Raw genomic sequence first — 56438 nt, forward strand, 5'->3', positions numbered from 1 at the left:
GCAGCCGCGAGGAGCGCGAGGCGGCGCTGGCCGCAACACACGGCTGATCCATGGCGCATGTCCCCGCCCGCTCCCCGCGGGCGGGGCGCTTCCGACAGGCGGCGCGTGGCAACCCTCTGTGGCCGCCATTCAACACCCCTGCGTCTCGCGATCACTTTCACGGCAGCCGTCAGCTACTGGCGACAGCCCCTGCGCCTAAGGGTCCTGGCCCGTCTCGCGCTGCAGCTCGATCAATGCCTCGGCGTTCATGCCCACCCGCCCGAGAAGCTCGAAGAGCTGCTCCAACTCCTTGGCGGTGAAGCCCGCGCGTATACGCTCGGCCCGGCGGTCGCCCGCCTGCAGCAGCCGGGCATGAAGGCTGCGCCCGCTCTCGGTCAGGCGCACAATGGTCGCCCGGCCACGGCTTGCGGTCAGCTCCATGGTCACCAGTTCGCGCGCCCGGAGCATCTTGAGCGCCCGGCTGGCCTGCGCCGCATCGAGATCCGCGGACCGCGCCGCATCGCCCACCTTCAGCTCGGGCGTCTTGCCAAGCGCAAGCATCATCCGCCATTCCGGCAACCCGAGCCCGAATGCCTCTCGATAGAAGACCGAGGCCGAGCGGTTCAGCCGGTTGGCGACCCCGGTGATGCGAAAGGACACCCCGTGATCGAACAGCAGCGGGATGCCGTCGGTTTCTTCAGTCTCAGCCATCTGCCGTCCTATTGCCATCACGTCTCGATCACTCCGCGCCTGCACCTATAGCGCGAATCTCCTCACCAGATCACTCCTGCATCCTTCGATGCATCCTTATGTTGACATGTCATTAAAGGATACATCAAGTAAAAGACGCATCGGAGGAGATGCACCACGGAAGTTTCGGAGGAGGAGTGGCAGGCCCATGACAGGCATGCGGAACAGGCGCCATTTGCGCAGCAATTACGAGATCGGGAGTTCCTTCTGGGCCGTCCGCCGGGCCCAGTGGCGCGCCATGGGGCTGACGGACGAGGACATGGAGAAGCCCAAGATCGCGGTCATCAACACCTCGTCCGAGCTGGCGATCTGCTTCAACCATCTCGACCACGTGGCCGCGGTGGTGAAGCAGGCGATCCGCGAGGCCGGCGGCCTGCCCTTCGAGGTCCGCACCGCGGCGCCTTCGGATTTCATCCATTCGGCGGGCAACGCAGGCAAGTACATCCTGCCCTCGCGCGATCTCATCACCAATGACATCGAGGTCCAGGTCGAGGGCGCGCAGCTTGACGGCATGGTCTGCCTCGCCTCCTGCGACAAGACCGCCCCCGGCCAGCTGATGGCCGCCGCCCGGCTCGACATTCCCACGATCTTCGCCATCTGCGGCTACCAGGGCAGCGGCCATATCGGCGCGGAACATGTCGACATCGAAGAGGTCTTCCTCGGCGCCGGGCACCACGCCATGGGGGCCATCAGCCTCGAGCGGCTGAAGCAGATGAGCGAGAAGGCCATCACCTCCTCCGGCGTCTGCTCCGGGATGGGCACGGCGAACTCGATGCACACGGTCTGCGAGGCGCTCGGCATGACCCTGCCCGGCCACGCGCCGGTGCGTGCCTCGGGGGGCGGCATGCTGGACAATGCCGCCGCGGCGGGCAAGCGCATCGTCGACATGGTCTGGGAAGATCTTCGGCCGCGCCAGATCCTCACCGAGGCGGCCTTCGAGAACGCCGTGCGCTCGGTCTTCGCGGTCAGCGGTTCGATCAACACGATCAAGCACCTGCAGGCGGTGGCCACCGAGGCGGACACCGACATCGACGTCTACGGCATGTACGAGCGGCTGATGGACAGCGCCCCGGTGCTGGTCGCGGTGCGGCCGAACGGCGAGTCCTCGATCGAGGACTTCGACGACGGCGGCGGCGCGCGGGCGGTGCTGAAGAACCTCGGCGCGCTGACCCGAACCGAAGCGATGACCGTCGCCGGGCGAACCCTCGGCGAGACCCTCGCGGGGTGGGAGCCGCCCACCGACACGGTCAAGACCGCCGAGGCCCCGCTTTCGGACAAGCCCGCCATCGTGATCGTGCGTGGCAATCTCGCGCCGGACACCGGCATCATCAAGCTCGGCCTGCGCTACGACCGCAAACTCAAGGTGACCGGCCCCGCCGTCTGCTTCGACAATCCCAACGCCGCGATCGACGGTCTGAAGGCCGGACAGGTCAAACCCGGCGACGTGCTGGTGCTGCGCGGCCTCGGTGTGCGCGGCGGGCCGGGCATGGGCATGGCCTCGCGCGTGGTCTTCGCCATCGAGGGCGCGGGCCTCGGCGAAGACGTCGCGGTCGTCACCGACGGCCAGCTCTCGGGGCTGGTCAACAAGGGCCTCGTGGTCGGCGAGGTCACCCCCGAGGCACATGGCGGCGGCCCGCTGGGCCTGTTGCGCGACGGCGATCTGATCACCATCGACGTTCTGGCCCGCCGGGTCGACGTGGATATGGACGCCGCCGAGATGGATCGCCGCCGCGCCGCGCTGCCACCGGTCGGGCACTCCGGCCAGCGCGGCTGGCTCTCGGTCTACGAGGGCGAGGTCGAGCCGCTGTCGCGCGGCGCGGTCCTGATCCCGCCGCGCGCCTGAGCCCGCCGCGCCCGGCCCGCGCATCGTCAACGGCCGGGCGATCCACCTTTTCCAAATCGCGAAGGCATCTGTGCGGCAATCACGCTAGTTTCGCGATCAATTGACCTTCTAGACTACGACTTGTCAGGGATCTTCGGAACCTCTGCACCTAGGGAGGACTACATGAAACAGACCATCTTCGGGGTTGCCGTCTCGGCAAGCCTGGTCCTGGCGGCCATGCCGTCCCAGGCCAAGGAACTGATCTACGGCAGCTGGATGGGGGCCAATGCCTCGACCAATGCCATCACGCTGCCGCTGTTCTTCGAGCGGGTGAAGGCGGCGACCGGAGGCGAGATCGAATGGACCCTGGTGCCCGGCGGCCAGCTCGCCACGGGCGCGGGCACCGTCGACGCGGTAAAGGGCAACCTCATTGACGCGGGCACCACCATGGCGCCCTACACCCCGCGCGAGCTGCCGGCGACCAATGCGATCTTCACCCGCACCGTCGCGGGCAACGACGTGGTCGGCACCGCGGGCGCGATGAACGAGTTGATCCTGCTCAACTGCCCCGAGTGCAAGGCCGAGTACGAGCGCAACGACGCCGTCGCCTTCGCCGCCTACAACACCACGCCCTACCTGCTGATGTGCAAGCCCGACATCTCGACAGTGGCCGATCTGCGCGGAACCAAGGTGCGCGCCTCCGGCGGCGGCGTCGAAATCATGAAGATGGCCGGCGCCACCCCGGTGGCGATGAGCCCGGCCGAGGCGACCTCGGCGCTCGAGCGCGGCGTGGTCGACTGTGTCATGGGCTCGCTCGCCTGGCTGCGCAACTACGGCTACATGGACATCACCGAATCCGTGGTGGAATTCCCGCTCGGCATGGCCGGTCCGCCGCTGCTGATGTACATGAACCGCGACGTCTGGCAGGATCTCACGCCCGAGCAGCGCAAGGCGCATATCGACAACGCCGCCGAACTGGTCGCCGTGGGCACGATCACCGCCCAGATCGACATCGACGCCGAGGTCCGCGCCGCGGCGCTCGACGAGGGGGTCACCTTCCACGAGGGCGGTGCCGACTTCGCCGAGATCATGCAGCGCCGGGTCGACGAGCAGGAAGCGGCGATCATCGAGATGGCCTCCTCGGTCGGGGTGGACAACGTCGAGGCTCTCCTCGCCAAATACACCGAACTTCTGGAGAAATGGGCCGCCATCTCCGACGAGGTGGGCACGGACGTGGCCAAGTTCACCGAGGCGCTCAACCGCGAGGTCTTCTCGAAACTCGACCCCGAGGATCTCTGATCCCCCCCGGTTCCCATGTCGCCGGGGGCCGCCGTGGCCCCCGGCGATCCACTCCGGATCCCTGCCTGCCAGGCCCGTCCCTGCCAGGTCCTTACCTGAAAGCGCATCACCCATGAAACAGCTCGACCGGGTTGCGCAAGCGACGACCGCCGTGGCCTGCATCTTCGTCATCATCATGATGCTGCATGTCAGTGCCGATGTCGTCGCGCGCACCTTCTTCCACGCCCCGCTCATCGGCACGACCGAGATCGTCGCGGCCTATTACATGGTCGCCCTGGCGTTCCTGCCGATCGCATGGATTTCCCGCCAACGCGGACACATCATCGTGGAGCTCTTCACCTCGCACCTGTCCAAGCGCAAGGTGAAGGCGCTCGACGCCTTCGCCGGCGTCGTCACCCTCGCCTATGTCTGCCTCTTCGTGTGGAAGCTCCTCGGCATCGCCATCGAGAAGACCCACATCCGCGAGGCATGGGAATCCGCCACCGGCTTCGTCGAGATCTGGCCCTCGCGCTGGGTCGTGCCCGCGGGCTTCCTCTTCATGGCGATCTACGTGCTGATCCACACCCTGCGCGATGCCCGGGCCGCCCTCACGGGTGACGTCTCCGAAACCGACGTCGAAGCGCGCCTGGAGGTGATGGAATGAGCGGCCCCCTGATCGGCGCCCTCGGGCTTCTGGGGGTGCTCGGGCTCATCGCGATCCGCATCCCCATCGGCGTTGCCCTGGGCGTCGCGGCGGTGGCCGGCCTCACGCTGCTGCGCAACGGGCGCGTGGCGATGAACGTGATGGAGCAGACCCCGTTCGAGGTCGCCGCCAGCTGGAGCCTCTCGGCCATTCCCATGTTCATCCTGATGGGCGCCATCGCGCACAACTCCGGCATCTCGGTGGCACTCTTCCGCGCCGCCCGGCTCTGGGCCTCGCGCCTGCCCGGCGGGCTGGCTGTGGCCACCAACCTCGCCTCGGCGGGCTTTGCCGCCGCCTCGGGCTCGTCGGTCGCCACCGCGGCGACCATGGGCCGGCTCGGCATCCCCGAGATGCTCCGGGCCGGCTACGACAAGGGGCTTGCCGCCGGAGTCGTCGCCTCGGCGGGCACGCTCGGCGCGCTGATCCCGCCCTCGATCATGTTCGTCATCTACGGCGTCTTCGCCGAGGTCTCGATCACCAAGCTGCTGGTCGCGGGCGTGCTGCCCGGCGTCCTGACGGCGGCGGTCTACACGGCGATGATCATCCTGCGCGCAAAGCTGAACCCGGCCATCGCCCCCGCCGTCCGGGTGGACCCGGAAGAGGGCACGCTCTGGCAGGCGCGCTGGCGGGCGCTGCTGCCGGTCTGGCCGGTGCTGGTGCTGATCTTCGGGATCATCGGCGGGCTCTACGGCGGCATCTTCACCCCCACCGAGGCCGGCGCCGGCGGCGCCCTGCTGGCCTGCGCGATCGCGCTCTTCCAGCGGCGCCTGACAAGGCAGGTGGTCTGGACCTCGGTGATGGAGGCGGTGACCACCACGGCCTCGCTGCTCTTCGTGGCCTATGGTGCCGTGATGTTCACCAAGTTCCTGGCGCTCTCGGGGCTGCCGGTCTTCCTTGGCCACACCATCGAGAGCTGGCAGCTCTCGCCCTACATGCTGATCCTCGCCGCCTCGGTCATTTACCTGGTCCTCGGGATGTTCCTCGATCCGATGGGCGTACTGCTGCTGTCGCTGCCGGTGATGCAGCCGATGTTCGACGCGGTCGGCGCCGATCCGATCTGGGTCGGGGTGATCGTGGTGAAATTCATCGAGATCGGCCTGCTCACCCCGCCCGTCGGCTTCAACGTCTACGTGGTGAAATCGGTGGTCGGCGACGAAATCGCCCTCGGCCGGATCTTCCGCGGTGTGGGCTGGTTCCTGCTCTGCGAGGTGATCATCATGGTGCTGCTCGTGGTGTTCCCGCAGATCTCGCTCTTCCTGCCTAACGGGATGTGAGCAAGGGGGCGGCGGAGGCATCCGCCGCCCCGCCGCCCTCCACCGTGCCCCTGTCCCAGGGCGCCACCGGCTGGACGGCCTCCCGCAGCCAGTCGCACATGGCCATGACAAGCCGGTCCTTGCTCCGCGACACCGGCACCCAGGCCGAGATCCAGAGCTCGGGAATGGCATACTCCTCCAGCACCCGGCACAGCGTGCCCCGCGCCACATGCGGCCGCGCCAGGTAATCCGCGACCACCGCCACGCCAAGGTCCGCCAGCGCCGCCTCGACCAGCACCTGGCTGTCGTTCACCGAGAAATGCGAATTGATCTCGACGCTCACCGGCCCCTGCGCCCCCTCGAAGATCCAGTTCGAACCGATCGGGTGGAAGGTCAGGCAATCATGGTTCAGCAGGTGCTGCGGGTGGGTCAGCTCCCCTGCCCGCTCGAGATACCCCGGCGAGGCCACGGTCGAGCGCGGATAGGGGCAGAGCGGGATCGCCTCGACGTTCGGATAGGACGAGGGGATCGCGCCAATGGCGATGTCGAACCCCTCCTCCATCGGGTTGACCGACCGGTCCATCAGCACGAGGTCGATCCGCACCCCCGGATGCGCCGCCTGGAACTCGGTGACGATCCTCCCGAAATGCAGCACGCAGAGGGTCGTCGGGCACTTGATCCGCAGACTGCCCGCCACTGGCGAGCCATGGGCCCTCAGATCGGCAAAGGCATCGGTGACCTCCGCCACGATGGCAAGGAACCGCGGGTGCACCTGCGCGCCGGTCTCGGTCAGCTCCAGCTTGCGGGTCGAGCGAATGAAGAGCGGCGCCCCGACCTGGTCTTCAAGCCGGTTCACCTTCTTCGAGATCACCGAGGGCACGGTATCGAGATTGCGCGCCGCCGCCGAGAAACTGCCTGCGCGCACCACCGCAAGGAAGGCGCGCATATTGTCGATCGTATCCATCTGGCTCCTCTTCCCCGAGCAAGTATCTTTCGCAATTCGAGAAAGGTAAAGGCGTGAATTTCTTCTGTTTCCGGGTGCAACCGGGTGCAACTTTCGCCCCAACGAAGTGAACGAGGAGCATCCGCCATGAGCGAGCAATTCAACACCGCGACCCGGGTGGTGCGGCGCGAGGCCGGGCGCCCGGTCGACCGGCTGACGGCGGACATCTGCGTCGTCGGCGCCGGGATCTCGGGCGTCACCGCGGCCCTGCAGGCCGCAAAGTTGGGCCGAAAGGTCGTGCTGCTCGACAGCCAGCCCGCGCTTGGCGGCCAGGCGGTGAACTCGATCATCGCCACCTTCTGCGGGCTCTTCTCCAACGGCACCCATGGCTATCAATTCACCCATGGCATCGCCGACGATCTGCTCGGCTACCTCGAAGCGCAGGACAAGGGCATCTTCTACCGCCACGGGCCGAACACCACCGTCGTCTACTACGACGAGGTCGCGCTTGGTCGCTGGGTCGAGGAAAGCATCCTCGCCGCCGGAATCACCGTGGTGCTCGGCGCCATGCTGAATGGCACCGAGGTAGAGGGCGGCCGGGTCACCCGCGGCCATTTCCTCACCCGCTATGGCGCGCTGGACGTGGATGCCGACGGCTGGGTCGATGCCTCTGGCGACGCGGCGCTGGTCTGGCAATCGGGCTTCGACTGCCGCGAGCCCGACCGCAACGGGGTCTTCGGCACCCAGATGGTGGTGATGGAGAACATCGAAGAGGCCGCCCAGCCGACCCGCGACCTGATCGGGGCGCGGATGAAGGAGGTGGGCGACCGCTACGGGCTGCGGCGGCGCGAGGGGCTCGGCTTCACCATCCCCGGCCGCGGCATCGCGGCAATGAATATGACCCATGTGGAAACGCCGCTCGAACCCGTGGCCGCCTCGGCGGCGGCGCTGGACGGCAAGGATCAGGCGATGCGTGCGGTCGACTTCCTGCGAACCGAATTCCCCGAGTGTTTCGGCAAGGCCCGCATCCGCTCCTTCGGCCTGCCGGGGATCCGCCAGACCCGCTGGATAAAGGGCCGCCATCACCTGACGGTCGACGAGATCCGCTCCGGCCACAAGTTCGGCGACGCCATCGGCCGCACCGCCTGGCCGATCGAACTGCACGACCATGACGACGGGCATCACTGGATCGTCTTCGATCAGGACCACGTGCACTATGTCCCGCTCGGCAGCCTGGTGCCCGAGGCCTGCCACAACGTCATTGCCGCCGGGCGCTGCATCGACGCCGACAGCGCCGCGCTCTCCAGCGTGCGCGTCATGGGGCCCTGCATCGCCATGGGCATGGCCGCGGCCCACGCGCTTGACCTCGCGGGAACCGGAAGTACCCATCAGATCGACATGGAGGAGATGCGCGCCCGCGTCTCCGAGAACGTCGAACGCCAGCACTACCGCTGGGACGAAAAGGAGCTGGCCTCGGTCGCGATCAACTCGTGAGCCGGACCAGGGGAGGACATATGCAACTGACCGATACAGAAAAGGCCATGCGGGACGGCAGCGGAGGCGAGGCCGTCGCCGCCGCCATGGACCTGCTGATCCGCTACGGCGAGGCCTTGGGAGCCGAGCGGCTGGTGGAGACCGACAATGTGGCCGGCGCCTTCAACGCCTCCACGCCCTCGGTGCGCAAGATCGCGGAGCGGGGCATGGACGAGGTCTTCTCGCGGCTCAACCTCGACAGCGACAGGACGGTCGAGATCCCCCGCTTGGCGGCGCGCACCTGCCAGCTGATCACCGGGATCGACGACCAAAACTGGGCGCTGCAGGGGGCCGACCCGCAGATGATCGAGATGCAGCGTGCCAGCGAGGCCTTCGTCGGCCAGCGCGGGGTCAATCTCATGGCCACCTGCACCCCCTACCAGGTCGGCAACGTGCCGACCTTCGGCGAGCATTGCGCGTGGATGGAAAGCTCGGCGGTGGTCTATTGCAACGGCGCGCTTGGCGGGCGCACCAACGTCGAGGGCAAGGAAAGCACCGGTGCCGCCGCGCTGACCGGGCGGATCCCCTACTGGGGCTACCACCTGACCCGGAACCGCTATGGCAATCGCCATATCCGCGTCGACGTGCCGGTGCGCTCGATGCTCGACTGGGGCCTTCTGGGCTATTTCACCGGCGAAAGGGTCGAAGAGAACATCCCCGTGCTCGAGGGGGCGCTGGCGGGGGTCGACCTGGTGACGCTGAAGCACTTCGGCGCCGCCGCCGCTTCCTCCGGCGGGGTCGAGATGTATCACATCCCCGGCCACACGCCCGAGGCGCGCAGCGCCGAGGACGCCTTCGGCCCCAACCGGGCGGAAGAGCAGCATGTCTACGATGCCGCGGCGCGCAAGCAGATGTACGAGACGCTGCAGAGCGCGACCGACCGCAAGGTGGACTTCATCATGCTCGGCTGCCCGCACAACTCGATCGAGCAGGTCGGCCGGATCGCCGCACTGCTGGACGGCAAGCGGCTGCACCCGGACGTGGCGCTCTGGGTGCACACGCCGCGTGCCATCCGCACGGTGGCCGAGCGCTCGGGCTACGTGGCGCGGATCGAGGCCGCCGGCGGCAAGGTCATGTCCGACACCTGCCCGGCGATCTCGCGCCGCTTGCCCCCCGGCGTGCGGGTGATCGCCACCGATTCCGCCAAGCAGGCGCACTACCTGCCCGCCATCGCCAAGGTGCAGGGCTGGTTCGGCAGCCTGGACGCCTGCATCGAGGCCGGCCTGACCGGCATCTGGACCGGAGATTTCTGATGCCCACGCTCAGCACACCCACCCTGATCCGCGGCCGCCGCGTGGTCGGCGGCCGCGCCGAGGGCGAAGCCCTCGTGACCACCCAGACCATCTCGGGCTGGGGCGGGATCAACGAACGCGACGGCTCGATCATCGAGCGCCGCCACGAGCTGGTCGGCCAGAGCTTCGCCGGCAAGATCCTGGTCTTCCCCGGCGCCAAGGGCTCCTCGGGCTGGTCGGCCTTCTTCCACATGACCCGGATCAACGGCGTCGCCCCGGCGGCCATGCTGTTCACCCGGACAACCACCAAGATGGCCCTCGGAGCGGTGGTGACCCGCGTCCCGGCGATGACCGATTTCGATGCCGACATCTTCGAGAGCATCCGCACCGGCGATCACGTGGTCGTCGACGCCGAGGCCGGCGAGATCCACGTGACGAGGGCCCGCGCCAACTAGCGTGCCGGAGGCTGCACGCGCCCTGCAGCCTCATCCGCCCTCACCGCAGGGAATCGCCCCTCCCGGCCATGCCAGTGCAGCAAGGCCCCGTTTCCCGCTGGCCGGGGAATGGGGTCTTGACGCTCATCACCCGGCTCTGATGCCCCCCCAAAAGCGCATGATCGCCCCCGCGCCACGACCCTTCCTGGGGCACACAAGCCGCCATCCTACTGATGAATGTGGAAAACTTCTTGCGCGACTCGCGTCCCTTCGGCAATAGTCACGAAAAAAGAGCCGGAACACGCCAAAAACCGTGAACACGACAAGGCGCTCAAGACGCCAAACGGAACAAGGCACGGCACGAGGCAGGACACAGGGCAAAGTCCCTGGCAAGACAGTGAGCAGGATACCGCGCAGATGCAGGATATCACCGAAGAAGAAGATCTGAACGCGGTTATTCGCGACCATTCGGAACGTCTGACCGCGCAGCTTCACGCGCAGGCAGAAAGCCTTTTTCCGCCCGACGCTTCGAAGGAAATGCGCAAGTTCACCTCCGGCGAAGCCGCGGCGCTGCTCGGGGTGAATGATTCGTACCTGCGCAAGCTGCACCTCGACGGAAAGGGCCCCTCCCCCGAGCTGACCCCCGGCAACCGCCGGCTCTACTCGGTGCATGACATCCACGATCTGCGCATCCTGCTCGAAAAGACCGCCCGCAAGCCCGGTGACTACCTGCCCGGGCGCCGCCTCGCGCCGGAGGGCAGCGAAACCAAGTATCTCGATCACCTGCAGGTCATCGGCGTGATGAACTTCAAGGGCGGCTCGGGCAAGACCACCAGCTCGGCCCACCTCGCGCAGCGCCTTGCCCTTCTGGGCTACCGGGTGCTGGCGATCGACCTCGACCCGCAGGCCTCGCTCACCGCGCTGCACGGGGTCCAGCCCGAGTTCGACCTGCCCGAGGGCGGCACGCTCTACGATGCGATCCGCTACGATGACCCGGTGCCGATCACCGAGGTCATCCGCCCGACCTACATCCCCGGGCTCGACCTGATCCCCGGCAACCTCGAGCTGATGGAATTCGAGCACGAGACCCCCCCGCGCCTTGGCGCAAGGCAACGCAGGACTGTTCTTCTTCCGCGTCAAGGACGTGCTCTCGCAGGTCGACGAGCGCTACGACGTGGTGGTCATCGACTGTCCGCCGCAGCTCGGCTTCCTGACCATGTCGGCGCTCTCGGCCGCCTCCGGCGTGCTGGTCACCATCCACCCCGAGATGCTCGACGTCATGTCGATGTCGCAGTTCCTGCGGATGACCGCCGACCTCATGGACGTGATCGCCGAGTCGGGCGCCAACATGAAACACGACTGGATGCGCTACCTGCTCACCCGCTACGAGCCCACCGACGCACCGCAGAACCGTATCGTCGCCTTCCTGCGCACCATGTACGCCGAGAAGGTGCTGAACGCACCGATGCTGAAATCCACCGCCATCTCCGACGCAGGCCTCACCAAGCAGACGCTCTACGAGGTCGACCGCAGTGCCTTCACCCGCGCCACTTATGACCGCGCGCTGGAGAGCCTCAACGCGGTGAACGACGAGATCGCCGCGTTGATCCAGAAGACCTGGGGCCGATGAGGGCCGACGAAGGGAACAGGCAGACAGGACATCGAGGATCTGACCGATGAGTGACACCCGCAAGAAACGCATGTCCATGCTCGACAGCCTCGCCGCCGCTGGAAAACAGGGCGGCGCGGGCGCGCCGATGATGGCCTCCAACCGCGCGCTGCGCTCCGCCCGCGACGCGGTCGACAGCCATCGGATCTGGGAGCTGGACCCGTCGCAGATCGACGACATGCGCACCCGTGACCGGCTCGACCCCGCCGACGTGCTCGACCTGCGCGACGCGATCGAGACCAATGGCCAGACCGTGCCGATCCTCGTGCGTCGCAACCCCGAGCAGGAGGGGCGCTACCTGCTGGTCTACGGCGGCCGCCGGCTCGAGGCGATCCGCGGCTCCGACAAGGTCACCAAGGTCCGCGCGCTGGTCGCCACGCTCGACGAGCGCGACGCGGTGACCGCGCAGATCTCCGAGAACATGGCCCGGCGCGACCTTTCCTTCATCGAGAAGGCGCTCTTCGCCAAGGAGCTCGTCGACACCGGCTTCGGCAACCAGAGCCAGGTCGCCGAGGTGCTGACCGTCAGCAAGTCGGCGATCTCCATGGCGCTGTCCGTGGCCGAGCTGATCGGCACCGAGCTCGCCACCGCCATCGGGGCCGCCCATGGCATCGGCCGCCCCCGCTGGGAGGCCATGGCCCGCGCGATCGAGGAAACCGGCGCCGACAAGCGCGAGCTGGCGCAGCTTGCCGATGACGTGCACACCCGCGCACAGGTCGCCGTGGTCAACGGCGAGACCCCGCCCGAGGATGTCTCCGTCGCCGCCTTCGAGGTGGTGATGGGCCATCTGGCCCCCTCCCCTGCCCGTCCGGCCGTGCCACGCGCCAAACCGGCGGAAAAGCCGCGGCGTCAGGCGTTGGTGGTGAATGGCCGCAAGGCCGGTACGCTCAAGCGCACCGCCAAGGGGCTGAACATGGAATTTGTCGACTCGCGTTTCGCCGACTGGATTGAGTCGGAAGCGCAGGCCGTCATCGAAGAGCTTCACGCGCGCTGGAAAAGCCGCGCGGAAGACTGAGCAGTCAACGATAACAAAGAGATAGGAGGCACGAGCCCGACAAAGAAAGAGCCCCGCAAAGCTTACGCTCTACGAGACCCTCACTTGTTCTTAGCACCCTCAAGGTAGTGTCTGGAGCCTCTGACCGCAAGTCGAATTCGATTTGCGGAACGGCTATTTCTTGTCTTCGTGAATGAAAAATATGGGTTACACCCCCATCACGCCTTTTGGGCGAACGGCTGACGCTGTCCTGGGCTCTCTGAGAGCACGGCAGCAGGCCGCCGATGCCCCCTGCCCGATCGACAAGTGGCAGATCCTCCGCGACCTCACCGCCGCCCGCAAGAGCTTCGAGCTTTCCGACCGGGACATCACCCTGCTGCAGGCGCTGCTGAGCTTCCACCCCGAGGCAAAGCTCGACGCAGCGCAGTCTCTGGTCGTCCATCCGTCGAACGAGACGATCTGCGCCCGCGCCAACGGCATGCCCAATTCGACCATGCGCCGCCATCTTGCCCGGCTGATCGATGCCGGCCTGCTGATCCGCCGCGACAGCCCGAACGGCAAGCGCTACGCCCGCCGCGTCGCCGGCGAGAAGATCGCCTTCGGCTTCGATCTGAGCCCCCTGCTCCAACGCGCTGCCGAGATCGCCGGCCGTGCCGAGGAAGCCCGGGAGCTTGACGCCCGCACCAAGGCCCTGCGCGAGACCGCCAGCCTCCTGCGCCGCGACCTGGCGGCCCTTGCCGACCTTGGCCGTATCGAGTTCCCGGACGGCCCCTGGGATGCGCTCTCCGACCTCGCCCGCCTCACCGCCCGGGAACTGCGCCGCAAGCTCGATCTCGAAACCCTCGAAAATATCGAGCGCAATCTGCGCGAGGCCGTGCTCCGCGCGACCCGTCTCTTCGATATCGAAACACCCGAAATGAGCAGCAGTGCTGACCGCAATGAGCAGCACCAACAGAAGTCACTAAAAGAATCTTTAGACTCTGAACGGGGCGCTGAAGACACTGCTGTGCCCATGGCTGATATCACGTCCTGCAACGACGAGGCACCGCAGCCTGCCGAGAAGCCGGCAGCGCCGCCGCCACCGCTGCGCCTCGTCCTTGGCACCTGCTCCGAGATCGCCGTTTTCTCCCCGGACCCGATCCACGACTGGCACAGCCTGATCAGAGCCGCGGACAAGATCCGTCCGATGACCGGAATCTCGGACTCCGCCTGGACCGATGCCAAGGCCGTCATGGGCGCGGAGCAGGCCGCGGCCACCCTCTGCGCCATGCTTCAGCGGTTCTCGGAAATCCGAAACCCCGGCGGCTACCTCCGCCACCTGACCGGCAAGGCCCGCGAAGGCAGTTTTTCCTCGAGCCGCATGGTGCTCGCCCTTGACCGGCGCGCGGCGTGAAAGTTCACAGCTGTGAACTGCGTGAAGTCCACGGTTCACAGCTGTGAACTTCTGCAGCCCTTCGTGATTGCGGGTTCGGTCCGTGAACGGCGTACCGCATCAGACGCTGCGACGAGCGGTTTCGCCGAGCGCACTGATCTGGTGCAGCACGGCCTTGGGTGTTGCGTTTGGGGAGACCGGAGGCGATTGGGCAGGAGTGTCATGCCCGGTCTTGGGGCGAGGTTCTCGCCCTGCTGAAGCCATGGAGGGTGATCCGGACGATCATCCTAGCTTCCCGAAGGTGAAAGCCGTTGGACCGGTGAAAACAACGAAAATCACAGTAACTTAGCGTTTTTTCTCCATTTTTTCTCTAAACTGCATCTTTATATCTAATAGCGTCAATGGGTTACGTCGAAACGCCTTGTCCCAGACATGGCCGAGCGGCCCAAAGCGCGCGTAAAACCTGTCTGTTTGGGGGAAATCGGTGTTTCCGGCGGCGAATTGCCCGCAGACAGCGATCAGCCCAGCCTTTCGGGGCCGCAAAGGCAAGTCGGGCGGCGATCGATGCCGCGGGCGATCAGCGTGAGACGGGCCGAGCTTGCGATCCGCACCGCGTAGTCGGTGGCAGCGCTTGCGGCTACAAGGGCGGTGCAGCCGAGCGCGACAGTCTTCTGCACCATCTCGGTCGAGACGCGCGAGGAGATGACCACCGCGCCCTGAGCCGGATCAAGCGCCGCGCGGTGAAGGGCTCCGGCGAGCTTGTCGAGGGCGTTGTGGCGACCGACATCCTCGCGCGCCATGACGATGCCATGACCGGGCAGCAGGAAGCCGGCGGCGTGGCAGGCGCGGGTGCGGTCATGCCGGGGTTGGTGATCGCGCAGCAGGTCGGGGGCCGCAGCAAGTTCGTCCGGATCGAAGCGCGGTCCGGGCGAAAGCGTAGGCAAGTCCCGGGCCACCTTGGCGAGGCTGTCGATGCCGCAAAGGCCGCAACCGACCGGACCGACAAGCGCGCGCTGACGTCCCAGCACCAGCCGCGAAGCCCCGGGGGTGAGCCACATGCGGGCCTCAAAGCCCTCGGCGTGGCGGAGGATTTCGAGCTCGCGCAGGTCGGCGGACGTAGTCAGGATGCCTTCGGTGAGCGCGAAGCCGAGCGCGAAATCCTCCAGATCGCTCGGGGTCGCCATCATCACCGCCAGCGTGCTGCCGTCGCAGGTCAACGCCACGGGGGCTTCCTCGATCAGCGGCGGAAGGGCAGGGCGGCTGCCCCGGGGGCTCTGGTGCAGGCTCATACGACGATCCTCACCGGCGTGCCCTTGTAGGCGGGGGTCTGCGAGTTCTTCTCGTGGTACCCGAGCGGCACCAGCGGGTTGAGCTCGGGATAGTAGCCGGCAATGCAGCCGTCGGGCAAATCGTAGGGGGTGACCGCGAAGCCCTCGACCCGGCGCGTCACGCCGTCGGCGATGGCGGTCTCCAGAGCGACCTTCTGGCCCTCGCTAAGACCGAGCCGGACCAGTTCGCGACGGTTTATCATGACAATCTCGCGCCCGCCGCTCAGCCCGCGCAGCCGGTCGGAGAAGCCGTAGATCGTGGTGTTGAACTGATCGTTCGAGCGCAGGGTGATCAGCGTCATCACGTCGTCGCCCTCAGGCGCCTCGCCGAGCGCCGAAAGCGTGGTGGGGGCGGTGAACTGCGCCTTGCCGCTCTCGGTTTTCCAGGTCCGGTCACGGGCAGGATTTCCCCGGTAGAAGCCGCCGGGCTGCATCAGGCGGGTGTTGAAGTCGGCGAAGTCGTCGGGGAAGGTCTGCGCGATGAGATCGCGGACCCGGTCGTAATTCGCTGTCCAGCCGTCCCAGTCGAGCCGGGGATTTTCGCGGAGGGTGGCCTTGGCCATCCCGGCGACGATGGCCAGTTCAGAGCGCACGTCTTCCGAAGGCGGCTCGGCCCGGCCCAGCGAGCCGTAGATATGCGAGAAGGTGTCCTCCATCGACACGGCCTGCGGGCCGCTCGCCTGAAGGTCGCGGTCGGTGCGGCCGAGGCAGGGCAGGATGTAGCTGACCTGCCCGGGCACGAGGTGCGAGCGGTTGAGCTTGGTGGCCACATGCACGGTGAGGCGCAGGTTTGGCCAGGCCGCTTCCATACGGACGCGGTCGGGCAGGGCGCGGACGAGGTTGCCGCCGAGCGAGACCAGCGCCTCGACGCGGCCATCGAGGATGCCCTCGCAGGCATGCACGGCGTTCAGGCCATCGCGGGAGGGGGGCTCGATACCGAAGAGCGCGCGCAGCTTGTCGGCCGGCATGTGCTTGGACTTCTCGCCGATGCCCACGGTGCGCTGCCCCTGCACGTTGGAATGGCCCCGGACCGGCGAGATGCCGGCGCCGGGCTTGCCGATATTGCCGCGCATGAGGAGCAGGTTGCACAGCATCCCCAGGTTGAGCCAGCCGTTGACATGTTGCGTCATGCCCATGCCGTAGATGCCGATGGCCCTGTCCGCCGAGAGGTAGATTTCCGCCGCCTCGCGGATCATCGCCTCGGTCAGCCCTGAATGCCGCTCGATCTCGGGCCAGAGGGTGGCGCGGACGGTCTTCTCGGTCTCGGCAAAGCCGGTGGTCTCGGCCGCGATGAAGGCGTGATCGAGCACGGTGCCGGGGGCGGCGTCCTCGGCCTCGAGCACGCATTTCATCAGGCCGGCAATCACCGCGATGTCGCCGCCGGGGCGGAGCTGGTAATATTTCTCGGAGATCCGCGTCGGCTTGCCGAGGGTCATCTGCCCGGGGCTCTGCGGATCGGCGAATTCGATGAGCCCGCGCTCGCGCACGGGGTTGAAGGTCACGATCCGGCAGCCCCGCTGCACAGCGGCCTTCAGCACGTGCAGGAAGCGCGGGCTGTTGCTGCCGGTGTTCTGGCCGAAGAAGAAGATCGTGTCGCAGGTCTCGAAGTCGTCGAGCGTGCAGGTGCCGACCGGCGTGCCGATGAAGGTCTCGAGGTTCACGCTGGTGGTCTCGTGGCACATGTTCGAGCTTTGCGGAAGGTTCTGGTGGCCCATCGCCCGGGCGAAGAGCGCATAGAGGTATGAGGCCTCGAGCCCGGCGTGGCCGGAGGCGTAGAAGACGGCGCGCTCGGGGGACATGCCGCGCAACTCGCGTCCGATCTCGGCGAAGGCCGTGTCCCAGCTCACCGGCGCGTAGCGGTCGAGCCCGGGATCGTAGCGCAGCGGCTCGGTCAGGCGTCCAGATTTCTCGAGGTCATGGTCGTGCCAGTCGCGCAGTTCGGTGACGCTGTGACGGGCGAAGAACGCGGCGTCGGCGCGGTTGCGGTCGAGCTCCCAGAGCGTCGCCTTGGCGCCGTTCTCGCAGAACTCGAAGGTGTTGGGTTTGGCGGGCTTGGCCCAGGCGCAGGAGGAGCACATGACCCCGCCGGGCTTGTTGAGCGAGCCGAGGATCCTGGCAGCCACCGCCGAGACGCCGGTCTCGCCCGCCACCCGGGCCACGCCCTTGAGCGAGCCCCAGCCGCCCGCGGGATCGGTGTCATGGGGGGTGTCCGGGTCCTGCGACACCGCGCGGCCGGGGTCGGGGGGGAAGCCTGTCATCCATGGGAGCGCTCCTGTGATCTTGGGGATCGTGGGGTCTGCCGGGGTAACGGGGCGCGCGGGGGGTGCGTTCCGCCGGTTGCGGGGATGTGAACGCGGGCCGGGGGCTTGGGGGCAGATATCCCTAGGGTTGAATATCTTGCTTGTGGAATTCGACTCCGGTGACGGAGTTTTTGCGGAACCAACGGTGGCGCGACGGGGTTGCTCGTGCGGATCGTCCGGCCGGTCAGATCATTCCAGACACACCCAGTGGCGAGGGGCCCTCTCGGGGCGCCGCGCATGGGGCTGTGTCATGACCTGATGGGGCCTCTTGAGATGCGTAGTTCCTCTGCTCAGCCGAGCATCCGAATTTCCGACCTTCCCGATCTCCATGACCTTCGCGTCGAGCGCTGCATGCCGGTGCTGCTTGCGGGGGGGGCGTGGCTCGCGCCTGCACGAGCTGACCGACCGGCAGTGCAAGCCGGCGGTGGCCTTTGGCTCGGGCGAGGGGCGGATCGTCGATTTCATTCTCGCCGCGCTGGCGCGGGCCGGGTTCCCGAGCCTGTTCGTCGCCACCCAGTACCGGCCGCGCGACCTGTCGCGCCACCTCGAGGACCGCTGGGCGCATCACTTCCCGCGGGGTATCCTGCAGCGTGACGGCGCCGCGCTTGGTCCCTGCGGCTATCGCGGCACCGCCGATGCGGTGCGGCAGACGGCGACGCTGCTTGATGCCCATGCGCCGCGCGAGGTGATGATCCTCTCGGGTGACCACGTTCTGGACCTCGACCTGCGGGCGCTGCTGGCGCACCACCGCGCGCAGGGCCGCGCCGCAACCGTGGTTGCCACCGCGGTGCCGCGGCACGAGGCGCGCGGCTTCGGGGTCTTCGAGGAGGGGCCGGACGGGCGGGTGATCGGCTTTGCCGAGAAGCCCGCGCGGCCAACCCCCATGCGCGACGACCCGGAGCAGGCGTTGGCCTCGGCGGGACTATACGTCTTCGACTGGATCTGGCTGAAGGCCGCGCTGCGCGCGGATGCCGAGCGGGAGGAGACGCGCCACGATTTCGGCCATGACATCCTGCCGATGGCGATGGATGCGGGCGAGCTGTCGGTCTGGCGGATGCCGAAGACCGCGCCGGGGCAGGGGGCCTATTGGCGCGACGTCGGCACGCTGGACGCCTATCGCCGCAGCCAGCTCGACTTTGCCGGGGTCGAGCTGCCGGTGCCGCTGCCGCCGACCATGCGCCGGCCGGTGACCTTTGCCCGCGACAGCGCGCTCGAGGGCAGCGTGCTGCTGCCGGGTGCCTTGGTGGGGCGCCGCTGCCACCTGCGTGACACCATCGTCGGCCCGGGCGTGCGCCTGCCCGACGGATTCCACGCCGGGATCGATGCCGAGGAGGATGCCCGCTGGTTCCGTCGCAGCAGCGGTGGCACACTGCTTATCACCGCCGAGATGATGAGCCGGCGGGAAACGGCGCTGCGGCGTCCCGCCGCGCGCGCCCTGTTCCGGCACCCGCCGCAGATGGCCGCTGCCCCGGCCGTGGAGAGCTGAGATGATCGACCCCCGTGACGTGACCATCGACCCCGCGCGCTCGCGTCCGGACCAGCTGGGCGCCCGCTGCGACGACGAGGGCACCAATTTCGCCCTCTTCTCGGACCATGCCGAGGCGGTGGAGCTGTGTCTCTTCGATGCGGCGGGGGAGGAGGAGATGGCGCGGCTGGAGCTGCCGCGCGCCGAGGGCGGCATCTTCTTCGGCTATTGCCCCGATCTGGGGCCGGGGCAGGCCTATGGCTACCGGGTGCACGGGCCGTTCAATCCCGAGGAGGGGCACCGCTTCAACCCGCACAAGCTGCTGCTTGATCCCTATGCCATGGCTGCGCGCGGGAAGCTGATCTGGGACGATGCGCTTTACGGCTACCCGGTGGGCGGTTCGGACCTCGAGCTCGACACCCGCGACAGCGCGCCCTTCATGCCCAAGGCGGTGGTCGCCGACCCGGTCTTCGACTGGGAGGCGGATGCCGCGCCGCAGGTGCGCTGGCAGGACACGGTGATCTACGAAGCCCATGTGAAGGGGCTGACCATGCGTCATCCGGGCGTGGTGCAGGCCGATCGGGGGACCTTCCGCGCGCTGGCCTCGGCGCCGATCATCGAGCACCTGCAGAAACTCGGGGTCACGACGATCGAGCTCTTGCCGGTCCACGCCATGGTGCAGGACCGCCATCTGATCGAGAAGGGGCTGCGCAACTACTGGGGCTACAACACGCTCGGCTTCTTCGCGCCCAACCGCAGCTATCTTGCCACCGAGGACGTGGGCGAGGTGCGCGCCGCGGTGAAGCGCTTCCACGCCGCCGGGATCGAGGTGATCCTCGACGTCGTCTACAACCACACCGCCGAGGGCAACGAGCTTGGCCCGACGCTGTCGTTCAAGGGCATCGACAACGCCAGCTACTACCTGCTGTCGCCCGAGAACCGGCGCCACGGGTTCGACACCACCGGCACCGGCAACACGCTCAACGTGGCGCACCCGATGGTGCTGCGCATGGTGATGGACAGCCTGCGCTACTGGGTCGAGGCGTTTCACGTCGACGGCTTCCGCTTCGACCTGGCCTCGACGCTGGCGCGCGAGCCCGAGGGGTTCGAGCGCGAGGGGGCGTTCTTCAACGCAATCCGGCAGGACCCGGTGCTGAGCCAGGTCAAGCTGATCGCCGAGCCCTGGGACGTGGGCGAGGGCGGCTACCAGGTTGGCGGCTTCCCCTGGCCCTTCCGCGAGTGGAACGACAAGTTCCGCGATGACGTGCGCAGCTTCTGGCGGCGCGAGCCGGGCAAGCTGTCGGCCCTTTCGGAGCGGCTGATGGGCAGCCCGGTGCAGTTCGACCATTCGCACCGGCCGGCGACCTCCTCGGTGAATTTCATCGCCGCGCATGACGGGTTCACCCTGTGGGACACGGTGTCGTTCAACGACAAGCACAACGAGGCCAATGGCGAGGATGGGCGCGATGGCCACGGCAACAACCTCTCGGACAACATGGGCCATGAGGGAACAACCGACGATGTCGGCATCGAGGCCGCCCGGGTGCGACGGGTGAAGGGCCTGCTGGCGACGCTCTTCGTCTCGCACGGCGTGCCGATGCTGCTGGCGGGTGACGAGATGGGCCAGACGCAGGGCGGCAACAACAACGCCTATTGCCAGGACAATGAGACCACATGGATCGACTGGGAGGCGGCCCGGCCGGAGCTGGTCGGTACGGTCTCGGCGCTGACCGCGCTGCGCCGCGAGTGGCGCGGCCATCTTGCGCCCTATGGCTTCTGGCCGCGCCCCGAGGCCACCGAGAGCGTCTGGCTGCATCCCGAGGGGTGGCAGATGTCGGCGAAGGACTGGGGCGATGCGGGGCTCTATGCCTTTGGCCTGCGGCACCATCAGGAGGAGTGTCCGGACCTGCTGATCCTGGTCAACGGCGGCGAGGCCTGCACCTTCACGCTGCCCGAGGGCAGCTGGGAGCTGATTCTCGACACCGCGCGCGCGGAGGTGAGCTGCGCCGAGGCGCCCGGCGGCAGCTTCACCGTCGAGGCGCAGGCGGTGGCGGTGCTCCGCGATCGTGCTGGGAGCTGAACCGGCAGGAAGGAACCCGTCCGCCGTGCGAGCCGTTGGAGGGAGGGGCGATGCCCATCGCCCAAGCCCACGCCACCTTCAAGCAAGAGAGCCACATGCGGACACGATTCACGGTGAACGGCGAGGCCCGCGAGGTCGAGCACGATACGCGCACCACCCTTCTCGACGCCCTGAGAGACCAGCTCGGGCTGACCGGCACCAAGAAGGGCTGCGACCATGGCCAATGCGGCGCCTGCACGGTTCTGCTCAACGGCAAGCGGGTGAACTCCTGCCTCTGCCTCGCCGCCATGCACGAGGGCGACGAGGTGACCACCATCGAGGGGCTCGGCAGCCCCGAGGCGCTGAACGCGCTGCAGAAGGCCTTTGTCGCCAAGGACGGCTACCAGTGCGGCTTCTGCACGCCGGGGCAGATCGTCTCGGCCACCGCGATGCTCGAGGAGCTGCGGGCGGGGGACCCGTCGTTCGCCTCGGCCTCGCTGGAGGGGGAGATGCCGCTGGATGACGCCGAGATCGCCGAGCGGATGAGCGGCAACCTCTGCCGCTGCTCGGCTTATCCGCTGATCCGCGAGGCCATCGCCATGGCCGCGGAGGTGAAGTCATGAGGGACTTCGAGTACAGCCGGGCCGAGACGCTTTCGGGTGCCGCGGGGCAGATCGGCGAGGGCGCGAGCGTCGTCGCCGGGGGCACCAACCTGCTCGACCTGATGAAAATCCAGGTGATGTCCCCGGCGCGGCTGGTCGACATCTCGCGGATCGGCGAGCTGCAGGGGATCTCGGATGACGGGGAGGGCCTGCGCATCGGCGCCTTGGCGACCAATTCCGAGCTGGCGGCGGATGGGCGCATCCGCAGCGGCTGGCCGCTGCTGTCGCGCGCCATTCTGGCGGGCGCCTCGGCGCAGATCCGCAACAAGGCCACCACCGGTGGCAACCTGCTGCAGCGCACGCGATGCCCGTATTTCTACGACACCGCCATGGCCTGCAACAAGCGCAGCCCCGGCGAAGGCTGCGCGGCGCAAGAGGGCGTGGGGCGCATGCTGGCGATCTTCGGCACATCCGAGCATTGCCTTGCGGCGCATCCCTCGGACATGGCGGTGGCACTGACGGCGCTGCGGGCCGAGGTGGAGATCCGTTCGAAGGAGGGTGAGACGCGGCGCCTGCCGGTGACCGAGCTTTACCGGCTCCCCGGCGACCGGCCTGACCTGGAGACCGTGCTGGCGCCGGGCGAGATCATCACTGCCGTGCGGCTGCCGGCGCCGATGGCGGAGACGCGGCAGGTCTACAGCAAGGTGCGCGACCGCGCCTCCTATGCCTTCGCGTTGGTCTCTGTGGCTGCCGTGGTGCAGATGGACGGGGATCGCATCGGCTCGGCCTCGCTGGCCTTTGGCGGCGTCGCGCCGAGGCCCTGGACCGACCCGGAGGTGGATCAGGCGCTGGTCGGGGCGGCCCCGGGTGATGAGGCTTTCGGCAATGCCGCCGATGTACTGGTCGCGCAGGCGCAGTGCCATCCCGACACAGAGTTCAAGAAGCCGCTGTTGCGGCGCACCCTGATCGCCGCGCTGCGCGAGGCCACCGGACTGGCCGAAACCGCGACAGGCGCCAGCACCGCGAGGATCCCGGCATGACCAAGACCTTCCGCATGAACGAGGCGCAGCCGCGCCTTCTCGACGAGACCGGACAGGGCATCGTTGGCGCTCCGCTCGATCGCCCCGAGGGGCCCAAGAAGGTCTCGGGCCGGGCGCATTACGCCGCTGACGGGCTGCCCGAGGGGGCGGCGCAGGGCGTGCTGGTGCGCGCCACGATTGCTCGCGGCCGGATCACCGGCATCGATGAGGACTCGGTGTCGGGGCTCGAGGGGGTGATCGGCGTCTTCCACGGCCCCGAGTTCCTGCGCAACCCGGCGCAGGGCATGGCAGGCGAGGCCCCGGTGCAGCCCGGTGGCGAGGTGCACTACCACGGCCAGCCGATCGCGCTGGTGGTGGCCGAGAGCTTCGAGGCGGCGCGCGACGCGGCGCAGCGGCTTGTCGTGACCTACGAGGCCGAGGCGGGCGTGGTAACCGATCCCGCCCGCAGCGAGGAGCTGGAGCAGGACGATCCCGAGACCGCCGGTGATTTCGAAGCCGCGTTTGCCGCGGCAGAGGTGACGCTCGACCGCAGCTACACGACCCCGGCGCAGGCTGCCGCCGCGATGGAACCCCACGCGGCTCTGGCCGAGTGGGAGGGGGATGAGCTGACGCTGCGCGGCGCGCTGCAGATGCTGCGGTTCAACAAGGAGGAGCTGGCGGATTCGCTCGGCATCCCGGCGGAGAAGGTGCGCATCCTCGCGCCCTACGTCGGGGGCGGTTTCGGCTCGAAGCTGGGCATCGGCCCGGAAGCGGTGGCCGCGGCGCTCGCGTCGCGCACGCTCGGGCGCCCGGTGCGCGTGGTGATGACCCGGCAGACCGTCTTCGACGCCGTGCTGCGCCGCACCGAGACAAGCCAGCGCCTGCGCCTTGGCGCCGACAGGGATGGACGCCTGCGGGCGCTGTCGCACGATGACCGCGTGTCGAACATCCAAGGGGAGGGCTTCGCCGAGCCGGTGAGTCAGGCGTCGCAGTTCCTCTATGGTGCCGAGGGGCTCAGCTTTGCGCAGACATTGGCACGGGTCAGCCGGACGCCGGCGGGCTCGGTGCGTGCGCCGGGCGAGGCCGTGGGGATGCTGGCGCTCGAGCAGGCGATGGACGAGCTGGCCGAGATGCTGGAGATGTGCCCGGTTGCGCTGCGGCTGAAGAACCTGCCCGAGAAGAACCCGATGACCGGCCAGCCTTTCAGCGCCACGCGCCTTGGCGATTGCCTGCGCGAGGGGGCGGAGCGCTTCGGTTGGGATGCGCGCAAGCCGATGGGCAGCCGCCGCGAGGGCGAGTGGTACGTCGGCATGGGCATGGCCTCGGCGGCGCGCTCGAACATGCTGGTGAAATCCGCGGCGCGGGTGCGGCTGAGCGGAGAGGGCGCGGTGGTCGAGACCGATATGACCGACATCGGCACCGGCACCTATGCGATCCTCGGTCAGATCGCCGCCGAGATGCTGGGCTTGCCGGTCGAAAAGGTCGAGGTGCGCCTTGGCGACACCAGCTTCCCCGGGGCCTCGGGGTCCGGCGGTTCCTTCGGCGCCAACTCGGCGGGCTCGGCGACCTTCCTTGCCGCCAAGGCGATCCGCGAGACGCTGGCCGGGCGCATGGGCTGCGGCCTGTCGGAGCTGACCCTTCAGGAAGGCATCGCCCGCGGCGGCAACCGCGAGGTGCCGCTGGCGGAGCTCATCGAGGAGGAATTGGTCGAGGAGGCCAGCGTCGAGGCGGGTGACACCTCGGAGAGCCACTTCTCGTCGGGCTTCGGTGCGCATTTCGCCGAGGTGGCGGTGCATGCCTACACCGGCGAGGTCCGGGTGCGTCGCATGCTCGGCGTGATGGCCATGGGGCGGATCCTCAACGAGAAGACCGCGCGATCGCAGGCGCTTGGCGGGATGATCTGGGGGCTCGGCGCGGCACTGACCGAGGAGATGGCGCATGACCCGCGCACCGGCCACGTGGTGAGCCGCGATCTTGCCAACTACCACGTGCCCGCCCATGCCGACGTGCCGGGCGACATGACGGTGGTCTTCCTCGAAGAGCGCGACGACATGGCCAACCCGATCCAGACCAAGGGTATTGGCGAGCTTGGCATTTCCGGCGCGGGGGCGGCGATCCTCAACGCGGTGCGCAATGCCTGCGGCGCGCGGGTCTACGACATGCCGGCGACGCCCGACCGGGTGATCGCGGCGATGGAAGCGGCGGGGTTCTGAGCCGGGCGGATCGGCTGAAGGGGCGGGGGCGGAGGCTCTCGCCCCTTGGTGCGCGCAGGCCTCAACGCCGGAACCACCCAGCCCTACGCAACGGAAGTCTTTGGAATCTCGGGGAAGGGCCTTTTGCGGCGGGGCTTGCCATTGACTCTGGGGCGACTAATTGGCTTACCTGCCGCATCATTCAGCACTGGGGTCCAAAATGCCGCAATCCGCGACGGCGAATATCCTGACGATCCTCGAAACGAGCTTTTCCGGCATCGTCGAGGAGTGGCTTGGCACACAGGTCAAGGAAGGCGTCAAACGCTCGGACCTGTTCTCTGACGCCGAGAGCCGGGCTCAGAACCAGGAGCTGCTCAAGGCCTTTGCCAAGGGTGTTCGCACGGGGGTGGTCGGCGAGGAATTCAACCTCGATGACGATGCCTGGGAAGACCTGCGCGCGGTGCTCTCGGAGGTCAGCAAGGAGCGGGTCAGCCGCGGTGTGACGCCGACCGAGATGGCGACCTTCGTGCTGGCGCTGAAGACCCCGCTCTTCAACCGGCTGGAGGCGATGCTCGACGTCGAGCAGAGCGTGCTGATCCGCGACGTGCTGCTGGTGACCCGGCTGGTCGATGCCTTTGCGATCTACACCAACGAGATCTTCATCGGCGAGCGTGACCAGATCATCGAGCGCCAGCGCCAGGAGATGCTCGAGCTGTCGACCCCGGTGGTCGAGCTCTGGGACCGGGTGCTGACCCTGCCGTTGATCGGCACGCTGGATTCCGCCCGGGCGCAGGAGGTCATGGAGAACCTGCTGCAGACCATCCTCGAGCGTCAGGCCGAGGTGGTGATCATGGACATCACCGGCGTCGGCACGGTCGACACGCAGGTGGCTCAGCACTTGCTGCGCGCCGCCGCCGCGGTGCGGCTGATGGGCGCGGAATGCATCATCAGCGGCATCAGCCCGATGATCGCCCAGACCATGGTGCAGCTCGGCATCGACGTCGGCACGGTCTCGACCCGCTCGAGCATCCGCACGGCGCTGTCGGACGCGCTGCAGCGGGTCGGCTATGTGATCCAGAAGACCGAGGCCTCCTGAGGTGTCCGGCGTCACGTCGATAAACCTGGTCGAGAGCGCGCTGCTCGTGTCGATCCAGGACGACGTCACGGATACGGAAATCGTCGAACTGCAGGACATGCTCTCGCATCGGATCGCCAAGGAGAACGTCAAGGGCGTGATCCTCGACATCAGCTCGCTGGAGATCGTCGACACCTTCGTGGGCCGGGTCATCGCGCAGCTTGCGGGGATCTCGCGGCTGCTGGCCGCCGAGACCTTCGTGGTGGGCATGCGCCCTGCGGTGGCGGTGACCCTGGTCGAGCTCGGCATGTATCTCACCGAGACACGGACCGCGCTCAGCCTGACCCATGCGCTTGCGCAGTTGCGGCGTGATTGATCGCAAGCAAACAGCCAACAGGACCCTGCTTGCGGCCATGCCCCTCGCGACCAGTCGCGATGTCGTGGCTGCACGTCAGGCGGTGGCCCGTTTCATGAAGGACCGAGGGGCGAGCGCGCTTCGCATCACCCGTTTCGCGACGGCGGTGAGCGAGATCTCACGCAATGCCATCGTCCACGGCGGAGGCGGCGACATTTCGATTTATCTCGATGGCCGCAACGAGTATCTGCACGTCGAATGCCGGGACACGGGTCCGGGGATCGAAGACGTGACGCTGGCCATGACCGAGGGCTACACCTCGGGCGGGGGCCTCGGCCGGGGGCTCGGCGGGGCGAAACGGCTTTCGCACGGTTTCGAGATCCACTCCGTGCCGGGCGAGGGAACACTCGTGTCGATGAGCGTGAAACTATGAACCAGTGGGTCGAGATTGATGACCGCAGCGCAGTGGCCGTGATCCGCCGCCTCGCGCGGCGCCATGCCGCCGAAATGGGACTGCCGGAGCAGCGCATCGACGAGTTGGCCATCGTGGCCAGCGAGGCGACGACCAATGTCCTGCGCTACGCCGATCGGGGACGGGCGCTGATCGACGTGCAGCGCAACGCCGGGTCCGAGCGGCTGGTCATGATCTTCACCGACCGCGGTCCGGGGATCTCCGACATCGACCGAATGTTCCAGGACGGGGAAAGCTCGACGGATTCCGCGGGGCTGGGGCTGGGCGCGATCCGCCGCCTGTCGGACACTTTCGACATCTACAGCTCGGCCGAGAGCGGCACGACGATGGTCTGCACCTTCACAGCACGGCCCGAGGTCCCGGAGCTCGGGATCGACGCGGTGGCGCTGCGGGTCTGCCACCCGCAGGAGCAGGTGTGCGGCGATGACTTCCAGCTCCGCCAGACCCGCGGGGCGACGGATGTGCTGCTCTGCGACGGGCTTGGGCACGGCCCGGAGGCCGCGGCGGCGGCGGAAGAGGTGATGGAGGCGGCCCGGCGTGCCGGGGGGCTATCGCAGGATCCGGGCGCGACGATGCGGAAGATCACCGAGCAGCTCGTCGGGCGGCGCGGTGCGGTGGCGGCCATCGTCCATATCGCCCATCCGGAGATGACGATGAGCTATGCCGGGCTGGGGAATATCTCGACGCTCCTGATCGGGGCGCAGGGCGTGCGCCGCATGGCCGTGCGCGACGGGCGGATCGGGGCCGGGCCGACGCATGGCTACGAGGAGAAGGTGGAGCTGGCGGAGGGGGATCTGCTGATCCTGCACAGCGATGGTCTCAAGACATTGCGCGAGGCGCATTTCCCGCCGGGGCTGCTCAAGAAGAGCCCCATGGTGATCGCCGGCTTCTTCCTTGACCGGGCCTTCCGGGGCCGCGACGACGCGAGCATCGTGGTGATGCGCATCACCCGGGGACCCGAGCGATGAAATCCGAGAAGCTGGCCACGGTGAACCTCGAGAAGAGCGCCGATGTCGCGCGCCTGCGCGACGTGGCGATGACGCTGACGCACGTGCTGGGCTTCGGTGCCTTCGAGCGGACGCGGACGGTGACCGCCATCGTCGAGTTGGGCCGCAATGCCATCGAGCATGGCCAGAAGGGGCGGGCGACCTTCGCGCTGACCGAGGTGCGCGGCAAGCCGGCGCTGGACCTGACGGTGATTGACCAGGGCCGGGGCATCCCGCGCGAGCAGCTCGATCCTAACGGGGCGGTGGGCTCCTCCTCCTCCTCGGGCATGGGGCTGGGGCTGCGCGGGGTGCAGCGGATCGCCGAGCGGTTCGCGGTCGAGACCGGCCACGAGGGAACTCGGATCAACACGTCGTTCCTGCCCTTGGCGGCGCAAGCGGACAGCAGGCTGCTGGTCGCACGGGCCGCCGAGGCGCTGAGCGCGCTCAGCGCCAAGGATCCGACCGCGGCGCTCACCGAGGAGAACCGCGCGCTCACCGAGGGCATCGCCGACCGCGACCTGCTGATGCAGGAATTGCACCACCGGACGGGCAACAACCTGGCCCTGATCGTGGCGCTGATCCGCATGAGCAAGTCTCAGGCCGAGGCGGAGGAGACCCACCAGGTGCTGCGCGAGCTCGAGATCCGCGTCGGCTCGCTGGCCAAGGCGCACGAGTTGATGCAGCGCAGCGCAAGCGCCAGCGAACTCGACCTGTGCGACATGCTGCAGGAGGTCGCCGCGAACGCCGAGCGCGCCTTCAGCGGTGGTGGTCGGGCCGTGGTGATCGGGGTGGACTGCCCGCCGCTCGAATTGGAAAGCAAGCTGGCCATCGACATCGGTCTGATCGTCGGCGAGCTGATCACCAACGCGTACAAATATGCCTTTGTCGGGCGTGACAGCGGGCGGATTTCGGTGACGCTGAAGGGCGGCCTGCAAGAGGGGCTGGTCCTGAACGTCGCCGATGACGGGGTCGGCCTGCCGGAGGACGCGGAGCGTCCCGAACGCTCGCAGTCGCTGGGCTGGCGGATGATCCGCACGCTGACCTTCCAGCACGGGGCGACGCTGAGCGTCGATGGCGCGGGCGGGCTGAGCGTGCAGGTCAAGTTCCCGGCGCAGGGGTGAGCCGGGCGCAGAGCGGGTCTGGTCAGACCTTTGCCCGATAGGTGGCAGAACCAAGAGCTATTGGTGCCCGGTGCCCCTGCGCGGGATGATGCAGGCGAACCACAAGAGGTCCCACCGTGCCCGAAGCAACTGCCGCTACACTGGGGGCCGCCAATGCCGCCCCGCTCGAGACGCTGATCGCACTTGCTCAGCTTCCTCCGGAGGACTGCCCCGGCGAGGCGCTGCTCTTGGCCCGGGTTTCTCTGCTCGACTGGCTGATCTGCGGCATCGCAGGCGCTTCCGAGCCGGTGGCGGAGAAGATGCGGGCCTTTGCGGCGGCGGAGCAGGGGGGGCGACGGCCCGGCCTCGCTCTTCGGCGGCGGTATGGCCCCGGCGCGGATGGCGGCGCTGGTCAATGGCACCACCTCGCATGCGCTCGACTATGACGACACGCATTTCGATCACGTCGGGCATCTCTCGGTCGGCCTCTATCCCGCGGCGCTGGCGGTGGCGGAGGCCCGAGATGCCTCGGTGCTGGAGCTCAGCGCCGCGTTTCTCGTCGGAGCGGAGAGCGCGATACGGCTCGGCCGGGTGCTTGGGGCGGCGCATTACAACCGCGGCTTTCACCAGACCGCCACCGCCGGTGCTTTCGGCGCCACGGTCGCCGCAGGGCGGCTCGCGGGGCTCGACGACGCGCAGATGCGGGTGGCGCTCGGGCTCTGTGCGACGCGCGCCTCGGGGCTCAAGAGCCAGTTCGGCACGATGGGCAAGCCGCTCAACGCGGGGATCGCGGCGTCGAACGGTGTCGAGGCGGCGCAACTTGCCGCGCTGGGGCTGAGTTCGGCGGACGACGGCATCTTCGGGCAGCAGGGCTTCGTCGAGACCCATACGGACGCGCCCGGGGCCTTCCTTGGCGGGCTGACCGACTTTCGCTTCATGGACAACCGCTACAAGTTCCACGCCTGCTGCCACGGGCTGCACGCGATGATCGAGGGGCTGCGCGATATTGCCGGGCAGGTCGATCCTTCGCAGGTCGCGCGGCTGCATGTCCGGACCAATCCGCGCTGGTTGCGGGTCTGCGATCTGAAGGCGCCGCGCACAGGGCTCGAGGTGAAGTTCAGCTACGCCTGGCTGGCGGGCATGGTGCTGGGCGGGATGGAGACGGGCGAGGGCGGGCTCTACACCGATGCGCTGGCCGCGGATCCCGCACTGGCCGCCTTCGCGCGGAAGGTCGAGGTCACGGGCGATGCCGCGCTCGGGGATCAGCAGGGCGCGGGCACGCTTGTCCTGCGCGACGGGACGCGGATCGACTACAGCCACGATCTTGCCGCGCCGGTGCCGCCGGGCGAGCTGATGCTGCGGGTGGCCGCCAAGGCCCGGACGGTGCTCGGAGCGCGGGCGACGCCGGTGCTGAAGATGGCGGAGCGGATCGACCATGACCCGCGCGGTGTCTCGGCCCGGGAGATCGGCGCGCTGATCCGCGCCTAGAGCGGCGCGCTCAGACCAGCGTGCCCTCCCAGATGCCCCGCTGCACCAGCTCGCGCGCCACGTCGAGCGTGACCTGCTCCACCGCGCGGCAGGCGCGGGTCATCACCCGCGCCGGGTTCGACACGAGGTAGACCGGCCGCATCATGGTGGGCGCGACGATGGGTGCGCGCAAGAGTTCGCCGCGCTGGACGAAGTCCTGCGCCGCGACCGGGGCGAAGATCGTATAGCCCGAGCCGCGCGCGACCAGCTCCTTGATCTGGGTCATCGCGTCCATCTCGACCACGACGTTGAGCTTGATCCCGGCCTTGCTGCAGTAGCCCTCGATGGTGTTGCGCAGACCGTTCGAGGGCAGGATCATGTCGAGCGTCTGCAATTCGGCCAGAGGCACGGGGGTGCCCGGCGGCGTGTCCAGCGGCCAGGCGTCGGGTGCCGAGTAGAAGAACAGCTCCTCGTCCATGACATGCGTCGCCCGAAGCTGCCCTGCATCGGTCAGGTCGTAGAGAAAGCCGATGTCGACCGTGCCATCCTCGATCCAGGTCTTGAGATAGCCGCTCATCGCCTCGACCGCGCGCAGACGGACCTCGGGAAGTTCGAGCCGCACGGTCTCGGCCAGCGGCACCGACATGACCATCGAGCAGGACGGCGGCATGCCGAAGCCGACCCGGCCCCGCACCACGCCGCCCAGCTCGCGCATGTCGGCGATGCAGCGGTCGAGGCTGTCGCAGATCCGCCGCGCATGGTCGACGAAGACATGGCCCTCCTGGGTCAGCAGCGTGCCGCGCGGCGAGCGGTCCATGAGCTTGACGCCGAGCTCCTCCTCCATCCGCTGGATGTGCTGCGAGAGCGAGGGCTGCGCGACGCCGATGCTCTGCGCCGCGGCCGAGATCGAGGGCGCGTCGGCGATGGCGAGGAAATAGCGCAGCTGGCGAATGTCGATCATGCGTCGAACTCGATCACCTGGCGGATGGCGGTGCCCTGGTCGAGCTGGTCCATCGCGCGGTTGATGTCGCGCAGCTTCAGCCGGTGGGTCAGCATCTTCTCGACCGGCAGCTTGCCCTGCGCATGCAGCGAGAACATCCGCGGCAGGTCGCGCTGCGGCACGCAGGAGCCGATGTAGCTGCCCTTGAGCGTGCGCTCCTCGGCGACAAGTTGCAGCGCGTTCAGCGCCATGCGGGCGTCTGGGTGGGGGAGTCCGGCGGTGACGGTGGTGCCGCCGCGGCAGGTGCAGCCCCAGGCGGTCTCGAGCGCCTTGGTCGAGCCGGCGAGCTCGATGGCCACGTCGACGCCACCGCCGGTGGCGTCGCGCACCGCTTCGATCGTGTGGGCGTCGGCCTTGACCGCGCGCGTGGCGCCCATCTCGAGCGCGGTCTGCATCTTGGTCTCGAAGGGGTCGATGGCGATGATCTCGCCCGCGCCCGCCGCCACCGCCCCGAGGATCGCCGACAGGCCGACCCCGCCGAGGCCGAAGACCGCGACCTTGCTGCCCGGCGTCACACGCGCGGTGTTGAACACCGCGCCGGCACCGGTGAGCATGGCGCAGGAGAAGAGCGCCGAGATGTGCGGCGGCAGGTCGGCCTCGACCTTCACCAGCGATTGCCGGGCAAGCACCGCGTGGGTGGCGAAGGCGGATACACCGACGTGGTGGTGCACCGGCGCGCCGTCCATCGACAGGCGGCGGTGCCCGGTCATCAGCTCGCCGACGCCGTGGTGCTTCGCGGCGCGGGTGCAAAGCGCGGGGCGCCCCTCGGCGCAGGGCAGGCAGCTGCCGCAGCCGGGCGCGAAGATGCAGACCACGTGGTCTCCGGGGGCAAGATCGTCGACACCCGCGCCGACCTCCTCGACGTAGCCCGAGGCCTCGTGGCCCAGCACCATCGGCACCGGGCGCGGCCTTGTGCCGTTGATCACCGACAGGTCGGAATGACACACGCCCGCAGCGGCGATGCGGATGCGCACTTCGCCCGGCCCGGGGGCGGCGAGATCGAGCTCGCGCACCTCCAGCGCCGTCGCGGCCTCGAAATCGCGTTCAACTCCCCCGTGCAGAAGCACGGCAGCTTCAATCTTCATCAGGACCTCCTCCCAGGAGCCCGAGCGGCTCCGCTGCGCTCAGGCTAAGGTTTCGGGCGGGCGCCGAAACACCTTTCCGTAGGGGCATAGCATAAACCTATGACCGGAAGTGCTCCAAGATATTGGCGGCGGTTCGCGCTCTGACCCTAGGCTCTTTCACAACTCGGGCTCTGGGAGGACGCCATGGGGGCTCACCCTCGAGGAGCACGCGCGGCGGCGCCGGCGTGGAGGATGAGCCGCCGGAGGCCGAGCATACCGACAGGCTGATGCAGCAGGTCCAGCACGGCATCCATGCCCGCAAGCGCGGGGCGCCGTGCCGAGGATCATCACCCCGTTCGCGATCCGCGGGCGGGACAGACACAGGGAGGAGACCACCATGAAGACACTATTGACCACATCGGCGCTCTGCGTGGCGATGCCGCTGGCGGCGATGGCCGCGGACAAGCCCGAGACGCTGAAGATCGGAATGACCACGTTCCTGACAGGGCCGGCCTCGGTCTTCGGGGTGCCGGCGCGGGATGCCATGGACATCTTCGTCGAGAACCTCAACGCCGAGGGCGGCATCAACGGGGTGCCGATCGAGGTGACCTACATCGACGAGGGCGCGGGCGCCGAGGCGCTGACCTCGGAATACCGCCGTGTGGCGCAGACTGAGGGTGCCGAGGTGATGCTGGCCTCGATTTCCTCGGGCAACTGCCAGACGCTGGCGCCGCTGGCCGAGGACCTGAAGGTGCCGAACCTGATGTGGGACTGCGGCACGCAGCGGATCTTCGAGGAGCAGAGCTACGACTACGTGTTCCGTCCGCAGGGCAACGCCACCTCCGAGATGCTGGCCGCCGTCGCCTACCTGCTGAAGACGCACCCCGATTTCGAGACCATCGCCGTGGTGAACCAGGACTACGCCTGGGGCCGCGACAGCTGGGACATCTTCCACACCGCGCTCGAGGCGATGAAGCCCGGGGTGAAGGTGGTGGGCGAGTTCTTCCCCAAGTTCGGCGCGCCGGACTTCTCGACCGAGATTTCGCGCCTGCAGGCGCTGCGGCCGGACGTGGTGCTCTCGACCTCCTGGGGTGGCGATCTCGACACCTTCGTGCAGCAGGCCTTCCAGCGCGGGCTGATGAACACCTCTACCTTCGTGCTGCCGCTGGCGGAAAGCTCGCTGGAGCGGCTCGGCAGCAGCCTGCCGGCTGGCCATATCGTCGGCGCGCGCGGCGATCACTACTTCCTGCACCCCGAGCGCCGCGATGATGCCGACTTCAAGGGCTTCATGGAGCAGTACAAGGACGCCACGGGCGACATCCCCGTCTACTCGGTGTTCCACGCGAGCCAGGCCTTTGCCGCGCTGAAGACCGCCTACGAGAAGGCGATTGCCGACAATGGCGTGGACTGGCCGGACGAGGACCAGCTCTTGGCGGCGCTCGACGGGCTCGAATTCCAGGGCCTCGGCCGTGCGCTGCACCTGCGCGAGGATCACCAGGGCGTCGAGTCGCAGCTCATGGGCACCAGTGCGCAGACCGGCGAGTACCCCTTTGCCACGCTCGAGAACATCATGATCTTCGATGGCGAGGGCCTGCTGCCGCCGGTCGGCGAGGCTTCGATCGACTGGATCAAGGGGCTCGATGCGAGCTTTGCCGACGGGCTGTCGGTGAAGACCTACGAGAACTGAGGCGGTCCGGTCCGGCCCCGCGCCGGACCGGACAACCGACGTGGCCGGCGTGACCGTCGGCCGAGCTGAGGACATCGGCGGGCTGCCCGCCGGACCGGGCCATGGCGCGCGCCCCCGGCGCTCTCCAAGACACTTCCGAACGGCCCACCAACAAGAGGCGGTCTCATGAACCTGACCATCTTCCTGCTCGCGCTTTTCGACGGGATTTCCTACGCGGCGCTGGTCTTCATCGTCGCGCTGGGGCTGACGCTGATCTTCGGCGTGATGCGCATCCTCAACGTGGCGCACGGCTCGCTCTACGCCATCGGGGCCTACGCCACGGTCTCGCTGACTGGCTTCTTCCTCGCGCTCGGCTTCGCCCCTGTCTTCGCCTTTCCGCTGATGCTGGTCTCGGCGGTGCTGGTCGGCGTGCTGCTCGGCGGGCCGATCGAATGGCTGCTGCTCAGGCGCATCTACGACAAGCCCGAGGTGTTGCAGCTGCTGGTGACCTTCGCCGTCTTCATGATCCTCGAGGATGTGCAGCGGCTGCTCTGGGGCACCCAGCCGTATTTCCAGGCAAGCGCGCTGCAGGCGCTCGGCAACGTCACGGTCTTCGGGGTGACCTACACGGTCTACCAGCTGATCCTGCTGCCGCTCGTCGCGATCTGCCTGCTCTTCGGGCTGCGCTTCTTCCTGCGCCACACGGTGATCGGCAAGCTGATCCTCGCAACGACAGAGGATCGCGAGGCCGCGCAATCCATCGGCATCGATGCCGACCGGGTGTTCCTCTTCACCTTTGTCGTCGGCGCGGTGCTGGCCGGGCTCGGCGGCGCGCTGGCCTCGCCCACGACCTCGATCCTGCCGGGCATGGGCGCGGACATGATCGTGCTGTCCTTCGCCGTTGTGGCGACCGCCGGCCTTGGCCAGATCGAGGGGGCGGCGGTGACCGCGCTGATGATCGGCCTCGGGCGCTCCTTCGCCGTCTACGTCTGGCCCGAGGTTGCCGTTCTCGTGCCCTATCTCATCATGGTGCTGGTCCTGCTGGTCCGGCCCGAGGGGCTCTTCGGCAGCCCTGTCGCCCGCAAGATCTGAGGACGCGACATGAGCGATATTTCCCGACACACCACCGCGCGAGGCGACGTCAAATCCGGCGGCATGCCCTCGCTGCGCGCGCTGCTGACTCTTCTGGCCGTGCTGCTGCTGGCGGCAGTGCCCTTCATCGCCCCCTCGATGCAGCTGCTGATCAACCTTGCGCTGGCCAAGGGCATCGCCGTGCTCGGCGTGACGGTGCTGCTGCGGGCCGGGCAGGTGTCCTTCGGCCACGCGCTGTTCTTCGGCATCTCGGCCTATGCCGGGGCCTTCCTGATGGCTTCGCTGCCCGGGGCCGACCTGATCCTCGTGCTGATCGCCGGGGTGCTCGGCGCGGCGCTGAGCGGGCTGCTGGTCGGGCTCTTCGTGGTGCGCTACCGGGGCATTTTCTTCGGGATGCTGAACCTTGCCTTCTCGATGATCTTCTGGTCGATCCTCGAGAAGTTCTACCACGTCACCGGCGGTGCCGACGGCATCCGCCTGCCGCGGCCGACGGTGCTCGGCATGGCGCTGGAGCGGTCGGGCTTCGAGGCGGTGATCTTCTACCTGTCGATCGCGCTGATGGTGGGGCTCGGCTGGTTCACCCTGCGCTGGTTCGCCTCGCCGGTGGGGCAGATTTTCCAGACCATCAAGACCAACGAGACGCGGCTCGAATACCTCGGCCTCTCGCCCAAGCGCGTGCTGCTGTCGGGCTACCTGCTCTCGGCGATCCTCTGCGGCGTCGGCGGCTCGCTGATGGCGATGACCCAGGGCGTGGTGACGCCGGAATACGTCTGGTGGGTACGCTCGGCCGAGATGGTCTTTATCGCCGTGCTCGGCGGCGCGGGCTCGGTGCGCGGGGCCTTCATCGGCGCGCTGATCTACGAGATCGTGCGGGTCTATGCCTCGGCCTATGCCGGAGACATCTGGCAGATGCTGCTCGGGGCCTTCCTGCTGGTCATCATCCTTTTCGCGCCGAAGGGCATCATGGGCATCGCCGACGGGCTCATTCACCGCGGCGGCAAGCGCCGCGCCACCACCGCGGAGGAGGCACGATGACCGCGACCAACAAGGCGGGCACCGCCAAGCCACCGCTGCTGGAAACGCGCGAGCTGATGATCAAATTCGGAGGGGTGACCGCGGCCAATAATGTCTCGATGCAGATCGAGGCGGGGCGCAACCTTGCCATCATCGGCCCCAACGGCGCGGGCAAGACCACCTTCCTCAACATCTGCACGGGCTGGATCAAGCCGCGCTCGGGCAAGGTGTTTCTCGAGGGCGAGGACATCACCCCGCTGCCGCCGCGCAAGATCGTACGGCGCGGCGTGGCGCGGGCCTTCCAGATCCCGCAGCTGTTCACCGAGCACACCGCGCTCGAGAACCTGCTGATCTCGGCGGCGGCGCGGGAGGGGCTGCGCAACCCGCTGCAGAACCTGCACAACATCCGCCAGCGCGACGAGATGATGCACCTTCTCGACCTCGTGCATTGCACGGATGTGGCGGACCGGGTGGTGGTCGAGCTCTCGGAAGGGCAGCGCAAGCTGATCGACATCGCCGTGGCGCTGGCGCTGAAGCCGCGGCTGCTGCTGATGGACGAGCCGACCTCGGGGGTGGCCTCGTCGCAGAAGCACGAGGTGATGGAGATCCTCGTCGGCGCGTTGGCCGAGGCCGGGGTGACCTCGGTCTTCGTCGAGCACGACATGGGCATCGTCGCCCGCCATGCCGACGAGGTGGCGGTGTGGAACGCGGGCAACGTGCAGCTGCGCGGCACGCCGCAGGAGATACTCGAACATCCCGACGTGATCCGGGACGTCATCGGCGAGGAGGTGGCCTGATGCTGGAATTTCGCAATGTGACCGCCTCGATCGGCATCATCGAGATCCTGCGGGACCTCAACTTCCGCATCGAGCCCGCCGAGACGCTGGCGCTGATCGGACGCAACGGCGCGGGAAAGACGACCTTGCTGCGCACGATCATGGGCTTCACCAGGGTGACAGGCGAGCTGCTCTTCGACGGCAAGCCGCTGACCCCGGTGGCGCCGCCCAAGCGGCCAGGGCTGGGGATCGGCTACTCGCCCGAGGACCGGCGGCTGTTCTCGGCCTTTACCGTCGAGGAGAACATCCTTCTGCCCGCCGATGCCGCACGGCTCGGCTCGGCAGAGACGAAGCGGCGGCTGGACAAGGTCTACGACATCCTGCCCGAGCTGAAGGAGATGGCAGGCCGCCCCGCCGGCAATGTCTCGGGCGGGCAGGGCAAGATGGTCGCCCTTGCCCGGGCGCTGATGCTCGGCACGAAACTGGTTATGCTGGACGAGCCCTTCCAGGGGCTCGCCCCGGCGCTGGCCCTGCGCTACGCCGATGCGCTGCGCGCCCTGCGCGACAGCGACCGCAGCATCACCCTCATCATCACGGAATCCAATCCCTCGCTGCTGCGCGGCTTTGCCAGCCGGACGCTGGTCATCGAACGCGGCGAGGTCGGCGAAGGGTCACTCGACCCGGAAAGGAAAAGCGCATGAAAGATTTCCCTGTCAGCACGCGCAGCCTCGTGCTGCCGAAGCCGCTCAACCTCATCGGCAATGACTTCCGCCCTGCCGCGTCGGGGGCCGAGATGGAGGTGCTCTCGCCGCTCGACGGCCTGCCTTTCACCACCATTGCCGACAGCGGCCCCGAAGATGTGGATGCGGCGGTGGCGGCGGCGCGGGCGGCCTTTGACGGCGGCACCTGGAGCAAGCTTTCGGCGGCGGAACGCGGCCGGCTCATGCTGAAGCTCTCGGCGCTGATCCTCGAACACGCCGAGGACCTGGCGCAACTCGAGACCGCGGACAACGGCAAGCCGATCGTTCAGGCCCGCGCCGACATGCAGGTGACCGCGCGCTACTTCGAGTTCTACGGCGGCGCGGCGGACAAGGTGCATGGCGAGATCATCCCCTTCCAGCCCGGCTACAACGTCGAGGTGCAGCGCGAGCCGCATGGCGTCACCGGCCACATCATCCCCTGGAACTACCCGGCGCAGATGTTCGGCCGCTCGGTCGCGCCGGCGCTGGCCATGGGCAATGCGACCGTGCTCAAGCCCGCCGAGGACGCCTGCCTCACGGCGCTGCGGATCGGCGAGCTGGCGGTCGAGGCGGGCTTCCCGCCCGGCGCGCTCAACATCGTTACCGGGCGCGGCGAGGTCGCGGGAAAGGCGCTCTCCGAACATCGCGGCATCGATTTCATCTCCTTCACCGGCTCGCCCGAGGTGGGGGTGATGATCCAGACCGCCGCGGCGCGCAACTTCATCGGCTGCACGCTGGAGCTGGGGGGCAAGTCGCCGCAGATCCTCTTCGAGGATGCCGACCTTGAAGCCGCGATCCCGGTGGTGGTCAAGGCGCTGATCCAGAACGGCGGGCAGACCTGTTCGGCGGGCTCGCGGGCGCTGGTGCACCGCAGCCTCTGGGACCGGGTCGTGGCCGAGCTGAAGACCGCCTTCGAGGCCATCGAGGCCAGCGCCTCGGACGAGGCTGCGGTGCTTGGTCCGCTGATCTCGGCCAGGCAGAAGCGCCGGGTCGAGGGCTATATCGCCGATGCCGACGCGCCGCTGATCGCGCGCGGCGGCATCGCGGCGGAGGCGCCTGAGGGTGGCTATTACGTGGCACCCGCCATCTTCGGGCCCTGCGCCCCGGACGCGCGGATCGCGCAGGAAGAGGTCTTTGGCCCGGTGCTGGCGATGATCCCCTTCGATGACGAGGCCGAGGCGATCCGCATCGCCAACGGCACCGACTACGGGCTGGTCGCGGCGGTCTGGACCCGCAACGGGGCCCGGCAGCAGCGTGTCGCCAAGGCGCTGCGCTGCGGGCAGGTGTTCATCAACGGTTACGGCGCGGGCGGCGGCGTCGAGCTGCCCTTTGGCGGCATCCGCAAGTCCGGACACGGCCGCGAGAAGGGCTTCGCGGCGCTGCTGGAGTTCTCCCACATCAAGACGGTCGTGAACAACCACGGCTGATCGGCCGGGACTGCCAGAGAGATCAAACGACTGTGCCGGCCCGTGGGGGCCGGCCCGAAAGACATGGCTAGGAGAAAGACGTGAGACTTCAGGGCAAGACAACCATGATCACCGGCGCGGCCTCGGGCTTCGGCAAGGGCATCGCCGAGGTCTACATCCGCGAGGGCGCCAAGGTCGCCGTCGCCGACCTCAACGCCGAGGGCGCGCGCGCCGTCGCCGAAGAACTCGGGCCGAATGCCATCGCGGTCACTTGCGACGTGTCCAAGGCCGATCAGGTCGAGGCGGCGGTGGCGCAGACCGCCGAGGCCTTCGGCAGCCTCGACATCGTCGTCAACAACGCTGGCTGGACCAACCCCAACAGACCGCTGATGGAGACCGACGAAGAGACCTTCCGGCGGATCTACGACATCAACGTGCTGTCGATCTTCCACATGACCAAGACCTGCGTACCGCTCTGGCGCAAGCAGGGCGGCGGGGTGATGCTGAATGTCGGCTCGGTGGCGGGCATCCGGCCGCGGCCCGGCCTGACATGGTACAATTCCTCGAAGGGCGCGGTGAACATCATGACCAAGTCGCTGGCGGTCGAGCTGGCGCCCGATGGAATCCGGGTCTGCGGCATCGCGCCGGTGATGGGGGTCACGGGGCTCCTCGAACAGTTCATGGGCATGCCCGACACGCCGGAGAACCGGCAGAAATTCCTCGCGACCATTCCCATGGGGCGCTTCTCGGAGCCGCGCGACGTGGCCAATGCCGCGCTCTATCTCGGCTCGGACGAGGCGGATTTCATCACCGGGGTGATCCTCGAGGTCGATGGCGGCCGTACCGTCTGAGGCGCTAGCCCAAGCCAAGGGAGACAGCCCATGCCAAGCCGCAAGATGCTCGACGCGACGCGTCAGGCGACAGGGCAGGGCGCAACGCCCGAAACCAGCGTCGTCACGGCGAAGATCCTCGAATTTCTCGCCGCCGAAGAGGTGCGGCGGGTGCTCGACATAGGCTGCGGCAGGGGAGACCTTGCCGCGGCGCTGGTGAGGCGCGGATACGCCGTCACCGGGGTCGACCCGCTGGCGGCATCGCTCGACATCGCGCGTGGCCGGGCGCCGGGGGCGGAATTCCTGCAGGCGAGCGCGGAGGCGATCCCGGCGCGCGTCCGCAGTTTCGGGGCCGCCGTCTTCCTCAATTCCCTGCATCATGTCCCTGCGGCACAGATGCTTCCCGGGCTTTCCGAGGCCTGGCGCCTGCTGCGCCCGCGCGGGCTGCTGCTGGTGATCGAGCCTCTGGCGCAGGGCAGTTTCTTCGAGGCGATGCGCCGGGTGGACGATGAAACCGAGGTGAGGTCCCGCGCGCTCGCGGCGCTGGAGAGCTTCGCCGGCGGGGTGCGCTGCGAGACAATCGCGGACCTGCGGCTCGACCGGGTCAGCCATTTCGCCTCGGAAGAGGCTTTCGTCACCTACCTCTGCGCCGCCGATCCCGAGCGCCGCGCGGCGATCGGGGCTGACCCCGAGGCGGTGACGCGCGATTTCCTGCATTGGGCGGACACCTCGGATGGCAGGCCGCCCTATGTGCTCACACAGCCGCACCTCGTCCGGGCGCTGCGCAAGCTCGACTGACCTAGGAGGCGCGCGCGAGAATGGCGCGGGCGCGCTGGCGTACCGGCTCGTCGACCATGGCGCCGTCGACCGCCACCGCCCCGTCGCCCGAGGCCAGCACCCGCGACGCCCAGTCCAGTTCGGAGGGCGTTGGCGCGAAACCGCTGCGGACCGGCGCGACCTGCCGTGGATGGATGCAGAGCTTGCCGCCCATGCCGAGGCAGCGGGCATGGCGGCTGTCGTCCTCGGCGATCGCCGGGTCCGAGAGGTCCGCGGTCACCCCGTCGAGCGGCGCGGCGATGCCCGCGAGGCGCGAGGCGATGACCAGTTCGAGCCGCACCGGGCGCAGCGTCTCGCGCAGGTGCTCGCAGCCGATGTCGGCGCAGAAGTCGATGGAACCGAAGGCGAGCCGTGCCGTGTCCGGGCAGGCGGCGATTTCGCGCGCTGCGGCAAGGCCGCGGGCGCTTTCGATCAGCGGCAGGATCGGGTGGCCGGTTCGCCGCGCGACCGTGGCAACGGTCTCGGGATCCTCGGCCTTGGGCAGCATGATCGCGGTGAAGGGCAGGGCGGCGGCGGCCTCGAGGTCGGCCTCGTGCCAAGGCGTGCCGGCGGGGTTGATCCGGACCAGCACAGGAAGCTCGGTGAAGTCGCAGGTGAGCGCCGCGCGGGCGGTCTCCTTGGCGTCGAGCGCCACCGCGTCCTCGAGATCGAGGATCACCGCGCAGGCGCCGGAGCCCGCTGCCTTGGCGAAGCGATCGGGGCGGTCGGCGGGCACGAAGAGCGGGGCGCGGAGGGTGTCGAGGGTTACCATCTGGCGGTCGCCTCCATCGCCACGGGCCCGCCGGGGCGCGCGGTCCAGAGCGCGAGGCCCTCGGGCGTGTCGCGGGCGTTCAGGATGACATCCGCCGTGTCGAAGAGCGGCGATAGGCTGCGGAAGCGGAACTCGGTCGGCGCTGCGCCGCGCAGGTCGGCGGCATATTGGGCCAGGAGCGTCGCCTGCAGGGGGCCGTGCACGATCAGCCCGGGGTAGCCTTCCTTGCCGGTGACATAGGGTTGGTCGTAGTGGATGCGGTGACCGTTGAAGGTGAGCGCCGAATAGCGGAACAGCAGCACGGGATCGGTCGCGATCTCCTTGCTGTGGACGCCGGGCGCGGCGGTTTCGGGCGCGGTCTTCGGTGCGCCGGTGTCGATGCCGCGGTAGACGATGTCCTGCCGCTCGGTGACCGCCGGGCCGCCTTCGTCGGAAATCTCGTGCTCGACGGTGACGAAGCAGAGCGGGCCGGTGCGGCCCTGCTTGAGCACCACGTCGCGGATGGTGGAGAGACGCGTGACCAGGCTGCCGATGCGCAGCGGGCGGTGGAAGGTGAGGGCGCCGCCCGCCCACATGCGCCGGGGCAGCGGCACCGGAGGCAGGAAGCCGCCGCGCGCCGGATGGCCATCGGGGCCAAGCTCTTCGGCGGGCACCGCGGGCTGCGTTAGGCAGAGGTGGATCATCAGCGGCGCCTCGGCGCCCTCGTCCATCGGTCCGCCGCGGGCAAAGGTGGCGTTGAACCGATCGACGAGCGCCGGGGTGAGATGCTCGGAGCGGGTCTCGGTCCGGCCGATCCAGCGGCGCAGCGGGTCGATGTCGATCTCGGGTGCGGTTTCTGTCGCCGGTGCGTTCATGGTCATTTCTCCGTCTCGTACTGCGGCTCGGGCAGGGCGGGGACCGGGCCATAGCTGCGGGTCTCGCCGGTCACGCGCGGCGCCGGGGCCGGCAGGAAGACCGCGCCGTTCGGCGTGTCGACCCGGATCCGGCGCAGGTGCGGATGGGCCGAGAGCCCGGCCATGCCGTTTACCGATGCCATGGCCACATCCGCCCTGTCGAGTGCAGCCATCGCTGCCTCGTGGCTCATCGAGGCAAAGGCCTCCGCGACGAGGCCATCGGTCTCGGGCCGGTTCTCGACCCGCGCGACATTGGTGGCAAAGCGGGGGTCGCGGCCAAGCTCGGGTCGCTGCAGGAAATGCTCGCAGAGCATCCGCCATTCCCGGTCGCTCTGGATCGAGATGAGGATGAGCTGGCCGTCGCTTGTCTCGAAGGCGCTGTAGGGCGAGATCGAGGGATGCGCCAGGCCGACACGCTTGGGGGTCTTGCCGCCCTCGTGGTTGAGCAGCGGCACAGTCATCCATTCGGCCATGACATCGAACATCGAGACCGAGATCGCCGCGCCCCTGCCGGTGATGCCGCGGGCGATGAGCGCCTCGAGAATGGCGGCATGGGCGGTGGCACCGGTGGCGACATCGACCACAGACATGCCCACGCGGGCCGGCTCCGTCGGGCCACCGGTGATCGAGCAGAGTCCCGACTCCGCCTGGATCAGCAGGTCATAGGCCTTGCGGTCGGCCATCGGCCCGCCCTCGCCATAGCCGGTGATCGAGCAGGTGATGAGCCGCGGATAGTCTCGGGCCAGCCGCTCGGGCGTGAAACCGAGCCGCCCGAGCGCGCCGCGCTTGAGGTTCTGCACCAGCACGTCGGCGTCTTCGAGCAGCCGGGCCAGCTCGGTCCGGCCCGCCTCGGACCTGAGGTCGAGCGCAACCGAGGTCTTGCCCCGGTTGAGCCAGACGAAATAGCTCGACTGCCCGGCGGCAACGTCGTCGTAGCCGCGGGCAAAGTCGCCCTCGGGACGCTCGATCTTGATCACCTCGGCGCCGGCATCGGCGAGGCGCGAGGTGGCAAAGGGCGCCGCCACCGCCTGCTCGACGGCGACGACCTTGAGGCCGGTGAGGGGCAGCGTCATCAGAAGCTCCGCGGCAGGCCGAGGACATGCTCGGCGACGTAGGACAGGATGAGGTTGGTCGAGATAGGGGCGACCTGGTAGAGCCGGGTCTCGCGGAACTTGCGCTCGACGTCATACTCGCAGGCGAAGCCGAAACCTCCGTGGAACTGGATGCAGGCGTTGGCGGCCTCCCAGCTGGCTTTCGCGGCAAGGTATTTCGCCATGTTGGCCTCGGTGCCGCAGGGCTTGCCCTCGTCGAAGAGCGCGCAGGCCTTGTAACGCATGAGGTTGGCGGCCTCGACCTCGATGTAGCTCTCGGCGATGGGGAACTGCACCCCCTGGTTCTGACCGATCGGGCGGCCGAAGACCTCGCGCTCGCACACGTATTTCGACACCCGGTCAATGAACCAGTAGCCATCGCCGATACATTCCGCCGCGATCAGCGTACGCTCGGCATTGAGCCCGGTGAGGATGTACTTGAAGCCCTTGCCCTCCTCGCCGATCAGGTTCTCCTCGGGGATCTCGAGGTTGTCGAAGAACAGCTCGTTGGTCTCGTGGTTGACCATGTTGGGGATCGGGCGCACCTCCATGCCCGTCTTCATCGCCTCCTTGATGTCGACGAGGAAGATCGACAGCCCCTCGGATTTCTTTTTCACCTCCGAGAGAGGCGTGGTGCGGGCGAGCAGGATCATCAGGTCGGAATGCTGCACCCGGCTGATCCAGACCTTCTGCCCGTTGATCATGTAGCGGTCGCCCTTCTTGACGGCGGTGGTCTTGATCTTGGTGGTGTCGGTGCCGGTGGTCGGTTCGGTCACGCCCATCGACTGCAGCCGCAGCTCGCCCGAGGCCAGCTTTGGCAGGATGCGGCGGCGCTGCTCCTCGGAGCCGTGCCGCACCAGCGTGTTCATGTTGTACATCTGGCCGTGGCAGGCGCCGGAGTTGCCGCCGGCGCGGTTGATTTCCTCCATGATCACCGAGGCCTCGGTCAGCCCCAGCCCCGAGCCGCCGTATTCCTCGGGGATCAGCGCGGCCATCCAGCCCGCCCTGGTCAGCGCGTCGACGAAGTCTTCCGGGTAGCCGCGGGCCTCGTCGATCCTGCGGTGGTACTCGTCGGGAAACTGGGCGCAGAGCGCGCGCACCGCGTCGCGAATGTCCTGAAAGTTCTCTTCAACGTGCTGAAGCACCGCGCTCTCCTTCCGTAGATGTTTGCGCTTTGGGGGCGCCTTGGACTGCACAGTGCCGCATCGCGGCGGATCTGCGGAAATACGGGTTTGTCATGGGGGCCATATGCTCAGTCTATGGCCCCCTCGGTTGACGTGCGGGGAGCGCTTTCAGGCCCCGGAGGCGGTGGGCTCCCGGCGCCAGCGCGCCGGGCCGAGGCGGTGCACCGACTGCCCGCTGCTGTCTACCGCCACGGTCACCGGCATGTCGCGGACCTCGAACTCGCGCACCGCCTCCATGCCCAGATCCTCGAAGGCAACCATGCGCGCGCCGTGGATCGCGCGGGACACCAGCACCGCCGCGCCGCCGACGGCGATGAGATAGGTGGCTCCGGCCTTGGCGATGCGCTCGACCGTATCCGACCCGCGCTCGGCCTTGCCGATCATCGACAGCAGCCCCTGATCGAGCATCATCTGCGTGTAGCCGTCCATCCGGGTCGAGGTGGTCGGCCCGGCGGGCCCGACGACCTCGGAGCCGACCGGGTCCACGGGGCCGACGTAGTAGATCACCCGGCCGCGCAACGAGAAGGGCAGCGCCTCGCCGCGCGCGAGGATCTCGCTGATCCGCCGGTGTGCGGCATCGCGTCCGGTGAGAATGTGTCCGCTCAGCAGCAGCGTCTCGCCGGGCTGCCAGTCGGCCATCTCCGCCTTGGTCAGCGTGTCGACGTTCACCCGGCGCAGGGTGCCTTCCGCCGCCCCGCCATCGATCTCGGGCCAGAGAGAGAGGTCGGGCGGATCGAGATAGACCGGCCCGGCGCCGGTGAGCGTGACCTTGGCGTGGCGGTTGGCGGCGCATTGCGGCATCAGCGCCACCGGCTTCGAGGCAGCGTGGGTCGGATAGGAGGAGACCTTGACGTCGACCACCGTGGTCAGCCCTCCGAGCCCCTGGGCCCCGATCCCGAGATCGTTGATCCGGTGGTAGAGCTCGATCCGCAGCTCCTCCTCGGCGGTGTCGGGGCCGCGCTCGATCAACTCGTGCATGTCGATCTCATCCATCAGCGCGCGCTTGGCGAGCAGCATGGCCTTCTCGGCGCTGCCGCCGACGCCGACCGAGATCACCCCGGGCGGGCACCAGCCCGCGCCGAGCCCCGCCACCGTCTCGACAACCCAGTCGGCGACCGGGGCGGCGGGATTGAGCATGGTGTAGCGCGCCTTGTTTTCCGAGCCGCCGCCCTTTGCTGCCACCATCAGCTCGAGCGTGTCACCAAGGCAGCTTTCCACGTGGGTCACGGCGGGTGTGTTGTCGCGGGTGTTGCGGCGCCCGAAGATCGGGTCGGCGACCATCGAGGCGCGCAGCGGGTTGCCCGCGTCGAGATAGGCAAGGCGAACGCCGTCATTGATGCACTGCTCAAGCGTGCGGTTGCCGGAGATTGTCGCCGACTGGCCGAGCCGGGCGAACACCGTGACCATGCCGGTGTCCTGGCAGACCGGCCGGTTGCCGAGGGCCGCCATCCGCGCGCTTTGCAGAATCTGGCCGATCGCGTCGCGGGCGGCGGGGCTTTCCTCGCGGCGGTAGGCGTCCGAGAGCCGCCGGATGTAGTCCGGCGCGTGATAGACCGCGATGTACTGAAGCGCCGCGCGGATTGTTTCGGTGATGTCCTCGCCTTTGATCGTGCTCATTTGGGCTCCCTCCCTTGCGCGGGCAAGAATGCGGCAGCGCGCGGCGATTTGCGAGGGGGTGAGCCAGAGCGCCGTCCTATGGCGGCGTGACCGGCACGCAATGGGTCACCGGGAGCCCGGGTCAGGACAGGTTGTCGATGAGTTTCTGCAGCACGCGCAGCCCGCTCGCGATCTCCTCCGGGCTCATGTCGCGGGTCATCTCTGCCTCGTAGCGCTGCGCCTCCTGCATGAGGCGGCCCACCACGTCCTCGCCCTGCGGCGTCAGCCACAGGCCGTTGGCGCGGCGGTCATATTTCGAGGGGCGCCGTTCGATCAGCCCCTCGGCGGAGAGCTGGTCAAGGATGGTCACGAAGCTCGATCGCGGCAGGGCCACCGCCTCGGCGATCCGGCTCTGAGGTTGGCCGGGGTGGGCACGGATCACCGACAGCAGCCCCAGATAGCGCGGCGCCCGCCCATAGTCGGTCAGCCGCTGCTCGAATCCGCGGAACGCGAGGATCTGCGCGAGCCGCAGCTTGTAGCCGAGGGTCTGCTCGGCCTCTCCCGCGTCGAGGCGCACCTGGCGATCTTGGCGGTCTGGGCTGGCGGACACCGGCACGGACATCCTCCGCGATTTTGTTTTACATCGAACAGTTCCATTACGTACAGTACCGCATGGACTTCGTCCATCCTGAGTCGACCCGGAGGGAGGAACGTGTCGATGGGAGTGACCGCCACAGGTCTGTCGCACTGGCTGCCCGAGGCGTCGGCTGCGCCGCTGCGCGAAACGACGCTGGGGGCCCTGCTGGCCGAGCGCGCCGCGGCGCTGCCGGAGCGCCCGGCGCTCATCTTCGATGATCCGCAGGCACAAGCAACATGGACCTACGCGCAGCTTGACGCCGAGGTCACGCGGCTCGCGAAGGCACTGCTGGGCCACGGGATCGCGCCGGGGCAACGCGTGGCGGTGATGGCCGCCAACTGCCCCGAGTGGGTGCTTCTCGAATATGCGCTGGGTCGGATCGGCGCGGTACTGGTGACGGTAAACCCGTCGTTCCGGCAGGGCGAGCTCGACTACCTGCTGCGGCAGGCGCGGGTCTCGGCGCTCTTCGTGGCGGGGGTCTTCCGGGGCTTCGATCTCGGGGCGATGCTGGCGGAGATGCTGCCCGGGCTCGACCATGGGCGCCCGGATGGCGGCTCGGCCTATCCTGATCTGAGGCTCGTCGTGCAAATCGGTGCGGCCCCGGTTCCGGGGGCGCTGCCTTTTGCAAAGTTTCTGGAGGAAGCGCCGACGGTCTCGGGCATCGCGCTCGCCGAGGCCGCGCAGGCTGTGCGCCCCGAGGACGTGCTGCAGATCCAGTATACGTCGGGAACCACCGGCAAACCCAAGGGGGCGATGCTCACCCACCGGGGCACGATCAACAACGCGCTGCTGGCGGCGCAGCGGGCCGGGTATCGCGAGACCGACGTGATGGTCTCGGCGATGCCGCTCTTTCACACCGCGGGCTGCGTGTGCAACGTGATGGGGATGCTGGCCGCTGGGGGGGTGCCTCGTTGTCATGGCCGATTTCGACGCGGGACGGCTGCTCGACCTCATCGAGCGCCACGGCGGGACGATCACCAACGGCGTGCCGACCATGTATATCCGCATGCTGCAGGACCCGAGGTTGATGGCCGGGGAGCGTGACCTTGCGCGCTGGCGGATCGCCTACACCGGGGGCACCTCGATCCCGCCGCAGGTGATGCTCGAGCTGCACGCCCGGGTCGGCTGCGAGCCGGTGATCATCATGGGGATGACCGAATGCAGCCCGATCATCACTCAGACGGTGCCCGAGGAGCCGCTGGACGCGCGGGTAAGGAGCGCAGGGGTGCCGCTGCCCCATGTCGAGATTCGCATTGTCGATCCGGCGAGTGGCGAGACCTGCCCCGTCGGCGCCGAGGGCGAGTTGCAGATCCGCGGCTTTCTGGTGACGGCGGGCTACTTCGACATGCCGGAACAGACCGGAGCGACGATCGATGCCGAGGGTTGGCTGAAGAGTGGCGATCTGGCGGTGATGGACGCGGAAGGGCACCTGCGCATCATCGGACGGATCAAGGACATGCTGATCCGCGGCGGCGAGAACATCTATCCCGTCGAGATAGAGGATTGGCTGATGCAGCACCCCGCCATTGCCGAGGCGCAGGTGGTCGGCGTGCCCGACCCGGAGTTCGGCGAGGAGATTTTCGCCTTCATCGTGCCGCGCTCGGGGCAGGCGCTGGACAGCGGCGTGCTGCGCGACTGGTGCCGGGCGCGGATCGCGCGCCACAAGGTGCCGCGCCACATCGCTTTCCTCGAGGCGACACCGAAGACCGCGAACGGCAAGGTGCGCAAGATCGACCTTCGGAAGATGGCCGAAGAGATTCTGGATAAGGATACGACTGCATGAGCGCCCCTCACCTGCTCGAAGAGCGCCGCGGCCCGGTGCTGCTGCTGACCCTGAACCGGCCCGAGGTGCGCAATGCGATCTCGCCGGAGATGGCCTGTCGGCTGGCCGATGCCTTTGTGGCCTTCGATGCGGACGACACGCTGCGGGTGGCGATCCTGACCGGGGCGGGGGAGCAGGCGTTTTGCGCGGGGGGGTGATCTGGGGCGGACGTTGCCGCTGCTGTCGGGGGATCGCCTGCCCGAGGACGACTGGGACCGGCGCTTCCTGGATGAGCCGGGGCTGCAGGATCGCTCGGCGCTGCGTCGTTCGCCGCCCGCCAAGCCGGTGATCGCGGCGATCAACGGGCTCTGCCTTGCGGGGGGGGATGGAGACCATGTTGGGCACCGACCTGCGGATCTGCGCGGAGGGTGCCGTCTTTGGCCTGCCCGAGGCGCGGCGCGGGGTCATCCCCTTTGCCGGGGCGCTGGTGCGGCTCTCCCGCCAGATCCCCGAGCCGGTGGCGCTGGAACTGCTGCTGACCGGGGGCACCATCGACGCCGCCCGCGCGCATGAGATCGGGCTGGTGAACCGGGTGGTACCGGGGGCCGAGGTGCTGGCGCGGGCGTTCGAGATGGCCGGGGCGCTGGCCGAGAACGGCCCGGTCTCGCTGCGCGAGATCAAACGGGTGGTGCGCGGCAGCTCGGGGCTGACGCTGGACGAGGGCTTTGTGCTGGAGGACGAGGCGAAGCGCGTCGTCATGGCCTCGGAGGACGCGCGCGAGGGCCCCCGCGCCTTCATGGAAAAGCGCAGGCCGAGGTTCGTGGGACGATGAGCGGAACGGGGAAAATCCGGCTCGACGGGCGCGTTGCGGTGGTGACCGGTGCCGGGCAGGGGATCGGGCGCGCGACGGCGCTCGCGCTGGCGGATGCGGGGGCCTCGGTGGTGGTCAACGACATCGACGCGGGAGCCGCAGAGGCGGTTGCGGGAGAAATCGGCCCGCACGCCGTGCCATGCGTCGCCGCGATCGGGACGGCGGAAGCGGCGGAAGCCTGTCTGGCGGTGGCGCTGGAGCGGTTCGGCAGGCTCGACGCCTTCGTCTGTAATGCGGGGATCCTGCGCGACCGGGTTCTCTGGAACACCTCCGACACGGATTTCGATGCGGTGATAGCCACGCATCTGCGCGGCACCTTCACCTGCGCCCGGGCCGCCGCGCGGCATTGGCGCGCGGCGGGGCAGGGCGGGCGGCTCATCCTCATGTCCTCGATCGCCGGGCAGCGCGGCAACTTCGGCCAGACCGCCTATTCGGCGGCCAAGGCGGGGATCGCCGCGATGGCGCGGACGTGGTCGATGGAACTCGCGCGCGCCGGGGTCACGGTGAACGCCGTGGTGCCGACGGCGCTCACCGCGATGACCGCCACCATCCCGGCCCTCAGCGAGCTCTCCGAGCAGGCGGCGCGGGGCGAGGCGCTGGACGACAGCGTCCGCCAGAAGATGGGGATCGGCGGGCCGGCGGACGTTGCGCCGCTGATCGTCTACCTTGCCTCCGAAGCCGCGGCGGGGGTTACCGGGCAATGTATCGGCATCGGCGGTGACCGGTTGAGCCTCTGGGCCCATCCAGTCGAGGCCGCACATGAAATCACGAAGGGCGGGTGGAGCGCGGACGGCATTGCCGCCGCGCTCGACGGAGGGCTCGCCGGGTCCCTGCAATCGGTTGGGATCGAGATGAACTGACGCCCCGGAGGAGGAACCCGGGCGCATTTTGGGAGGAAGACCATGAAGACCTTTATCATCGGAGCCGCAGCCACACTGGCTCTTGGCACCACCTGCGCGCAGGCGCAGAACGTCACGCTGCGGCTTGCGCATTGGCTGCCGCCGCAGCACGCGGTGCCGCAGACCGGCATGCAGGAGTGGATGGACTCGATCACCGCGGACTCGGGCGGCTCCATCACATTCGAGGTGTTCCCCGCGCAGCAGCTCGGCGCGGCGCCCGATCACTACGACATGACCCGCGACGGCATCGCTGACATCGGCTACGTGAATCCCGGTTACACTGCCGGGCGCTTCCCGATCTACGAGCTGGTCGGCGTGCCTTTCCTCGCCACCGACGGGCCGAACGCCGCCAAGGCGATCCACGAGTGGTACGCGGGCGATCATGCCGAGAAGGAGATGGGCGACGTCCACTTCTGCCTCGTCAATCCGCACGAGCCCGGTCGCTTCCACGGCAAGGCCGAGATCAAGGTCCCGGCGGACGTGAAGGGGCTCAACGTGCGCCCGGCGCATTCGACCATGGCGCGTTTTGTCAGCTCGCTTGGCGGAGCCTCGGTGCAGGTGCCCGCCCCCGAGGCGCGCGAGGCGCTGGCGCGCGGGACCGCCGACGCGGTGACCTTCCCCTACGAGGCGATGAAGGTCTTCAACGTGGCCGAGGAGACCAAGTTTCACAATGACATGCCGCTCTATCTCTCGGCGCAGGTGCTGCTGTTCAACAAGGACAGTTACGGCGGGCTGAGCGCCGAGCAGAAGGCGGTGATCGACGATCACTGCACGCCGGAATGGTCGAAGAAGTTCTCGGAAGGCTGGGCCGAGTACGACAAGGGTGTGCGTGAGGAGATCCTGAACAACCCCGAGCACACGGTCTACATGCCCACCGACGAGGAAGTCGCGCTCTGGCGCGAGGCGGCCATGCCGACGCTGGAGGCGTGGAAGGCGGATGTGTCGGCGGCGGGCTCGGACCCCGAGGCGGTTCTCGAGGGGCTGCGCGCGGCGCTCGACGCCAACGGCGTGCTCTACAAGTAAAGCAAACCGGGGGAGCGGGAGCGCTCCCCCCCTTCACTAGCGAGGCGCCATGGCTCGGCAACGACACGGCTCGGCGGACCGGGTGATCCTGTGGGTGGAGAGAACCGCCGCGGTGATGCTCGGGCTCGTCACGCTGCTCATCTTCGTCTCGGCGGTGGGACGGTATCTCTTTGCCGCGCCGCTGCCGGATTCCTTCGATCTCTCGCGGCTGACGCTGGCGATCGCGGTGATCTGGGGCTTTGCCTCGCTCGGTTACCGCGGCAGCCACATCAAGGTCGACATCCTGGCGCAGGCGGTCCGACCTGCGCTGCGGCGGTGGATGGATCTTGCCGCCTGGGCGATCCTGCTGGGCTTTACCGGGCTGCTGGTGTGGAAGCTGGGCGGGCGGGTGCTCTCGCAGCTCTCGGGCGGCGAGGTCACCATGGACCTGCGGCTGCCGCATTGGCCCTTCCTTGCGGCGATCCTGCTGGGCTTGATCGCGGCGCTCTTCACCACCGCGTTCCGGCTTTGGCGGATCTGGCGCCATGGCGAGGGGCTCGAATCCCATGAAGCCCCCTCCGAAGACACGGGTTCCGAGGTAGACAAGAATGAGTGAACGCGACCTGATCGCGGCGGGCGGCTTTGTGGTGCTGTTCCTGCTGATGCTGATCCGCGTGCCGATCGGCATCGCCATGGGGATCGTCGGGGTCGGCGGGTTCGGCATGGTGACCGGGCTGAAGCCGGCGCTGAACCTGCTGGCCACCTCGCCGCTGCGCACGGTGACGGACTTCAACCTGACGCTCATCCCCTTCTTCGTGCTAATGGGCGTGCTGGCCACCCGCTCGGGGATGAGCCGTGAGCTTTTCCGCGCCGCCAATGCCACGCTCGGCTCGTTCCGCGGCGGGCTCGGCATCGCCACGGTGGGAGCCTGCGCGGGCTTCGCGGCGATCTGCGGCTCGTCGGTGGCGACCGCCGCCACGATGACCGACATCGCCTACCCGGAGATGAAGCGCGCCGGCTACGGCGACGACGTGGCCACCGGGGTGATCGCCGCGGGCGGCACGCTCGGGATCCTGATCCCGCCGTCGGTGGTGCTGGCGGTCTACGGCTATATCACCGAACAAGACATCGGCAGCCTCTTCATCGCGGGCATCCTGCCGGGGCTGCTGGCGGTGCTGATGTACATGCTGACGGTGCGCTTCTGGTACGGGCCACGCCTGCCCGCGGGCGCGCCCTTCCGGACGGGTGAGGCGCTGCGGGCGCTGCGCGACGTCTGGGCGGTGGCGCTGCTTTTCATCGCGGTGATCCTGTCGATCTACCTCGGGATCGCCACGGCAACCGAGGCCGCTGCGGTCGGCGCGGTGCTGACGGCGGTCATCGGGCTTGCGCGCGGGCGGCTGGGGGCGGCCTCGCTGCTCGACTGCCTCGTCGGGGCGCTGCGCACTTCGGTGGCGATCTACACCATCCTGATAGGGGCGATCCTCTTCGGCTACTTCCTTGCGGTGACGCAGGTGCCGCAGAACATGACCCGCATGCTGATCGAGCTGGGGCTGGGGCGCTATGGCACGCTGGTGCTGATCATGGCGCTTTTCGTGGTGCTGGGTTGTTTTCTGGATGCCATGGCGATGATCATCCTGATGGTGCCCATCGTCTTTCCGGTGATCACCCAGCTCGGCTTCGATCCGATCTGGTTCGGCATCATCATCGTGATGACAGTGGAGCTGGGGCTGATCACCCCGCCGATCGGGATGAATGTCTTCGTGATCAACAGCATCGCCCGGCACGTCGGGCTCGGGACGATCTTCCGCGGAGTGCTGCCCTTCGTGCTGGTGGACCTCGTGCGTCTCGCGATCCTGATCCTCGTGCCGGGGCTGGTGCTGTTCCTGCCCAACTCGATGTAGGGCGATCGGGCCGGTCCTCATCGGGCCGGCGCGCTCAGAGGCAGCGGAAGACATCCACCGTGACGCCGCCCGGTTGCGGCGTCACGCGGCTGACGAAGAGGGTCTCCCGCAGCCATTGGTGCCGCCCATCGGGCGCGTCGAAGACCGGCGCGGCGCGGAAGTAATAGGCCCCAGGGTCGACGGGCTCGCCGACCCGAAGCGCGGCGCGGGTCTCGGGCAGGGCGACGCGCAGGCCGAAGTTGCGCACGTAGATGAGCGTGCCGTCCTCGGCCTCGAGCGAGTAATGCGCGTTGACCTCGGCGACGCCATCCGGGCGCTGCCACAGCCAGTCGTAGCCGCCGGGTAGCACCCTGCCGCGAAGCAACGGCCCAGAGACGGTGCCACCGGTGATCGGGATGTGCTTGCGCTCGCCGTTTTCGCCCGCGCCGTTGCTCAGCGGCGGCGAGATCGCGACCTCGATGGTGAAGACGTGCTCGAGCGCCGGGGGTAGTGGTGGAACGGGCACTCTCAGACCTCGGCGTAGCGGCGGCCGAGCCAGGCGGTCATTTCTGTCAGCTTGGTCCGGGTGTCCTCGCAGTATTCCATGGCGCGCAGGTAGCCGTGGATCAGCCCCTTGCCCGCGTCGAAGGTGACATCGACGCCTGCGGCACCCAGTTTTTCCGCATAGGCATAGCCGTCGTCGCGCAGGGGGTCGTGCTCGGCCACAGCGATGAAGGCCGGGGGCAGGTCGTCGTGGCTCTTCGCGTGCAGCGGCGCGGCGAGCGGGTGGGTGAGGTTCTCCTCGCTGCCGCAGTACATGAGGTTGGTCGCCCCCATGTGTTTCGTCTGGATCAGTGGGCCGTCGGCGTTCTCCTGGTAGGAAGGGTAGGCCATCTCGAAATGCACGCAGGGATAGACCAGCAGCTGTGCCATGGGCGCCGCCTCGGTGCCGCGCAGGCCGAGGCAGGCCGCCGCGGCAAGGTTGGCCCCGGCGCTGTCGCCGCCGATGGCGATGCGGGCGGGGTCGATGCCGAGGGTCTCGGCGTTGTCGCGGACCCAGCGGGCGACGTCCATCACCTCGTGGATGGCCTTGGGGAAGGGGTGTTCGGGCGCCAGCGCGTAATCGACGCTGATCACCGTCTGCCGGCCGGCGGCGGCGATGCGCGAGGTGATGTCGGCATGGGTCATCGGGCTGCCCTGCATCCAGGCGCCGCCGTGCATGTAGATGAGGCAGGGCTGTGCGCCGCTGCTCTCGTGGCGCTCGATACGCAGCAGCACGTTGCGACCTTCGGAGGTGACGAAGGCAGTCGAGAGCGCGATGCCCTCGGGCTGCGGCAGGCGCATCTTCTCGGCGATGTATTCGAAGAGCAGGCGGCGGTCGGTCACCGGGGCCGCGGCGGGAAGCACGGCCCAGGAGCTTTCCCAGGTTGCGAGGAAGGTCTTGATATCCGGATTGATCATTGAGGTCTCCTGGGAAGGATCAGCCCTGATAGCCTATGAGGCGGGGCAGGAAGAGGACGAAGTCGGGAACGAAGGTGATGATCCCGAGCGCGGCGAGCAGCGCGAGGATGAAGGGCCAGATGTCGCGCACGATGGCGCGCATCGGCTGGTTGGTGATCGAAGCGGTGATGAACAGCAGCAGCCCGTAGGGCGGGGTGATCAGCCCGAGCATCGCGTTGACCACCGCGATGACCCCGAAGTGCACCAGGTCGATGCCCATGGCCTGCACCGCGGGAACGAGGATCGGCACCACGATGAGCAGGATCGCCCCGCCTTCCAGCACGCAGCCGAGCAGCAGGATCAGGATGTTGATGACGATCAGGAAGCCGGTCTGCGACAGGTCGAGGCTGGTCAGCCAGCCGGCAAGCTTGGCGGGCACGTCCTCGCGGGTGATCACGTAGTTGAAGGTGATCGAGCCGGCGATGAGGATGCCGATGGAACCGGCCGAGCGGGCCCCGGCGCAGAGCGTGCTCCAGAAGGCGCGGAAGCTGACCGAGCGGTAGAGCAGGATCGAGATGATCAGCGCGTAGGCGGCGGCGACGGCGGCGGCCTCGGTCGGGGTGACGATGCCGCTGTAGATGCCGCCCAGCAGGATCACCGGCAGCATCAGCGCGGCGACCGCCTGCAGGGTGGCGCGGGGTAGCTCCGACAGGGGCACGGCCTCGTCGGTAGGGAAGTTGCGCTTGCGGGCGATGACATAGTTCATCAGCCCCATGACCAGCGCCATCAGCAGGCCGGGCGCCAGCCCGGCGGCAAAGAGGAAGCCCACCGACTGGTCGGCGACCAGCGCGTAGAGAACCATGGGGATCGAGGGCGGGATGATCGGGCCGATGGTGGCCGCTGCGGCGGTGATCGCGGCGGCGTAGCTCGGCGTGTATTTCCCATCGCGGGTCATCAGCCCGATGATGATCTTGCCCATGCCCACCGCGTCGGCCACCGCCGAGCCGGACATGCCGGAAAAGATCACCGAGGAGACCACGTTGACGTGGCCGAGCCCGCCGCGGAACCGCCCGACCAGCGCCTGGCAGAAGCGCAGCAGCCGATCGGCGAGGCTGCCGATGTTCATGATGTCGGCCGCGAGGATGAACAGCGGGATCGCGAGCAGCGTGTAGCCGTTGTAGAGCCCCTGCAGCAGTTGCTCGGAGGCAATCGAGGGGTCGTAGCCCTTGAGGATGAGATAGAGGAACGAGCCGCACATCATCGCGAGGCCCACCGACAGGCCGGTGATCGACAGCAGCACGATCAGCAGCATCGAGAGCGCGAAGGGGTCAGTCATAGTCATGGGTCTCCGGGTGGAGGTCGACTTCGTCGCGCGTGCGGTTGCCGGCAATTCCGCCCCAGGCGAGCAGCAGCATCCGGATGATCACGGCGACGTGGAAGGGGATGTAGATGCCGAAGACGAGGTCGAACGGCCAGCGCATGTAGGCGGTGCGCTCGATGGACATGAACTGCACGTAGTCCCAGGCCGCCGGCAGCGTGTAGGCGAAGATCGCGGCGCAGGTCAGACCGGCAAAGACGTCGAAGGTGCGGCGCACCCCGCGCGGCACCGCGCTGTAGACGATGTC

The 56438-nt window shown here is 68.2% G+C and carries 53 protein-coding genes and 1 pseudogene (1 of these 54 running past the window's edge); 38 read left to right on the plus strand and 16 right to left on the minus strand.

What is annotated here, in order from left to right:
* Positions 1-195 precede the first annotated feature (195 nt).
* Positions 196-690, minus strand: coding sequence for a MarR family winged helix-turn-helix transcriptional regulator (locus CLG85_RS00005; RefSeq protein ID WP_260348076.1), 495 nt, complete (start codon positions 688-690; stop codon positions 196-198).
* A 187-nt stretch (positions 691-877) separates the two neighbouring features.
* Here CLG85_RS00005 and ilvD point away from each other — a divergent pair, with 187 nt between their 5' ends.
* The 4 genes from ilvD (at position 878) to CLG85_RS00025 (ending at position 5806) form a co-directional block, all read left to right on the plus strand.
* Complete coding sequence (gene ilvD, locus CLG85_RS00010) at positions 878-2572, plus strand: dihydroxy-acid dehydratase (protein ID WP_260348078.1); 1695 nt, start codon at positions 878-880, stop codon at positions 2570-2572.
* A gap of 162 nt (positions 2573-2734) precedes the next feature.
* On the plus strand, positions 2735-3850 hold the full coding sequence (gene dctP / locus CLG85_RS00015; RefSeq protein WP_224849428.1) for a TRAP transporter substrate-binding protein DctP: 1116 nt from the start codon (positions 2735-2737) through the stop codon (positions 3848-3850).
* 112 nt (positions 3851-3962) lie between these two features.
* Positions 3963-4493 (plus strand): TRAP transporter small permease subunit, encoded by a 531-nt coding sequence (locus tag CLG85_RS00020; RefSeq protein WP_095884020.1) that lies wholly within the window; start codon positions 3963-3965, stop codon positions 4491-4493.
* On the plus strand, positions 4490-5806 hold the full coding sequence (locus CLG85_RS00025) for a TRAP transporter large permease (RefSeq protein WP_260348080.1): 1317 nt from the start codon (positions 4490-4492) through the stop codon (positions 5804-5806). The genes CLG85_RS00020 and CLG85_RS00025 overlap by 4 nt, the downstream gene beginning before the upstream one ends.
* Here CLG85_RS00025 and CLG85_RS00030 read toward each other — a convergent pair.
* Positions 5793-6749, minus strand: a complete 957-nt coding sequence (locus tag CLG85_RS00030) for a LysR family transcriptional regulator (RefSeq protein ID WP_224849432.1) — start codon at positions 6747-6749, stop codon at positions 5793-5795. The two genes, CLG85_RS00025 and CLG85_RS00030, sit on opposite strands and share 14 nt — an antisense overlap.
* Positions 6750-6875: 126 nt before the next feature.
* Here CLG85_RS00030 and CLG85_RS00035 point away from each other — a divergent pair, with 126 nt between their 5' ends.
* The 6 genes and pseudogenes from CLG85_RS00035 (at position 6876) to repC (ending at position 13983) form a co-directional block, all read left to right on the plus strand.
* The gene (locus CLG85_RS00035) at positions 6876-8222 is read left to right on the plus strand and encodes an FAD-dependent oxidoreductase (protein WP_224849434.1); all 1347 of its coding nucleotides are present in this window, start codon (positions 6876-6878) and stop codon (positions 8220-8222) included.
* 20 nt (positions 8223-8242) lie between these two features.
* Positions 8243-9514 (plus strand): aconitase X, encoded by a 1272-nt coding sequence (locus tag CLG85_RS00040; protein ID WP_260348082.1) that lies wholly within the window; start codon positions 8243-8245, stop codon positions 9512-9514.
* Complete coding sequence (locus CLG85_RS00045) at positions 9514-9948, plus strand: aconitase X swivel domain-containing protein (RefSeq protein ID WP_224849442.1); 435 nt, start codon at positions 9514-9516, stop codon at positions 9946-9948. The genes CLG85_RS00040 and CLG85_RS00045 overlap by 1 nt, the downstream gene beginning before the upstream one ends.
* Positions 9949-10344: 396 nt before the next feature.
* Positions 10345-11557, plus strand: a pseudogene (repA, locus tag CLG85_RS00050) (plasmid partitioning protein RepA).
* Positions 11558-11603: 46 nt separating this feature from the next.
* Positions 11604-12611, plus strand: coding sequence for a plasmid partitioning protein RepB (gene repB / locus CLG85_RS00055; protein ID WP_260348088.1), 1008 nt, complete (start codon positions 11604-11606; stop codon positions 12609-12611).
* Positions 12612-12792: 181 nt separating this feature from the next.
* The gene (gene repC, locus CLG85_RS00060) at positions 12793-13983 is read left to right on the plus strand and encodes a plasmid replication protein RepC (protein ID WP_260348091.1); all 1191 of its coding nucleotides are present in this window, start codon (positions 12793-12795) and stop codon (positions 13981-13983) included.
* 497 nt (positions 13984-14480) lie between these two features.
* Here repC and fdhD read toward each other — a convergent pair whose 3' ends face one another.
* Positions 14481-15251 (minus strand): formate dehydrogenase accessory sulfurtransferase FdhD, encoded by a 771-nt coding sequence (gene fdhD, locus CLG85_RS00065; protein ID WP_260348095.1) that lies wholly within the window; start codon positions 15249-15251, stop codon positions 14481-14483.
* On the minus strand, positions 15248-17548 hold the full coding sequence (locus CLG85_RS00070) for an FdhF/YdeP family oxidoreductase (protein ID WP_260348096.1): 2301 nt from the start codon (positions 17546-17548) through the stop codon (positions 15248-15250). The genes fdhD and CLG85_RS00070 overlap by 4 nt, the downstream gene beginning before the upstream one ends.
* Before the next feature lie 406 nt (positions 17549-17954).
* On the opposite strand from CLG85_RS00070, the gene CLG85_RS00075 reads away from it, so the two are divergent.
* The 12 genes from CLG85_RS00075 to CLG85_RS00130 all read left to right on the plus strand — a co-directional run bounded on the left by CLG85_RS00075 (position 17955) and on the right by CLG85_RS00130 (position 30403).
* Positions 17955-19076, plus strand: coding sequence for a sugar phosphate nucleotidyltransferase (locus tag CLG85_RS00075; RefSeq protein WP_260348099.1), 1122 nt, complete (start codon positions 17955-17957; stop codon positions 19074-19076).
* A 1-nt stretch (position 19077) separates the two neighbouring features.
* Complete coding sequence (gene glgX, locus CLG85_RS00080; RefSeq protein WP_095883098.1) at positions 19078-21135, plus strand: glycogen debranching protein GlgX; 2058 nt, start codon at positions 19078-19080, stop codon at positions 21133-21135.
* Between the two features lie 95 nt (positions 21136-21230).
* On the plus strand, positions 21231-21737 hold the full coding sequence (locus CLG85_RS00085; protein ID WP_095883099.1) for a 2Fe-2S iron-sulfur cluster-binding protein: 507 nt from the start codon (positions 21231-21233) through the stop codon (positions 21735-21737).
* Positions 21734-22756 (plus strand): FAD binding domain-containing protein, encoded by a 1023-nt coding sequence (locus tag CLG85_RS00090; protein WP_095883080.1) that lies wholly within the window; start codon positions 21734-21736, stop codon positions 22754-22756. Before CLG85_RS00085 ends, CLG85_RS00090 begins: the two co-directional genes overlap by 4 nt.
* Positions 22753-24948, plus strand: coding sequence for a xanthine dehydrogenase family protein molybdopterin-binding subunit (locus CLG85_RS00095; protein WP_095883081.1), 2196 nt, complete (start codon positions 22753-22755; stop codon positions 24946-24948). The genes CLG85_RS00090 and CLG85_RS00095 overlap by 4 nt, the downstream gene beginning before the upstream one ends.
* A 199-nt stretch (positions 24949-25147) precedes the next feature.
* Positions 25148-26023, plus strand: coding sequence for an STAS domain-containing protein (locus CLG85_RS00100; RefSeq protein WP_095883082.1), 876 nt, complete (start codon positions 25148-25150; stop codon positions 26021-26023).
* Position 26024: 1 nt separating this feature from the next.
* Complete coding sequence (locus CLG85_RS00105; protein WP_095883083.1) at positions 26025-26378, plus strand: STAS domain-containing protein; 354 nt, start codon at positions 26025-26027, stop codon at positions 26376-26378.
* The gene (locus CLG85_RS00110) at positions 26371-26790 is read left to right on the plus strand and encodes an ATP-binding protein (protein WP_235865441.1); all 420 of its coding nucleotides are present in this window, start codon (positions 26371-26373) and stop codon (positions 26788-26790) included. The genes CLG85_RS00105 and CLG85_RS00110 overlap by 8 nt, the downstream gene beginning before the upstream one ends.
* Positions 26787-27797, plus strand: coding sequence for an ATP-binding SpoIIE family protein phosphatase (locus CLG85_RS00115; RefSeq protein ID WP_095883085.1), 1011 nt, complete (start codon positions 26787-26789; stop codon positions 27795-27797). Before CLG85_RS00110 ends, CLG85_RS00115 begins: the two co-directional genes overlap by 4 nt.
* A complete protein-coding gene (locus tag CLG85_RS00120; protein WP_095883086.1) occupies positions 27794-28936 on the plus strand; it encodes a sensor histidine kinase in 1143 nt (380 codons plus the stop codon). The genes CLG85_RS00115 and CLG85_RS00120 overlap by 4 nt, the downstream gene beginning before the upstream one ends.
* Positions 28937-29052: 116 nt before the next feature.
* Positions 29053-29361, plus strand: a complete 309-nt coding sequence (locus tag CLG85_RS00125) for an MmgE/PrpD family protein (protein ID WP_260348105.1) — start codon at positions 29053-29055, stop codon at positions 29359-29361.
* Positions 29300-30403, plus strand: coding sequence for an MmgE/PrpD family protein (locus CLG85_RS00130; RefSeq protein WP_260348106.1), 1104 nt, complete (start codon positions 29300-29302; stop codon positions 30401-30403). The genes CLG85_RS00125 and CLG85_RS00130 overlap by 62 nt, the downstream gene beginning before the upstream one ends.
* A 10-nt stretch (positions 30404-30413) precedes the next feature.
* Here the strand turns inward: CLG85_RS00130 and CLG85_RS00135 are convergent, their stop codons facing one another.
* Both CLG85_RS00135 and CLG85_RS00140 read right to left on the minus strand, forming a co-directional pair.
* Entirely contained in the window at positions 30414-31343 is a 930-nt protein-coding gene (locus tag CLG85_RS00135) for a LysR family transcriptional regulator (protein WP_095883088.1), read from the minus strand.
* Positions 31340-32467 (minus strand): zinc-dependent alcohol dehydrogenase family protein, encoded by a 1128-nt coding sequence (locus tag CLG85_RS00140; protein WP_095883089.1) that lies wholly within the window; start codon positions 32465-32467, stop codon positions 31340-31342. The genes CLG85_RS00135 and CLG85_RS00140 overlap by 4 nt, the downstream gene beginning before the upstream one ends.
* A 376-nt stretch (positions 32468-32843) precedes the next feature.
* Between CLG85_RS00140 and CLG85_RS00145 the strand changes: the two genes are divergently transcribed.
* From CLG85_RS00145 to CLG85_RS00180, 8 genes are all read left to right on the plus strand, one after another.
* Entirely contained in the window at positions 32844-34133 is a 1290-nt protein-coding gene (locus CLG85_RS00145; protein WP_095883090.1) for an ABC transporter substrate-binding protein, read from the plus strand.
* 165 nt (positions 34134-34298) lie between these two features.
* A complete protein-coding gene (locus CLG85_RS00150) occupies positions 34299-35204 on the plus strand; it encodes a branched-chain amino acid ABC transporter permease (RefSeq protein WP_095883091.1) in 906 nt (301 codons plus the stop codon).
* A gap of 9 nt (positions 35205-35213) precedes the next feature.
* Positions 35214-36239 (plus strand): branched-chain amino acid ABC transporter permease, encoded by a 1026-nt coding sequence (locus tag CLG85_RS00155; RefSeq protein WP_095883092.1) that lies wholly within the window; start codon positions 35214-35216, stop codon positions 36237-36239.
* On the plus strand, positions 36236-37015 hold the full coding sequence (locus tag CLG85_RS00160; RefSeq protein ID WP_095883093.1) for an ABC transporter ATP-binding protein: 780 nt from the start codon (positions 36236-36238) through the stop codon (positions 37013-37015). Before CLG85_RS00155 ends, CLG85_RS00160 begins: the two co-directional genes overlap by 4 nt.
* Positions 37015-37695 carry an ABC transporter ATP-binding protein gene (locus CLG85_RS00165; protein ID WP_095883094.1) on the plus strand — a complete coding sequence of 227 codons (681 nt, stop codon included), beginning with the start codon at positions 37015-37017 and terminating at the stop codon, positions 37693-37695. The genes CLG85_RS00160 and CLG85_RS00165 overlap by 1 nt, the downstream gene beginning before the upstream one ends.
* Positions 37692-39161, plus strand: a complete 1470-nt coding sequence (locus CLG85_RS00170; RefSeq protein ID WP_095883095.1) for an aldehyde dehydrogenase family protein — start codon at positions 37692-37694, stop codon at positions 39159-39161. Before CLG85_RS00165 ends, CLG85_RS00170 begins: the two co-directional genes overlap by 4 nt.
* Positions 39162-39241: 80 nt before the next feature.
* Positions 39242-39991, plus strand: a complete 750-nt coding sequence (locus tag CLG85_RS00175; protein WP_095883096.1) for an SDR family oxidoreductase — start codon at positions 39242-39244, stop codon at positions 39989-39991.
* Positions 39992-40021: 30 nt separating this feature from the next.
* Positions 40022-40768 carry a class I SAM-dependent methyltransferase gene (locus CLG85_RS00180; RefSeq protein ID WP_095883097.1) on the plus strand — a complete coding sequence of 249 codons (747 nt, stop codon included), beginning with the start codon at positions 40022-40024 and terminating at the stop codon, positions 40766-40768.
* Position 40769: 1 nt separating this feature from the next.
* Here the strand turns inward: CLG85_RS00180 and CLG85_RS00185 are convergent, their stop codons facing one another.
* The 6 genes from CLG85_RS00185 to CLG85_RS00210 form a co-directional block, all read right to left on the minus strand.
* Positions 40770-41558, minus strand: a complete 789-nt coding sequence (locus CLG85_RS00185) for an HpcH/HpaI aldolase/citrate lyase family protein (protein ID WP_260348113.1) — start codon at positions 41556-41558, stop codon at positions 40770-40772.
* On the minus strand, positions 41552-42418 hold the full coding sequence (locus CLG85_RS00190) for an HTD2 family dehydratase (RefSeq protein ID WP_260348115.1): 867 nt from the start codon (positions 42416-42418) through the stop codon (positions 41552-41554). Before CLG85_RS00190 ends, CLG85_RS00185 begins: the two co-directional genes overlap by 7 nt.
* Positions 42415-43524, minus strand: a complete 1110-nt coding sequence (locus tag CLG85_RS00195; RefSeq protein ID WP_095881722.1) for a CaiB/BaiF CoA transferase family protein — start codon at positions 43522-43524, stop codon at positions 42415-42417. Before CLG85_RS00195 ends, CLG85_RS00190 begins: the two co-directional genes overlap by 4 nt.
* Positions 43524-44687: an acyl-CoA dehydrogenase family protein gene (locus CLG85_RS00200; protein WP_260348120.1), complete on the minus strand. Its 1164-nt coding sequence runs from the start codon at positions 44685-44687 to the stop codon at positions 43524-43526. Before CLG85_RS00200 ends, CLG85_RS00195 begins: the two co-directional genes overlap by 1 nt.
* A gap of 147 nt (positions 44688-44834) precedes the next feature.
* Complete coding sequence (locus CLG85_RS00205) at positions 44835-46343, minus strand: fumarate hydratase (protein WP_095884484.1); 1509 nt, start codon at positions 46341-46343, stop codon at positions 44835-44837.
* A gap of 121 nt (positions 46344-46464) precedes the next feature.
* Entirely contained in the window at positions 46465-46899 is a 435-nt protein-coding gene (locus CLG85_RS00210; RefSeq protein ID WP_176476763.1) for a MarR family winged helix-turn-helix transcriptional regulator, read from the minus strand.
* Between the two features lie 141 nt (positions 46900-47040).
* Between CLG85_RS00210 and CLG85_RS00215 the strand changes: the two genes are divergently transcribed.
* From CLG85_RS00215 to CLG85_RS00250, 8 genes are all read left to right on the plus strand, one after another.
* Complete coding sequence (locus CLG85_RS00215) at positions 47041-48003, plus strand: AMP-binding protein (RefSeq protein WP_260348124.1); 963 nt, start codon at positions 47041-47043, stop codon at positions 48001-48003.
* Positions 47900-48742, plus strand: coding sequence for an AMP-binding protein (locus CLG85_RS00220; RefSeq protein ID WP_375796887.1), 843 nt, complete (start codon positions 47900-47902; stop codon positions 48740-48742). The genes CLG85_RS00215 and CLG85_RS00220 overlap by 104 nt, the downstream gene beginning before the upstream one ends.
* Positions 48739-48939: an enoyl-CoA hydratase-related protein gene (locus tag CLG85_RS00225; RefSeq protein WP_260348125.1), complete on the plus strand. Its 201-nt coding sequence runs from the start codon at positions 48739-48741 to the stop codon at positions 48937-48939. Before CLG85_RS00220 ends, CLG85_RS00225 begins: the two co-directional genes overlap by 4 nt.
* Before the next feature lie 176 nt (positions 48940-49115).
* Positions 49116-49553 carry an enoyl-CoA hydratase-related protein gene (locus tag CLG85_RS00230; protein ID WP_260348126.1) on the plus strand — a complete coding sequence of 146 codons (438 nt, stop codon included), beginning with the start codon at positions 49116-49118 and terminating at the stop codon, positions 49551-49553.
* On the plus strand, positions 49550-50452 hold the full coding sequence (locus CLG85_RS00235; RefSeq protein ID WP_260348128.1) for an SDR family NAD(P)-dependent oxidoreductase: 903 nt from the start codon (positions 49550-49552) through the stop codon (positions 50450-50452). Before CLG85_RS00230 ends, CLG85_RS00235 begins: the two co-directional genes overlap by 4 nt.
* Positions 50453-50494: 42 nt before the next feature.
* Positions 50495-51514 carry a TRAP transporter substrate-binding protein gene (locus CLG85_RS00240; RefSeq protein ID WP_260348132.1) on the plus strand — a complete coding sequence of 340 codons (1020 nt, stop codon included), beginning with the start codon at positions 50495-50497 and terminating at the stop codon, positions 51512-51514.
* Positions 51515-51563: 49 nt separating this feature from the next.
* A complete protein-coding gene (locus CLG85_RS00245; protein ID WP_260348133.1) occupies positions 51564-52109 on the plus strand; it encodes a TRAP transporter small permease in 546 nt (181 codons plus the stop codon).
* Positions 52102-53394 carry a TRAP transporter large permease gene (locus CLG85_RS00250; RefSeq protein ID WP_224849491.1) on the plus strand — a complete coding sequence of 431 codons (1293 nt, stop codon included), beginning with the start codon at positions 52102-52104 and terminating at the stop codon, positions 53392-53394. The genes CLG85_RS00245 and CLG85_RS00250 overlap by 8 nt, the downstream gene beginning before the upstream one ends.
* Before the next feature lie 34 nt (positions 53395-53428).
* Here CLG85_RS00250 and CLG85_RS00255 read toward each other — a convergent pair whose 3' ends face one another.
* The 4 genes in view from CLG85_RS00255 to CLG85_RS00270 are tightly spaced (at most 19 nt apart) and all read right to left on the minus strand, a layout consistent with a single transcriptional unit that may run on beyond the window.
* Complete coding sequence (locus CLG85_RS00255) at positions 53429-53899, minus strand: DUF3237 domain-containing protein (protein ID WP_095881690.1); 471 nt, start codon at positions 53897-53899, stop codon at positions 53429-53431.
* 2 nt (positions 53900-53901) lie between these two features.
* Positions 53902-54834, minus strand: a complete 933-nt coding sequence (locus CLG85_RS00260) for an alpha/beta hydrolase (protein WP_260348134.1) — start codon at positions 54832-54834, stop codon at positions 53902-53904.
* Positions 54835-54853: 19 nt separating this feature from the next.
* Complete coding sequence (locus CLG85_RS00265; protein WP_095883833.1) at positions 54854-56149, minus strand: TRAP transporter large permease; 1296 nt, start codon at positions 56147-56149, stop codon at positions 54854-54856.
* Positions 56142-56438: the 3' portion of a TRAP transporter small permease gene (locus CLG85_RS00270; protein WP_095883832.1), read on the minus strand. The gene runs 225 nt beyond the window's last position; only the last 297 of its 522 coding nucleotides appear in the window; the start codon falls outside the window, past its right edge; it ends in the stop codon at positions 56142-56144. Before CLG85_RS00270 ends, CLG85_RS00265 begins: the two co-directional genes overlap by 8 nt.

The sequence above is a fragment of the Alloyangia mangrovi genome, from assembly GCF_002300555.2.
Taxonomy (GTDB): domain Bacteria; phylum Pseudomonadota; class Alphaproteobacteria; order Rhodobacterales; family Rhodobacteraceae; genus Salipiger; species Salipiger mangrovi.

Excerpts from the sequence above, each read along its gene's own strand:
- CLG85_RS00100 (WP_095883082.1), top strand. The coding sequence starts at position 25,148 with ATGCCGCAATCCGCGACGGCGAATATCCTGACGATCCTCGAAACGAGC.
- CLG85_RS00145 (WP_095883090.1), top strand. The coding sequence starts at position 32,844 with ATGAAGACACTATTGACCACATCGGCGCTCTGCGTGGCGATGCCGCTG.
- CLG85_RS00140 (WP_095883089.1), bottom strand. The coding sequence starts at position 32,467 with ATGAAGATTGAAGCTGCCGTGCTTCTGCACGGGGGAGTTGAACGCGAT.
- CLG85_RS00090 (WP_095883080.1), top strand. The coding sequence starts at position 21,734 with ATGAGGGACTTCGAGTACAGCCGGGCCGAGACGCTTTCGGGTGCCGCG.
- CLG85_RS00020 (WP_095884020.1), top strand. The coding sequence starts at position 3,963 with ATGAAACAGCTCGACCGGGTTGCGCAAGCGACGACCGCCGTGGCCTGC.
- CLG85_RS00165 (WP_095883094.1), top strand. The coding sequence starts at position 37,015 with ATGCTGGAATTTCGCAATGTGACCGCCTCGATCGGCATCATCGAGATC.
- CLG85_RS00130 (WP_260348106.1), top strand. The coding sequence starts at position 29,300 with ATGGCCCCGGCGCGGATGGCGGCGCTGGTCAATGGCACCACCTCGCAT.
- fdhD (WP_260348095.1), bottom strand. The coding sequence starts at position 15,251 with ATGAGCCTGCACCAGAGCCCCCGGGGCAGCCGCCCTGCCCTTCCGCCG.
- repC (WP_260348091.1), top strand. The coding sequence starts at position 12,793 with ATGGGTTACACCCCCATCACGCCTTTTGGGCGAACGGCTGACGCTGTC.
- CLG85_RS00025 (WP_260348080.1), top strand. The coding sequence starts at position 4,490 with ATGAGCGGCCCCCTGATCGGCGCCCTCGGGCTTCTGGGGGTGCTCGGG.
- CLG85_RS00250 (WP_224849491.1), top strand. The coding sequence starts at position 52,102 with ATGAGTGAACGCGACCTGATCGCGGCGGGCGGCTTTGTGGTGCTGTTC.
- CLG85_RS00035 (WP_224849434.1), top strand. The coding sequence starts at position 6,876 with ATGAGCGAGCAATTCAACACCGCGACCCGGGTGGTGCGGCGCGAGGCC.
- CLG85_RS00005 (WP_260348076.1), bottom strand. The coding sequence starts at position 690 with ATGGCTGAGACTGAAGAAACCGACGGCATCCCGCTGCTGTTCGATCAC.
- CLG85_RS00150 (WP_095883091.1), top strand. The coding sequence starts at position 34,299 with ATGAACCTGACCATCTTCCTGCTCGCGCTTTTCGACGGGATTTCCTAC.
- CLG85_RS00085 (WP_095883099.1), top strand. The coding sequence starts at position 21,231 with ATGCGGACACGATTCACGGTGAACGGCGAGGCCCGCGAGGTCGAGCAC.
- CLG85_RS00265 (WP_095883833.1), bottom strand. The coding sequence starts at position 56,149 with ATGACTGACCCCTTCGCGCTCTCGATGCTGCTGATCGTGCTGCTGTCG.
- CLG85_RS00095 (WP_095883081.1), top strand. The coding sequence starts at position 22,753 with ATGACCAAGACCTTCCGCATGAACGAGGCGCAGCCGCGCCTTCTCGAC.
- CLG85_RS00170 (WP_095883095.1), top strand. The coding sequence starts at position 37,692 with ATGAAAGATTTCCCTGTCAGCACGCGCAGCCTCGTGCTGCCGAAGCCG.
- glgX (WP_095883098.1), top strand. The coding sequence starts at position 19,078 with ATGATCGACCCCCGTGACGTGACCATCGACCCCGCGCGCTCGCGTCCG.
- CLG85_RS00205 (WP_095884484.1), bottom strand. The coding sequence starts at position 46,343 with ATGAGCACGATCAAAGGCGAGGACATCACCGAAACAATCCGCGCGGCG.
- CLG85_RS00045 (WP_224849442.1), top strand. The coding sequence starts at position 9,514 with ATGCCCACGCTCAGCACACCCACCCTGATCCGCGGCCGCCGCGTGGTC.
- CLG85_RS00155 (WP_095883092.1), top strand. The coding sequence starts at position 35,214 with ATGAGCGATATTTCCCGACACACCACCGCGCGAGGCGACGTCAAATCC.
- CLG85_RS00115 (WP_095883085.1), top strand. The coding sequence starts at position 26,787 with ATGAACCAGTGGGTCGAGATTGATGACCGCAGCGCAGTGGCCGTGATC.
- CLG85_RS00185 (WP_260348113.1), bottom strand. The coding sequence starts at position 41,558 with ATGGTAACCCTCGACACCCTCCGCGCCCCGCTCTTCGTGCCCGCCGAC.
- CLG85_RS00215 (WP_260348124.1), top strand. The coding sequence starts at position 47,041 with ATGGGAGTGACCGCCACAGGTCTGTCGCACTGGCTGCCCGAGGCGTCG.
- CLG85_RS00120 (WP_095883086.1), top strand. The coding sequence starts at position 27,794 with ATGAAATCCGAGAAGCTGGCCACGGTGAACCTCGAGAAGAGCGCCGAT.
- dctP (WP_224849428.1), top strand. The coding sequence starts at position 2,735 with ATGAAACAGACCATCTTCGGGGTTGCCGTCTCGGCAAGCCTGGTCCTG.
- repB (WP_260348088.1), top strand. The coding sequence starts at position 11,604 with ATGAGTGACACCCGCAAGAAACGCATGTCCATGCTCGACAGCCTCGCC.
- CLG85_RS00260 (WP_260348134.1), bottom strand. The coding sequence starts at position 54,834 with ATGATCAATCCGGATATCAAGACCTTCCTCGCAACCTGGGAAAGCTCC.
- CLG85_RS00245 (WP_260348133.1), top strand. The coding sequence starts at position 51,564 with ATGGCTCGGCAACGACACGGCTCGGCGGACCGGGTGATCCTGTGGGTG.
- CLG85_RS00240 (WP_260348132.1), top strand. The coding sequence starts at position 50,495 with ATGAAGACCTTTATCATCGGAGCCGCAGCCACACTGGCTCTTGGCACC.
- CLG85_RS00190 (WP_260348115.1), bottom strand. The coding sequence starts at position 42,418 with ATGACCATGAACGCACCGGCGACAGAAACCGCACCCGAGATCGACATC.
- CLG85_RS00040 (WP_260348082.1), top strand. The coding sequence starts at position 8,243 with ATGCAACTGACCGATACAGAAAAGGCCATGCGGGACGGCAGCGGAGGC.
- ilvD (WP_260348078.1), top strand. The coding sequence starts at position 878 with ATGACAGGCATGCGGAACAGGCGCCATTTGCGCAGCAATTACGAGATC.
- CLG85_RS00070 (WP_260348096.1), bottom strand. The coding sequence starts at position 17,548 with ATGACAGGCTTCCCCCCCGACCCCGGCCGCGCGGTGTCGCAGGACCCG.
- CLG85_RS00160 (WP_095883093.1), top strand. The coding sequence starts at position 36,236 with ATGACCGCGACCAACAAGGCGGGCACCGCCAAGCCACCGCTGCTGGAA.
- CLG85_RS00180 (WP_095883097.1), top strand. The coding sequence starts at position 40,022 with ATGCCAAGCCGCAAGATGCTCGACGCGACGCGTCAGGCGACAGGGCAG.
- CLG85_RS00230 (WP_260348126.1), top strand. The coding sequence starts at position 49,116 with ATGTTGGGCACCGACCTGCGGATCTGCGCGGAGGGTGCCGTCTTTGGC.
- CLG85_RS00135 (WP_095883088.1), bottom strand. The coding sequence starts at position 31,343 with ATGATCGACATTCGCCAGCTGCGCTATTTCCTCGCCATCGCCGACGCG.
- CLG85_RS00195 (WP_095881722.1), bottom strand. The coding sequence starts at position 43,524 with ATGACGCTGCCCCTCACCGGCCTCAAGGTCGTCGCCGTCGAGCAGGCG.
- CLG85_RS00225 (WP_260348125.1), top strand. The coding sequence starts at position 48,739 with ATGAGCGCCCCTCACCTGCTCGAAGAGCGCCGCGGCCCGGTGCTGCTG.
- CLG85_RS00030 (WP_224849432.1), bottom strand. The coding sequence starts at position 6,749 with ATGGATACGATCGACAATATGCGCGCCTTCCTTGCGGTGGTGCGCGCA.
- CLG85_RS00235 (WP_260348128.1), top strand. The coding sequence starts at position 49,550 with ATGAGCGGAACGGGGAAAATCCGGCTCGACGGGCGCGTTGCGGTGGTG.